At 63.2% G+C, this 55,670-nt stretch carries 58 protein-coding genes; 25 read left to right on the top strand and 33 right to left on the bottom strand.

Going from position 1 to position 55,670, the window contains the following annotated elements; genetic code table 11:
- Window positions 1-137: 137 nt before the first annotated feature.
- Both ACOZK4_RS11275 and ACOZK4_RS11270 read left to right on the top strand, forming a co-directional pair.
- Entirely contained in the window at window positions 138-797 is a 660-nt protein-coding gene (locus tag ACOZK4_RS11275; protein WP_421591970.1) for an extensin family protein, read from the top strand.
- 64 nt (window positions 798-861) lie between these two features.
- Window positions 862-1,368, top strand: a complete 507-nt coding sequence (locus tag ACOZK4_RS11270) for a DUF1993 domain-containing protein (protein WP_421591969.1) — start codon at window positions 862-864, stop codon at window positions 1,366-1,368.
- Between the two features lie 33 nt (window positions 1,369-1,401).
- Here ACOZK4_RS11270 and ACOZK4_RS11265 read toward each other — a convergent pair whose 3' ends face one another.
- The 8 genes from ACOZK4_RS11265 to ACOZK4_RS11230 all read right to left on the bottom strand — a co-directional run bounded on the left by ACOZK4_RS11265 (window position 1,402) and on the right by ACOZK4_RS11230 (window position 11,281).
- Window positions 1,402-3,081 (bottom strand): formate--tetrahydrofolate ligase, encoded by a 1,680-nt coding sequence (locus tag ACOZK4_RS11265; protein ID WP_421591968.1) that lies wholly within the window; start codon window positions 3,079-3,081, stop codon window positions 1,402-1,404.
- Window positions 3,082-3,304: 223 nt separating this feature from the next.
- The gene (locus ACOZK4_RS11260; RefSeq protein WP_421591967.1) at window positions 3,305-4,462 is read right to left on the bottom strand and encodes a DUF2333 family protein; all 1,158 of its coding nucleotides are present in this window, start codon (window positions 4,460-4,462) and stop codon (window positions 3,305-3,307) included.
- Window positions 4,455-5,756, bottom strand: a complete 1,302-nt coding sequence (locus ACOZK4_RS11255; RefSeq protein WP_421591966.1) for a DUF6638 family protein — start codon at window positions 5,754-5,756, stop codon at window positions 4,455-4,457. The genes ACOZK4_RS11260 and ACOZK4_RS11255 overlap by 8 nt, the downstream gene beginning before the upstream one ends.
- Before the next feature lie 10 nt (window positions 5,757-5,766).
- Entirely contained in the window at window positions 5,767-7,677 is a 1,911-nt protein-coding gene (locus tag ACOZK4_RS11250; protein WP_421591965.1) for an AAA family ATPase, read from the bottom strand.
- Window positions 7,678-7,841: 164 nt separating this feature from the next.
- Window positions 7,842-8,990, bottom strand: coding sequence for a hypothetical protein (locus ACOZK4_RS11245; RefSeq protein ID WP_313529151.1), 1,149 nt, complete (start codon window positions 8,988-8,990; stop codon window positions 7,842-7,844).
- Between the two features lie 52 nt (window positions 8,991-9,042).
- Window positions 9,043-10,131 (bottom strand): hypothetical protein, encoded by a 1,089-nt coding sequence (locus ACOZK4_RS11240; protein WP_421591964.1) that lies wholly within the window; start codon window positions 10,129-10,131, stop codon window positions 9,043-9,045.
- A 162-nt stretch (window positions 10,132-10,293) separates the two neighbouring features.
- Complete coding sequence (locus tag ACOZK4_RS11235; RefSeq protein ID WP_421591963.1) at window positions 10,294-10,668, bottom strand: c-type cytochrome; 375 nt, start codon at window positions 10,666-10,668, stop codon at window positions 10,294-10,296.
- Window positions 10,669-10,693: 25 nt separating this feature from the next.
- Complete coding sequence (locus ACOZK4_RS11230; protein ID WP_421591962.1) at window positions 10,694-11,281, bottom strand: thymidine kinase; 588 nt, start codon at window positions 11,279-11,281, stop codon at window positions 10,694-10,696.
- Window positions 11,282-11,510: 229 nt separating this feature from the next.
- On the opposite strand from ACOZK4_RS11230, the gene ACOZK4_RS11225 reads away from it, so the two are divergent.
- The 7 genes from ACOZK4_RS11225 to ACOZK4_RS11195 all read left to right on the top strand — a co-directional run bounded on the left by ACOZK4_RS11225 (window position 11,511) and on the right by ACOZK4_RS11195 (window position 17,713).
- Complete coding sequence (locus ACOZK4_RS11225) at window positions 11,511-12,470, top strand: choline ABC transporter substrate-binding protein (RefSeq protein WP_421591961.1); 960 nt, start codon at window positions 11,511-11,513, stop codon at window positions 12,468-12,470.
- A gap of 102 nt (window positions 12,471-12,572) precedes the next feature.
- Entirely contained in the window at window positions 12,573-13,487 is a 915-nt protein-coding gene (choW, locus tag ACOZK4_RS11220) for a choline ABC transporter permease subunit (RefSeq protein WP_421591960.1), read from the top strand.
- Window positions 13,487-14,527, top strand: a complete 1,041-nt coding sequence (gene choV / locus ACOZK4_RS11215) for a choline ABC transporter ATP-binding protein (protein ID WP_421591959.1) — start codon at window positions 13,487-13,489, stop codon at window positions 14,525-14,527. Before choW ends, choV begins: the two co-directional genes overlap by 1 nt.
- Before the next feature lie 81 nt (window positions 14,528-14,608).
- Window positions 14,609-15,373 (top strand): HugZ family protein, encoded by a 765-nt coding sequence (locus tag ACOZK4_RS11210; protein WP_421591958.1) that lies wholly within the window; start codon window positions 14,609-14,611, stop codon window positions 15,371-15,373.
- 184 nt (window positions 15,374-15,557) lie between these two features.
- Complete coding sequence (locus ACOZK4_RS11205; protein ID WP_117366878.1) at window positions 15,558-15,896, top strand: ArsR/SmtB family transcription factor; 339 nt, start codon at window positions 15,558-15,560, stop codon at window positions 15,894-15,896.
- A 144-nt stretch (window positions 15,897-16,040) separates the two neighbouring features.
- The gene (locus tag ACOZK4_RS11200) at window positions 16,041-16,259 is read left to right on the top strand and encodes a hypothetical protein (RefSeq protein WP_421591957.1); all 219 of its coding nucleotides are present in this window, start codon (window positions 16,041-16,043) and stop codon (window positions 16,257-16,259) included.
- A 128-nt stretch (window positions 16,260-16,387) separates the two neighbouring features.
- Window positions 16,388-17,713: an aspartate aminotransferase family protein gene (locus ACOZK4_RS11195; RefSeq protein WP_421591956.1), complete on the top strand. Its 1,326-nt coding sequence runs from the start codon at window positions 16,388-16,390 to the stop codon at window positions 17,711-17,713.
- Window positions 17,714-17,769: 56 nt separating this feature from the next.
- On the opposite strand, the gene ACOZK4_RS11190 is transcribed toward ACOZK4_RS11195, so the two are convergent.
- Window positions 17,770-19,383 carry an SDR family oxidoreductase gene (locus ACOZK4_RS11190; RefSeq protein ID WP_421592021.1) on the bottom strand — a complete coding sequence of 538 codons (1,614 nt, stop codon included), beginning with the start codon at window positions 19,381-19,383 and terminating at the stop codon, window positions 17,770-17,772.
- A gap of 5 nt (window positions 19,384-19,388) precedes the next feature.
- Window positions 19,389-19,799 carry a thiol-disulfide oxidoreductase DCC family protein gene (locus tag ACOZK4_RS11185; RefSeq protein WP_421591955.1) on the bottom strand — a complete coding sequence of 137 codons (411 nt, stop codon included), beginning with the start codon at window positions 19,797-19,799 and terminating at the stop codon, window positions 19,389-19,391.
- Window positions 19,800-19,913: 114 nt separating this feature from the next.
- Here ACOZK4_RS11185 and ACOZK4_RS11180 point away from each other — a divergent pair, with 114 nt between their 5' ends.
- The 4 genes from ACOZK4_RS11180 (at window position 19,914) to ACOZK4_RS11165 (ending at window position 23,065) form a co-directional block, all read left to right on the top strand.
- Entirely contained in the window at window positions 19,914-20,783 is an 870-nt protein-coding gene (locus ACOZK4_RS11180) for an aldose 1-epimerase family protein (RefSeq protein ID WP_421591954.1), read from the top strand.
- A gap of 63 nt (window positions 20,784-20,846) precedes the next feature.
- A complete protein-coding gene (gene ade, locus ACOZK4_RS11175) occupies window positions 20,847-22,541 on the top strand; it encodes an adenine deaminase (protein WP_421591953.1) in 1,695 nt (564 codons plus the stop codon).
- A 57-nt stretch (window positions 22,542-22,598) separates the two neighbouring features.
- Window positions 22,599-22,799 (top strand): hypothetical protein, encoded by a 201-nt coding sequence (locus ACOZK4_RS11170; RefSeq protein ID WP_313528072.1) that lies wholly within the window; start codon window positions 22,599-22,601, stop codon window positions 22,797-22,799.
- On the top strand, window positions 22,796-23,065 hold the full coding sequence (locus ACOZK4_RS11165) for a hypothetical protein (protein ID WP_421591952.1): 270 nt from the start codon (window positions 22,796-22,798) through the stop codon (window positions 23,063-23,065). Before ACOZK4_RS11170 ends, ACOZK4_RS11165 begins: the two co-directional genes overlap by 4 nt.
- Here ACOZK4_RS11165 and ACOZK4_RS11160 read toward each other — a convergent pair.
- Window positions 23,062-24,705: an alpha-glucosidase gene (locus ACOZK4_RS11160; RefSeq protein ID WP_421591951.1), complete on the bottom strand. Its 1,644-nt coding sequence runs from the start codon at window positions 24,703-24,705 to the stop codon at window positions 23,062-23,064. The two genes, ACOZK4_RS11165 and ACOZK4_RS11160, sit on opposite strands and share 4 nt — an antisense overlap.
- A 149-nt stretch (window positions 24,706-24,854) precedes the next feature.
- Between ACOZK4_RS11160 and ACOZK4_RS11155 the strand changes: the two genes are divergently transcribed.
- The 4 genes from ACOZK4_RS11155 to ACOZK4_RS11140 all read left to right on the top strand — a co-directional run bounded on the left by ACOZK4_RS11155 (window position 24,855) and on the right by ACOZK4_RS11140 (window position 28,313).
- Window positions 24,855-25,859, top strand: coding sequence for an Ldh family oxidoreductase (locus tag ACOZK4_RS11155; RefSeq protein WP_421591950.1), 1,005 nt, complete (start codon window positions 24,855-24,857; stop codon window positions 25,857-25,859).
- 17 nt (window positions 25,860-25,876) lie between these two features.
- Window positions 25,877-26,791 (top strand): sugar kinase, encoded by a 915-nt coding sequence (locus ACOZK4_RS11150; protein WP_421591949.1) that lies wholly within the window; start codon window positions 25,877-25,879, stop codon window positions 26,789-26,791.
- Window positions 26,792-26,889: 98 nt separating this feature from the next.
- Window positions 26,890-27,441 carry a YbhB/YbcL family Raf kinase inhibitor-like protein gene (locus tag ACOZK4_RS11145; RefSeq protein ID WP_421591948.1) on the top strand — a complete coding sequence of 184 codons (552 nt, stop codon included), beginning with the start codon at window positions 26,890-26,892 and terminating at the stop codon, window positions 27,439-27,441.
- A 65-nt stretch (window positions 27,442-27,506) separates the two neighbouring features.
- Window positions 27,507-28,313 (top strand): AraC family transcriptional regulator, encoded by an 807-nt coding sequence (locus tag ACOZK4_RS11140; RefSeq protein WP_421591947.1) that lies wholly within the window; start codon window positions 27,507-27,509, stop codon window positions 28,311-28,313.
- Between the two features lie 102 nt (window positions 28,314-28,415).
- Here ACOZK4_RS11140 and der read toward each other — a convergent pair whose 3' ends face one another.
- The 3 genes from der to ACOZK4_RS11125 all read right to left on the bottom strand — a co-directional run bounded on the left by der (window position 28,416) and on the right by ACOZK4_RS11125 (window position 31,242).
- The gene (gene der, locus ACOZK4_RS11135; protein WP_421591946.1) at window positions 28,416-29,846 is read right to left on the bottom strand and encodes a ribosome biogenesis GTPase Der; all 1,431 of its coding nucleotides are present in this window, start codon (window positions 29,844-29,846) and stop codon (window positions 28,416-28,418) included.
- 37 nt (window positions 29,847-29,883) lie between these two features.
- Window positions 29,884-30,555, bottom strand: a complete 672-nt coding sequence (locus ACOZK4_RS11130) for a tetratricopeptide repeat protein (RefSeq protein ID WP_421591945.1) — start codon at window positions 30,553-30,555, stop codon at window positions 29,884-29,886.
- A 90-nt stretch (window positions 30,556-30,645) separates the two neighbouring features.
- Window positions 30,646-31,242, bottom strand: coding sequence for an NnrU family protein (locus ACOZK4_RS11125; RefSeq protein WP_421591944.1), 597 nt, complete (start codon window positions 31,240-31,242; stop codon window positions 30,646-30,648).
- A gap of 151 nt (window positions 31,243-31,393) precedes the next feature.
- Between ACOZK4_RS11125 and ACOZK4_RS11120 the strand changes: the two genes are divergently transcribed.
- Window positions 31,394-32,395: a polysaccharide deacetylase gene (locus ACOZK4_RS11120; RefSeq protein WP_421591943.1), complete on the top strand. Its 1,002-nt coding sequence runs from the start codon at window positions 31,394-31,396 to the stop codon at window positions 32,393-32,395.
- Window positions 32,396-32,400: 5 nt separating this feature from the next.
- Here the strand turns inward: ACOZK4_RS11120 and sbmA are convergent, their stop codons facing one another.
- The 11 genes from sbmA to glpK form a co-directional block, all read right to left on the bottom strand.
- Window positions 32,401-33,678 carry a peptide antibiotic transporter SbmA gene (gene sbmA, locus ACOZK4_RS11115; RefSeq protein ID WP_421591942.1) on the bottom strand — a complete coding sequence of 426 codons (1,278 nt, stop codon included), beginning with the start codon at window positions 33,676-33,678 and terminating at the stop codon, window positions 32,401-32,403.
- A 95-nt stretch (window positions 33,679-33,773) separates the two neighbouring features.
- The gene (locus ACOZK4_RS11110; RefSeq protein ID WP_421591941.1) at window positions 33,774-34,964 is read right to left on the bottom strand and encodes a YbfB/YjiJ family MFS transporter; all 1,191 of its coding nucleotides are present in this window, start codon (window positions 34,962-34,964) and stop codon (window positions 33,774-33,776) included.
- Between the two features lie 88 nt (window positions 34,965-35,052).
- Entirely contained in the window at window positions 35,053-35,805 is a 753-nt protein-coding gene (map, locus tag ACOZK4_RS11105) for a type I methionyl aminopeptidase (RefSeq protein WP_421591940.1), read from the bottom strand.
- A 45-nt stretch (window positions 35,806-35,850) separates the two neighbouring features.
- Window positions 35,851-36,912 carry an LLM class flavin-dependent oxidoreductase gene (locus tag ACOZK4_RS11100; protein ID WP_421591939.1) on the bottom strand — a complete coding sequence of 354 codons (1,062 nt, stop codon included), beginning with the start codon at window positions 36,910-36,912 and terminating at the stop codon, window positions 35,851-35,853.
- A gap of 81 nt (window positions 36,913-36,993) precedes the next feature.
- Window positions 36,994-37,419, bottom strand: a complete 426-nt coding sequence (locus ACOZK4_RS11095; protein ID WP_421592020.1) for a type II toxin-antitoxin system VapC family toxin — start codon at window positions 37,417-37,419, stop codon at window positions 36,994-36,996.
- Complete coding sequence (locus ACOZK4_RS11090) at window positions 37,416-37,673, bottom strand: type II toxin-antitoxin system Phd/YefM family antitoxin (protein WP_421592018.1); 258 nt, start codon at window positions 37,671-37,673, stop codon at window positions 37,416-37,418. The genes ACOZK4_RS11095 and ACOZK4_RS11090 overlap by 4 nt, the downstream gene beginning before the upstream one ends.
- 66 nt (window positions 37,674-37,739) lie before the next feature.
- A complete protein-coding gene (locus ACOZK4_RS11085) occupies window positions 37,740-38,225 on the bottom strand; it encodes an SRPBCC family protein (RefSeq protein WP_421591938.1) in 486 nt (161 codons plus the stop codon).
- A gap of 80 nt (window positions 38,226-38,305) precedes the next feature.
- Entirely contained in the window at window positions 38,306-39,562 is a 1,257-nt protein-coding gene (locus ACOZK4_RS11080; protein WP_421591937.1) for an RNA polymerase sigma factor, read from the bottom strand.
- On the bottom strand, window positions 39,559-39,933 hold the full coding sequence (locus ACOZK4_RS11075; RefSeq protein ID WP_313528040.1) for a YciI family protein: 375 nt from the start codon (window positions 39,931-39,933) through the stop codon (window positions 39,559-39,561). Before ACOZK4_RS11075 ends, ACOZK4_RS11080 begins: the two co-directional genes overlap by 4 nt.
- A gap of 95 nt (window positions 39,934-40,028) precedes the next feature.
- Entirely contained in the window at window positions 40,029-40,433 is a 405-nt protein-coding gene (locus ACOZK4_RS11070; protein WP_313528038.1) for a hypothetical protein, read from the bottom strand.
- A 49-nt stretch (window positions 40,434-40,482) separates the two neighbouring features.
- Window positions 40,483-41,976, bottom strand: a complete 1,494-nt coding sequence (gene glpK, locus ACOZK4_RS11065; RefSeq protein ID WP_313528036.1) for a glycerol kinase GlpK — start codon at window positions 41,974-41,976, stop codon at window positions 40,483-40,485.
- 196 nt (window positions 41,977-42,172) lie between these two features.
- Between glpK and ACOZK4_RS11060 the strand changes: the two genes are divergently transcribed.
- Window positions 42,173-42,946 carry a 3-hydroxybutyrate dehydrogenase gene (locus tag ACOZK4_RS11060; protein WP_421591936.1) on the top strand — a complete coding sequence of 258 codons (774 nt, stop codon included), beginning with the start codon at window positions 42,173-42,175 and terminating at the stop codon, window positions 42,944-42,946.
- Between the two features lie 90 nt (window positions 42,947-43,036).
- On the top strand, window positions 43,037-43,858 hold the full coding sequence (xdhC, locus tag ACOZK4_RS11055; RefSeq protein ID WP_421591935.1) for a xanthine dehydrogenase accessory protein XdhC: 822 nt from the start codon (window positions 43,037-43,039) through the stop codon (window positions 43,856-43,858).
- Here xdhC and ACOZK4_RS11050 read toward each other — a convergent pair.
- On the bottom strand, window positions 43,855-44,136 hold the full coding sequence (locus ACOZK4_RS11050) for a hypothetical protein (RefSeq protein WP_421591934.1): 282 nt from the start codon (window positions 44,134-44,136) through the stop codon (window positions 43,855-43,857). The genes xdhC and ACOZK4_RS11050 overlap by 4 nt on opposite strands.
- Between ACOZK4_RS11050 and ACOZK4_RS11045 the strand changes: the two genes are divergently transcribed.
- On the top strand, window positions 44,135-45,028 hold the full coding sequence (locus ACOZK4_RS11045; RefSeq protein WP_421591933.1) for a LysR substrate-binding domain-containing protein: 894 nt from the start codon (window positions 44,135-44,137) through the stop codon (window positions 45,026-45,028). The genes ACOZK4_RS11050 and ACOZK4_RS11045 overlap by 2 nt on opposite strands.
- A 30-nt stretch (window positions 45,029-45,058) precedes the next feature.
- The gene (greA, locus tag ACOZK4_RS11040) at window positions 45,059-45,541 is read left to right on the top strand and encodes a transcription elongation factor GreA (RefSeq protein WP_421591932.1); all 483 of its coding nucleotides are present in this window, start codon (window positions 45,059-45,061) and stop codon (window positions 45,539-45,541) included.
- A 20-nt stretch (window positions 45,542-45,561) separates the two neighbouring features.
- Here the strand turns inward: greA and ACOZK4_RS11035 are convergent, their stop codons facing one another.
- Window positions 45,562-46,275 carry a glutathione S-transferase gene (locus tag ACOZK4_RS11035; RefSeq protein ID WP_421591931.1) on the bottom strand — a complete coding sequence of 238 codons (714 nt, stop codon included), beginning with the start codon at window positions 46,273-46,275 and terminating at the stop codon, window positions 45,562-45,564.
- A 107-nt stretch (window positions 46,276-46,382) separates the two neighbouring features.
- Here ACOZK4_RS11035 and guaD point away from each other — a divergent pair, with 107 nt between their 5' ends.
- Entirely contained in the window at window positions 46,383-47,690 is a 1,308-nt protein-coding gene (gene guaD, locus ACOZK4_RS11030) for a guanine deaminase (RefSeq protein ID WP_421591930.1), read from the top strand.
- Here the strand turns inward: guaD and uraH are convergent.
- From uraH to puuE, 4 genes are read right to left on the bottom strand one after another with little or no spacing between them, the layout of a single operon-like run.
- Window positions 47,687-48,049, bottom strand: a complete 363-nt coding sequence (uraH, locus tag ACOZK4_RS11025; RefSeq protein ID WP_421591929.1) for a hydroxyisourate hydrolase — start codon at window positions 48,047-48,049, stop codon at window positions 47,687-47,689. The genes guaD and uraH overlap by 4 nt on opposite strands.
- 8 nt (window positions 48,050-48,057) lie before the next feature.
- The gene (locus ACOZK4_RS11020; RefSeq protein ID WP_421591928.1) at window positions 48,058-48,552 is read right to left on the bottom strand and encodes an ureidoglycolate lyase; all 495 of its coding nucleotides are present in this window, start codon (window positions 48,550-48,552) and stop codon (window positions 48,058-48,060) included.
- Between the two features lie 51 nt (window positions 48,553-48,603).
- Window positions 48,604-49,101 (bottom strand): 2-oxo-4-hydroxy-4-carboxy-5-ureidoimidazoline decarboxylase, encoded by a 498-nt coding sequence (gene uraD, locus ACOZK4_RS11015; protein WP_421591927.1) that lies wholly within the window; start codon window positions 49,099-49,101, stop codon window positions 48,604-48,606.
- Window positions 49,098-50,030: an allantoinase PuuE gene (gene puuE / locus ACOZK4_RS11010; protein ID WP_421591926.1), complete on the bottom strand. Its 933-nt coding sequence runs from the start codon at window positions 50,028-50,030 to the stop codon at window positions 49,098-49,100. The genes uraD and puuE overlap by 4 nt, the downstream gene beginning before the upstream one ends.
- A gap of 121 nt (window positions 50,031-50,151) precedes the next feature.
- Between puuE and ACOZK4_RS11005 the strand changes: the two genes are divergently transcribed.
- The gene (locus ACOZK4_RS11005) at window positions 50,152-50,520 is read left to right on the top strand and encodes a PRC-barrel domain-containing protein (protein ID WP_313528011.1); all 369 of its coding nucleotides are present in this window, start codon (window positions 50,152-50,154) and stop codon (window positions 50,518-50,520) included.
- 7 nt (window positions 50,521-50,527) lie between these two features.
- Here ACOZK4_RS11005 and ACOZK4_RS11000 read toward each other — a convergent pair whose 3' ends face one another.
- A complete protein-coding gene (locus tag ACOZK4_RS11000; RefSeq protein ID WP_421591925.1) occupies window positions 50,528-51,703 on the bottom strand; it encodes an NAD(P)/FAD-dependent oxidoreductase in 1,176 nt (391 codons plus the stop codon).
- On the opposite strand from ACOZK4_RS11000, the gene mnmD reads away from it, so the two are divergent.
- On the top strand, window positions 51,702-52,424 hold the full coding sequence (gene mnmD / locus ACOZK4_RS10995) for a tRNA (5-methylaminomethyl-2-thiouridine)(34)-methyltransferase MnmD (protein WP_421591924.1): 723 nt from the start codon (window positions 51,702-51,704) through the stop codon (window positions 52,422-52,424). The genes ACOZK4_RS11000 and mnmD overlap by 2 nt on opposite strands.
- A 4-nt stretch (window positions 52,425-52,428) precedes the next feature.
- Here the strand turns inward: mnmD and ACOZK4_RS10990 are convergent.
- The coding region (locus tag ACOZK4_RS10990; protein ID WP_421591923.1) for a response regulator at window positions 52,429-55,670 on the bottom strand (3,242 nt) is incomplete at its 5' end.

Raw genomic sequence — 55,670 nt, 5'->3', positions numbered from 1 at the left:
TCCTCCTTATCCTCGCCATTCCCCTTCTCGCCAGTGCCGCCGACCTGCCGAAGGACGGTCCCCTGCCCGTATCCCGCCCTGAGCAGAAGACCGAGGACAAAGCGAACAAGGATGCCGAGACAGCGCCGGACGCCTCGGTGAAAGAGGACGCGGAGCGCAAGGCGCAGGACGACACCAAGGCGGAAGCGGAAAAGAAGGCCAAGACGGAGGCTGAGAAGGCAGCGCAACGCCCGCATGAGGACGCCAAGGCGGAGGCAGCCTGCCGAGCGGAACTGAAAGCCCTCGGCGTGACCTTCGAGGAGGCGCCCGTCGTCAACGACGGTGCGGCCTGCGGCATCGACAAGCCGGTTCTGCTCAAGGGGCTTCCCGGTGACGTGACGGTGGAGCCGGAAGCGACGGTGCGCTGCGAGACAGCCTTGCAGGTCGCCCGCTGGCTGGATGGATCGGTCAAGCCCTCGCTGGAAGCTGCGATGCCCGGTGAGACGATCACGGTGCTCTCCCAGGCCTCCGCCTATGTCTGCAAGAACCGCAACGGCGCGGAAGAAGGCAAGATTTCCGAGCACGCCTTCGGCAATGCGCTTGATATTGCCGGCTTCACCCTGAAGAGCGGCAAGACGATCACCATTCGCCCTGCCGACAAGGAGCCGACGCTGGAGGGCGCCTTCCAGCGCGCCATCACCGAGGCCGCCTGCCTTTATTTCACGACGGTGCTCGATCCCGGCAGCGACGCCGCCCACCAGAACCATCTGCATCTCGACGTGAAGGAACGCCGCGGCGGCTATCGCTACTGCTGGTAAGGGGACACGCGGCTTCCTATCTGTAGCGCGGCATTCGCCATTTCATCCTTCAAAGGGCCTTCCCATGTCGATTTCCGCCTACGAACTCACCGTCCCCACGCTGCTGCACGGTTTTACCGTACTCACCAAACTGCTCGACAAGGCCGAGGCCTTTGCCGAGGAGAAGAAGATCAAGCCGGAAATCCTCGTCAATGCGCGCCTTGCGCCCGACATGCTCTCGCTTGCCGGCCAGATCCAGCGCCTCAGCGACACCGCCAAGGGGGCCGCCGCCCGCCTCACCGGCACGGAATCACCGAGCTTTCCCGATGACGAGGTGACGCTGGCCGACCTGCGCGCCCGCATCGCCAAGACGACGGATTACCTTGCCTCGGTCCAGGAAAGCGCCTTCGAGGGTGCTGCCGAACGCACCGTCACGCTGAAGACGCGCGGCGGCGAGCTCAGCTCCTCCGGCAAGGACTACATCCTCAGCTTCGTCCTGCCGAACTTCTATTTCCACCTGAGCATGGCCTACGCCATCCTGCGCCACAACGGCGTCGCCGTCGGCAAGTTGGACTTCTTGGGTCGGGCGTAAGATAGAAGGGGCGCCAAAGCGCCCCTTTTTTTCTCAGAACAGCCCCTCGATATAGCCCTGCTCGTTGAGAAAGATCTTCTCCGACGATGGCACCTTCGGGAGACCAGGCATGGTCATGATCTCTCCCGTGATGACAACGACGAAGCCGGCGCCGGCCGATAGGCGAACCTCACGCACCGGCACCGTATGGCCCGACGGCGCGCCGCGCAGGTTCGGGTCGGTCGAGAAGGAATATTGCGTCTTGGCCATGCAGACCGGCAGGTTGCCGTAGCCCTGCTCCTCCCAGACGCGCAGCTGGTCGCGCACCGACTTGTCGGCGATGACCTCGCCGGCATGGTAGATGTCCTTGGCGATCGTCTCGATCTTCTGGAACAGCGGCATCTCATCCGGATAGAGCGGCGAGAACTGCGACAGGCCGGATTCGGCAAGCTCGACGATCCGGCGGGCGAGATCCTCGATGCCGGCGGAGCCCTCGGCCCAATGTTTGCAGAGGATCGCCTCGGCGCCGAGCGTGGCGACAAAATCCTTCACCGCCTGGATTTCAAGCTCCGTATCGGACGTAAAATGGTTGATCGCCACGACGACCGGCACGCCGAACTTCTTGACGTTCTGCACATGGCGGCCGAGATTGGCGCAGCCCTTCTTCACCGCCTCGACATTCTCCTTGCCGAGCTCGTCCTTCTTGACACCGCCGTTCATCTTCATGGCGCGCACCGTGGCGACGATGACCGCCGCATCCGGCTTCAGCCCCGCCTTTCGGCACTTGATATCGAAGAACTTTTCCGCGCCGAGATCCGCACCGAAGCCGGCCTCCGTCACGACGTAATCGGCGAGCTTCAGAGCCGTCGTGGTAGCGATCACCGAATTGCAGCCATGGGCGATGTTGGCGAAGGGACCGCCATGCACGAAGGCGGGATTGTTCTCCAGCGTCTGCACGAGGTTCGGCTGCATGGCGTCCTTCAACAAAACCGTCATCGCACCATCCGCCTTGATATCGCGGGCAAAGACCGGCGACTTGTCGCGGCGATAGCCGATGATGATGTTGCCGAGCCGCTTTTCGAGGTCCTTCAGATCCGTCGAAAGACAGAGGATCGCCATCACCTCCGAGGCAACAGTGATATCGAAACCCGTCTCGCGCGGATAGCCGTTGGCGACCCCGCCGAGCGAGGCGACGATGTGGCGAAGCGCCCGGTCGTTCATGTCCATGACGCGCCGCCAGGCGATGCGCCTGATATCGATGTTCTGCTCGTTGCCCCAGTAGATGTGATTGTCGATCAGTGCCGAGAGCAGGTTATGCGCCGAGGTGATGGCATGGAAGTCGCCGGTGAAATGGAGGTTCATGTCCTCCATCGGCACGACCTGCGCATAACCGCCGCCGGCCGCCCCGCCCTTCACGCCGAAGCACGGGCCGAGCGAGGCTTCGCGGATGCAGGTGATGGCCTTCTTGCCGATGCGGTTGAGGCCGTCGCCGAGACCGACCGTGGTGGTCGTCTTGCCCTCGCCGGCCGGGGTCGGATTGATCGCGGTGACAAGGATCAGCTTACCGTTCTTCTTGCCCTTCTGTTCGGCGATGAATTCGGCGCTGATCTTCGCCTTGTCGTGGCCATAGGGCAGCAGGTGTTCGGCGAGAATGCCGAGCTTGGCGCCGATCTCCAGGATCGGTTTCTTCTTGGCGGCGCGGGCGATTTCGATATCGGACTTCACATCGGCCATGCGGTGTCGCTCCCTCTTCAGCGCTTTTCTACCGCAGTCGGGCTCCTCTCCCGAAGGCGGCGCTTTCTTGTCTTGCAGCGCCATTTCAGCGTGAAGCAGCCCGCAAAGCCACGCCGTAATTTGCCGCCCGATACGCCAGACGCGACATTTGCCGATTAATTTGCGCCCGAAACGAAAACGGCGCGCATCCGAAGACGCGCGCCGCCTTGAAAGTGCTGCTCGATCAGCGCGCCAGCACGTCGCGCATTTCCACCAGATTGGAGCGCACACGCAGGATATAGAAGCCCATCGTGGCCAGATGCGTCGGCATGATCCAGCCGTCCTCGCGACCGTTCGAGATGATCGCCGGCTGGATTTTCAGCGCGGAGCGCAGCTGCTTGATGCTTTCCGTCCAGAGCGGCTCGATGCCGCGCGCCTTGATGACGGCATCGAAATCAGCACCGGCGGCGGACAGGATGCCGTAATACCCATAGAGCTGACCATAGGCGAACCAGAAGCGATCATCCGCCCGCGTGTCGAACCAGCCGCCATTGTGGAATTCCGAGCGCTCGCGGATGATGGCCGAGGTGGAGCCGATATCGTTGGAGATACGATCGAGGAATTCGATCAGGTTGTCCGAACGGCCGTCGAAAATCGCCTCGCAGGATTCGAGCGCGGTGTTGAACTTGCGCAGATCCGCCATCGCGGTGCGATAGTAGTTCGGCGTCGGCGTCTTCGGCAGCAGCGAATCCGAGCCGAAATACCAGGTTTCCTCATCGAACTGCATGTTGCCGCGCGCGCGCTGCAGGTCCGAATTGATGCCGGATGTGCCGCGCACGCGGCCGAGCGCATCGACAAGCTCCACGGCGGTGCGGCGGATCGTCTGGTTCACGCCGCGCTGGAAGGCGGCCTTGTTGTCCATCCAGGGCGTGTCCTGCCAATCCATTCCAAAGAAACCGAGCTTGTAGAGCAGCATGGAGGAAATCCAGGCGTTCTGGTTCACGTTGAAATCGATGAGATCGGCCGTCACGTCGACGATCGCCGAGCGCACGCAGGTCTTCGGCTCCGGCTCGACAACCTCCCCAGCCGCTGGCGTGGTCGCGGTTGCGGCTCCGCCGGATGTGGCGATGCCGGCATCCTGCTTGCGCTGGGCGAGATTGTAGCTGTTGATGTAATCGGGGTTGAAGCCGCTCCAGACCTGCGTCTGCCAGATGAAATAGGCATAGAAGGCGAAGAGCAGGACAAGGCCGATGCCGATCGGTCCCTTGATGATCCAGCTGCGTGCCTTGTACCAGTTCGCCGCCGTGATGAACGGCCAGAGGATCCAGGCGATCACGAGGCCGATGCCCCGGCCGATGGCCGCGAAGATGCGTTGGAAAAACGCGACGATCGGGTCAAGCATTGGCGTCGTCCTCTCTGATGCCGAACAGTTTCCTGCGGAAAGCAGCCTTGTCTTGCAGATAGGTCCGCGTCAACGTCGCCACAACATATTCGCGGAACTTTTCGCTATAGTGCTCGTAGGCCGCGTAAAACCCTTGCTTGTCGAAGACGAAGCGGGACACGAAGTCATAGGGAACCATCTGTGAAATCAGGCGGTTGACCAGCCATTGGTCCGGATGATCGGGGGCGGCACGCACCAGTTGGAAGCGCCGGTCCGGGGCGACCTCGCCCACTTTGATCTCACCGGTCGACGCCACGGTGCGGATCGCCTCCTGCAGGAAGGGGTAGGTTCCGTCACGTGCGACGAGATCGGCATTGCGGTGCATCCAGGTCTGCAGCCAGATCCGGTCGGCTTTCTCGATATCCGTGGTCGGATCGCTCTGATTGACGAGATTGACCACCGTCATCTCGGCGCGGTGCTGGAAAAGGCCCGACGGCTCGACCCAGGAGGCGCGCGGCAGTTCCAGCCGCTTGGTCGAGGCCAGGAAATCGAAGATGCGCTTGGGATCGTCGAGCGCGATATAGCTGACCTGCCAGGGCCGCGAGCGGCGAAAGCCCGGCACGCTCGGATCGCAGATGACGGTCGTCGTCTTGTCGTCGAGGAAGACATAGACGCCGCCGAAATGATTTGCCCAGAAGGCATCGTGGCGAAAGACCAGTTGGTCCGGCACCAGCGCATTCAGGCGGATATCGCCGGTCTGCTTTGCGAGATCCACCATGCGGTTCAGCATCGCGTCATCAGACCATGCATTCGGCACCGTCTTCAGCCGGTCGACCAGCCCGCGCAGTTCCGCCGCCTTGCCGAGCATGTCCTCGGCCGACAGCACCTTGAAGCGGACCTCGTTGATCGACAAGAGGTCGTCGATATCGTTGACGATGGAGACCGAGTCCTCGATCTCGCCATAGAGCGCATCGCGAATGGTGATCGCATTGATCGCCCGCGCATTGGCCGAGAAGAACTCATGCATCAGCGCAGCGGTGTTGGAAAAGCTCGTATGCACCACCGGCAGGTTCACCTGCTCCGGCGTCATGATGATGAAGCGGCGGTTGACGCGGTTCGGATCGAGATAGTCCCGGTCGCCCAACTCGTCGGCGATCTCGGGCGAAAAGCCCGTCATGTCGATGCGGAAGCTGTTGAGCGCCGTGCGGCGCATGCCGAACCCGTCAAGCGCCTTGTTATAGCGCTCGACCAGATGCGGCTCGTCCACCGGCAAGAGCCGGCCATAGATCAGTTCGGCTTCGAGGAGGCGTTTCATGCGTCGTTTCTCACCACCGCCCCTCGGCCTTCATCGTCTCCATTTCGCGGATCGCCTTCTCGCGCTGGCGTTCGCGGCGGATGATGTCGGAGACGGCGGCATCGTCGGATTTGTCGGTGTAGCGGAATTCCGAGTCGGCGTAGCGGTTGATCTCCTGCAACACCATCTCCATCGAGATCGGGCCGCGCAGTTCCTCGATCATCGCCTTCTTTTCGTCGTAGCCCTTGTGCATGAAGGCGCCCGCATTGGCGAACCAGTCATCGGGCAATTCCACGTCCATGGCGCGCATCTTGATCGCGTCGGTTATGTTCTTGATGGCGCGGCCGGTGAAGCGCGGCTCTGCGAGCTTGATGCGGTGCAGATAGGCGCCGACATCGGCGAGCGACTGGATCGCGCCTTGCTCCTTTTCCTGCGCTTCCCAGACGGCAAGAAGGCCATCCTCCTGCGGCTTGGCGTGCTGCGCGTAGGAGGTCGAGACGGCACGCTTGATCTCCTGTCCCTCGAACAGTTTGTGATCGCCGAGCGGGATCGAATGGTTCTTGCCGACCAGCATGGCGAAGATGTCGATATAGTCGTCCTCGGTCTGCGGCCCGTCCACCAGCCAGCGGGCGCCGGCGCGCTGGCGTAGCGCGTCATCGACATTCTCGGGATAGTTGGAGAACATGCCGAAGGTGCAGTTGCCGCGTATCACCGTGGAGGCGCCGGCAAAGCTTTCCATCAGCACCGCCGTCACCTCGTGCTGGCCGGCCGAGGCGCGGTCGTCGGAGCGCTTGGCGGCAACCTGATCGACATCATCGATCGTGCCGAAGCCGATCGCCTTGGGATTGATGACGTTATTGACGAATTCCTTGCAATTCTGGCCGGATTTGCCCTGGTAGGAGGAAATCTGATCAACGCCGAAATTCTCGTAGTGGAAGGCGTAGCCGGCGATCTGGCAGTAGTCGTTTACCAAGCCGGCGAGCATCTGGATGAGGATCGTCTTACCGGTGCCGGGCATGCCGTCGCCGATGAAGGTGAAGAGAAAGCCGCCGAGCTCGACGAAGGGGTTGAGCTGCCGCTCGAAATCATAGGCGACCAGCATCTTGGCGAGCTTCATAGCCTGATATTTGGCGATATGGTTGCCGATGATCTCTTCCGGCTTCTTGAAGGTCATGACCAGCGGCTTGCGCTTCTGGCCCGGTGCGACATCGAAGCCGGAAAGCGTGAAATCATCTTGCTCGATGCGGATATGCGCATTCTCGAAACCGGCAAGGCCGGTGAACCGTGCGCGGCGGGAAATCAGCCCCTCAATGGCGACGCGCGAGAAGGCGCGGGCGCGGCTGACCAGCGCGGCATCGTCGGGCGCACCGGCCAGCGTGCGGTCGAGGCCGGAGACCATGCTTTTCAGTGCATCCTGCGGCGTGTCGAAGAGGTAGTCGGGCTCCCCGCCATCCTCAACCGGTTCGCCTTCGCCCAGCAGCGTCGCGCCGAGATAGGCGGCGAAGGTGAAGGCGGCGATATAGGCGGAGGCCGACAGCAGCGCCTTGAACTGGTTGGCCTCGTCACCGGCAAGCGGTGAGGCGAGATTGCGCGCTTGCAGGCCTTCCAGATTGGTCTGACGGGAAAACACGTCGGAGACTGCCAGTGCCACCTGCAACCCGCGGCGCGAGCGGAACAGCACGGCATGCTGCTGCGGCGACAGCAACGGGTCGGCGGCGTGCACGGACTGGATGGTCCTTGCCAGTTCCACCTCGCGCGTGCGCCGCGTGCCGGCGGTCGAAACCGTCGAGACGAAGCGACGACCGGTGCCTGCCAATGTCGTCCCGCTCTTGCCATCCTCGCTTTCGAGAATGACGAGCTTGGTGACGAGGCTCTGCGCCGCCGCCTGATGCTTGGCGATGTCGTCTTCGTGGATCGTCGTCAGTCCGGCATTGAGGCTCATGGGAGAGTCCTTTTGAAAATTCGGCGGCGGAGAGCCGCCAAGCTATTTTCGTGCCCCGTTAGGAGCGATTTGCAGCCGATATCTTGAGATATCGGCAAGAAGCGCGACGCAGCGGAGTGCGGAAAGAGCCGGCGGATCGACCCGCCGCGTTTTCAAAAGCACTCCTACCCCTCGCTGATGACCTGGTTTCCCGAGATCACATGCACCTTGTAGGCGCCGAAGATACCCTGCGTCTCGCCGGCGGCGTAGAGCGCCTGATAGGCATCGTGCGGCACGAGCGCATGTTTCTCATAGGCGCTGACGCCCATGCGGGTGGCTTCGAGATCGTCGGTCTCGATATGGAATTCCTCCTGCGCGGGCGTCGAGCTCCAAAAACCCTTCTGCGCCGGGCGCTCGGCCTTCGAGAAGACCTCCTGCACCGTCCAGGTCAGCAGCCAGGCATTTTCGGGCTTGCGCACCTTGGAGAGGATTTCGTTGACACGCTCGTTGTTCTCGGTGATGCCGGCCGAATAGAACGGGCCGAGCACGATGCGGCGCAGCTGCTTGGGGTGCAGTGTGGGAAAATCCTTGTCGAGATTGGTGGCGATCGTCACCGGCGTCAGCGAATAGGCGCTGTTCTTCAGCGTGAAATCGTCGAAACGGCTGGCAAGTTCGGGATTGAGCAGGCCGCCGACCGGTAGCGGAATATCCACCTCCGGATTGAGCTTGCCATCCTGCCCGACCAGCATCTTCACGACATTGTCGCTCGAATCCTCGATGGTCGCCATATAGATCATCGGCAGCGTCGCGGTGCCGTCGAAGGCGCCCCAGCAGACGATGTAGTAGGGGCGCATAGTCTTCGGATTGACCGCGACGCGGATCGTCTCCGGCAGCACGAAGGGCGAGAAAATATCGCCCTTGCCGATCTGCTCCAGATAGAGCCGCTCGGCCATGCGGGCCTGGAGATCGCCCGGAAAGGCCTTCTGGCGCAGAATGAAATCCGCCATCTCGCCGCGCAACTGGTCGGCATTGGGCATGGCCGCGAGACGCTTTTCGGCGCTTTGCCGGTCGTTTTCCAGCTCCAGCACGTTCTGGAAGATCGGAAAGCCGCTTTCGGCGCGCGAGACGCGGAACTGCTGGACGAAGCCGATGCGGTTCTCCCAGCAGGCGAAAGAGGCCTTCAGCCGGGCGAGATAGGGCATGACGACCTCGCCCACCACGGAATTGCGGTAGAGCGGGGAATTGCGGTCGCCCAGAAAGATTTCAAGACCACCCAGCGCGGCGCGGATGGTCGAGAAATATTGCGCGACGGCGCTGTCTGCCGGTGCGTTCATGGGCATCGCGCCCGTTGAGAAACGGCAAGCGCACGATGGGGCATGCGGACCATCACTGCTTCACGTAATTCGCGGTGTTGTGCTTGTCCATCACGGCCTGGAAACGGCGGGCGAAGGCGTCGTCGGCGAGCTTCTTGCGGCGCTGGATGTCCTGCGTCGCCAGCATGTTCTTCTCGTGCATTTCGAGGAGATCGCCGATATGGCGCTGCGAGGCCGAGCCGATGCCAGCCATGGTCTCTTCCGCCGCCGTATCGACCTGGCTGCCGAGCGTGTTGATCTTGTGCGCCACATCCTGCTGGGCTGCTGTCTTCAACGAGTCTTCCAGCGCCTTGTAGAGCACGATGCGCTGCTCGGTATCGATGGTCAGCTTGTTGATCAGCGTGTTCTGCGCGGCGATCTGGTTGTTGAGCGAATCGACGAAGGTCTGGAACATCGAGGTATAGCGCTCGAGCGTCTGGCTTTCGGCCAGAAGCTCCTGCTCCTTCGCCTGCATCATGTTGTATTCGGTCGCCAGCGCCGAGCGCTCGCCTTCGAGATCCGTGCGGCTCTTCTGGTCGGTCGAGGCGGCGATGCGGTTTTCGAGGTCCATCAGCAGCGGGTTCAGTTCCTCGATGCGCTTCTGCGTGGCTTCGAGGTTGGTCATCGTGCCCTTGCGGCGCTCGATCACCTGCACGAGGCTCGCCTCGGAGGTCTTGTAGCGCTGGTCGAGGATCGACTTCTGCTCCTTGAGGATGCCGACGATCGTGTCGGACTTGGAGAGCAGTTCCTGCAGGTTGCCGGCCAGCGACATGTTGCGCACGCGGTCCGTGCGCATGCGCTGCATCTTCTGCTTGGAGAAGATGCCGATGAACTTTTCGTAGCCCGTGTAGCTCTTCATGCTCTCGAATTCGGTGCCGAAGATGTTCGTCGCATCCTCCAGGCCGATGATGAGATCGGCGATATTGCCCTCCATCACCTTCTGCTGGTTGATGACGTCGGAAATCCGGGCATTCTCGATATCGAAATTGACGTCGCCGAGCTTGGTGTCCGCCTTGGCGAACTGGTCGAGCACGGTGCTCGACTGCTCCATCTTGCTGCGCATCTGGTTGACGACGCTGCGGGTCTTTTCGATTTCCGCGTCGAAGTTCTGAAGTGTGGCCATGCCTTGTCCCCTTACGTTCTCCACGGCAGACGTCTTCGTCGCCCGATTTATTCCATCGCGGCAACACTATACGAATTCAGACAGATAGGAACCTGCCCCGCGAGAACATGTGGGACACGGCGGGCCCACCGCAAGATGGTGCGGGCAAATTTTCTGTCGGCACTATTGGGCGGCAGGCTGTTTCAGATAGGCGATGAGATTGGCGATGTCCTCGATCTTCCTGAGGCCAGCAAAGGTCATGCGCGTGCCCGGCACCATGGCCTTGGGCGACAGCAGATATTCGGCGATCTGCGCCTCGTTCCACACCTTGCCGTCCTCGCCGAAGGCCCGCATGGCCGGCGAGTAATTATAGTCCTCGATCGTCGCGACCGGCCGCCCGATAATGCCCGACAGCGTCGGCCCAACGCGGTTGACCTTTTCCGTGGAATGGCAGGGCGCGCATTTCTTGAACACCGCCTTGCCGGCCACCGCATCGCCCTCCGCGAAAGCGGGGGCGGCGAGACAGAGGAAGATGGCAAGTGTCGAAAACGGTTTCATCCCGCGTCCCCTTCGCCGCCTCGCCTCACTCGGCATTCATGATGTCGTCCCAATGGCGGCGGCAATAGGAAACGTACTTGTCATTGCCGCCGATTTCCACCTGCGCGCCGGATTTTGCCACCGTGCCGTCGGCGCCGAGCCGCACGACCATGGTCGCCTTGCGGCCGCAATGGCAGATGGTGCGCACCTCGCGCATTTCGTCGGCGATGGCGAGCAGCGCCTTCGAGCCGGGAAACAGCTTGCCCTGGAAATCCGTGCGCAGGCCATAGGCCATGACGGGGATGGAGAGCCGGTCGGCGACGCGGGCGAGTTGCCAGACCTGTTCTTCGGAGAGGAATTGTGCCTCGTCGACGAAGACGCAGGCGATCTCGCCGCCGCCGTCGCCCTTCAGGTCCTCGATATGGCGATAGAGATCGTCCGAGTGGTCGAAGGCGATGGCATCGGAGGTCAGCCCGATGCGTGAGGAGATGCGCCCCTGCCCGGCGCGGTCGTCGAAGGAGGCGATGAAGATCGCCGTGCGCATGCCGCGTTCCTGGTAGTTGTATGACGCCTGCAACAGCAGCGTCGACTTGCCCGCGTTCATCGTCGCGTAACTGAAATAGAGCTTGGCCATGATTTTCTCCGTCCCCGCGTCATGACGCGGGAAAGGCCGTTTTTCCAGCCGGAAAGGGCGGAAAACCACAGAAATCCGCGCGGCCCGTCCTTTGCGACATCCATGTGCAAAATTGCGAACCGGCGTGAAATTAATTGGACCAATTAGGGCCTTCCGGCTACGCCAAGGTGCTTGAAAGCATATCGTTTTGATGATTGGCTAAACCACCAGTTATAAGGGGAGCAAAAATATGAAGACTGCATCACCATTGAAGACCCTGCTTGCCGCCGCCGTTTCCGTTGTGGCACTCGGCGTTGCCGGCGCGTCTGCCGCCGAAGCCGAAAGCTGCGGCAAGGTCCGGTTCTCGGATGTCGGCTGGACGGACGTGACCTCCACGACCGCGACCGCAAGCGTCATCCTGAAGGGCCTCGGCTACGAGACGGAAGTCACCGTTCTCTCGGTTCCCGTCACCTACACCTCGCTCAGCAACAAGGACATCGACGTCTTCCTCGGCAACTGGATGCCGACCCAGGAAGCCGACATCAAGCCGTTCCGCGACGACGGCTCGGTCGAGACCGTGCGCGAAAACCTCGAGGGCGCGAAATACACGCTCGCGACCAATGCCAAGGGCGCCGAACTCGGCATCAAGGATTTTGCCGACATCGCCAAGCAGAAGGATGCGCTGGGCTCCAAGATCTACGGCATCGAACCGGGCAATGACGGCAACCGCCTGATCATCGACATGGTCTCGGGCGACAAGTTCGGCCTGACCGGCTTCGAAGTCGTCGAATCCTCCGAACAGGGCATGCTGGCCGAAGTCGCCCGCGCGCAGGGCGACGGCTCGCCGATCGTCTTCCTCGGCTGGGAACCCCATCCGATGAACGCCAATTTCAAGCTGACCTATCTGACCGGCGGCGACGAGATCTTCGGCCCCAACTTCGGCGGCGCGACGGTCTATACCAACGTGCGCAAGGGCTACACGACCGAGTGCCCGAATGTCGGCAAATTCCTGCAGAACCTCAAGTTCTCGCTGGAAATGGAAAACCAGGTCATGGGCAAGATCCTGAACGACGGTCAGGATCCGGAGGCCGCAGCGACCGACTGGATCAAGGCGAACCCGGCCGCCATCGAGCCGTGGCTCGCCGGCGTGACCACCAAAGATGGCAGCGGCGAAGCCTTGCCGGCGGTCAAAACCGCGCTTGGTCTCTAACAGGCAAGAATAGGGCGGGAAGGAAACTTTCCCGCCCTTCTTCTCTCCGGATAGTGCACCTCCAGCAAACGTGCCCGGACGGTTCGTTGTCCGGAATTGCGAATGGCTTGTTGCATATCGTCAACCTCCAGACTGGGGCTCGCTGCCGTGGATTGGCTCACCGTCTCTAAAATTCCGATCGGTCCGATCGCCAAGGAAGCCGTCAGCTGGCTGACGACGAATGGCAAGGGCCTGTTCGATTTCCTGAAAGTCTTCCTGCAGGCCGGCATCGATGCCGTGCTCTTCCTGCTGCAAGGCCCCTTCTCCTCCGCCGGCGGCAAGTTCGGTTATGCCATCGCCCTCATCGTGCTCGTCACGGGCGCAAGCTGGTATTTCCGCCGCTCGCTCGGCGTCGCCGTCTTCACCTTTCTCGGCCTGCTGCTCATCGTGAATCAGGGCTACTGGAAGGAAACCACGGAAACGCTGGCCCTCGTGCTCGCCGCCACCGGCGTCAGCATGGTCGTCGGCATCCCGCTCGGCATCGCCGCCGCGCGTCGCCCCTGGTTCTATTCGATCCTCCGGCCCGCGCTCGACCTGATGCAGACGATCCCGACCTTCGTTTACCTGATCCCGGCGCTCATACTCTTCGGCCTCGGCATGGTGCCGGGCCTGATCGCGACCGTGATCTTCGCCATCCCCGCACCGATCCGCCTCACCCGCCTCGGCATCATCTCGACGCCGCCCTCGCTGGTCGAAGCCGCTCAGGCTTTTGGCGCGACGCCGAGCCAGGTGCTGCGAAAGGTGGAACTGCCCTTCGCCACGCCGCAGATCATGGCCGGTCTCACCCAGACCATCATGCTCTCGCTGTCGATGGTGGTCATCGCCGCCCTCGTCGGCGCCAAGGGTCTTGGCGTTCCCGTGGTGCGCGCGCTCAACACCGTGAACATCTCCATGGGCTTCGAGGCCGGCCTCTGTATCGTGATCCTCGCAATCATCCTCGACCGCCTCTTCCGCTCTTCCGATGATGGAGACGCATGATGACCGAATCCGTCGTCTTCAAGAACGTCTCCATCATCTTCGGCGACAATCCGCAAAGGGCGCTTGCACTCGCCGATGCCGGCAAATCGCGTGACGAGATCGGCGCGGAAACCGGCCTGGTGCTCGGTGTTGCGGACGCAACGCTGTCGATCACCGAGGGCGAAATCCTTGTGCTGATGGGTCTGTCGGGCTCCGGCAAGTCGACCTTGCTGCGCGCCGTCAACGGGCTTGCCCCCGTGGTGCGCGGCGAGGTGCAGGTGAAAGCCGGCAGCAGCTTCGTCAATCCCTATGCTACGACGCCGAAGGCGCTGCGCGATTTCCGCATGCACACTGTCTCCATGGTGTTCCAGCAGTTCGCGCTCCTGCCCTGGCGCACGGTCGCCGACAATGTCGGCTTCGGCCTCGAATTGGCCAATGTGCCCGAGGCCGAGCGCAAGGCGCGCGTCGCCGAACAGCTGGAACTCGTCAATCTCGGCAAGTGGGCGAACCGCAAGGTCAACGAACTCTCGGGCGGCATGCAGCAGCGCGTCGGCCTTGCCCGCGCCTTCGCGACGGGCGCGCCGATCCTGCTGATGGACGAACCGTTCTCGGCGCTCGATCCGCTGATCCGCACGCGTCTTCAGGACGAACTGCTGGAATTCCAGCGCCGGCTGAAGAAGACGATCATCTTCGTCAGCCACGATCTCGACGAGGCCTTCCGCATCGGCAACCGCATCGCCATCATGGAAGGCGGGCGCATCATCCAGTGCGGCACGCCGCAGGAGATCGTGAAGAACCCGGCCAACCAGTATGTCGCGGATTTCGTGCAGAACATGAACCCGATCAACATGCTGACCGCCGCCGACGTCATGCAGCACGGCGCCTCCGCCAATGGCGGCGTGACGGCGACGGCGACCGCCCAGACCCCGCTCGTCGATATCCTCGACGCCATGTCGCGCACGCCCGGCAATGTCGGTGTGGTCGACAATGGCACGGTCATCGGCACGATCAACGCACAGGATATCGTGAACGGACTGACGCGGCACCGCCGCCGCGGCTGACAGCCCGCCCCGATCGGATTAGATAAGGCAGCGCCCCGAAACGGGCGCTGCCTTTTTCATTGCGAAGACCGGGAGAACGAAATGAGCGAGAAGGACAAGCCGAGCGTGCTGCGCGAAACGGACGACGAGGCCCGCCGCCTCGCCCGCACCCTGCTGCGCTCCGCCCGCAGCTGCGCGCTCGCCGTGCTCGAGCCGGAAACCGGCATGCCCTTCGCCAGCCGCACGCTGACCGGCACCGACACGGACGGCACGCCCGTCATCCTCGTCTCGGCGCTCTCCGTCCACACCCAGGCATTGCGCGCCGACCCGCGCGCCTCGCTACTGGCCGGCGAGCCCGGCAAGGGCGATCCGCTCGCCCATCCGCGCCTTACCGTGATCTGCGTAGCCGAAGAGGTCGCTCGCGACAGCGACGCCCATGTGGGCCTGCGCGAGCGCTTCGTGCGCCGCCACCCCAAGGCAAAGCTCTATGTCGATTTCCCCGACTTCGCCTTCTTCCGCCTCGTGCCGCTGCGCGCCCATCTCAACGGCGGCTTCGGCAAGGCTTTCGTGCTGACGGGCGAGGACCTGCTGATTCGCTCCGCCGCCCGCGGCGCACTCGCCGAAATGGAGACCGGCGCCATCGAGCACATGAACAGCGATCACGCGGAAGCCGCCGGCATCTATGCCCGCCGCTATTGCGGCGCCAAGGATGGCGACTGGATCATCGTCGGCCTCGATGCGGCGGGAATAGACCTCGCAAGCGGCGACAAACTGAAGCGGCTGGAATATTCACGCGAACTTGATCAGGCCTCGGAACTGCGCGGCGAGCTTGCGCGTTTGCTTCGCGAAGCAAGGGCAGCGGACTGATAGATCAGGCGTTTCTGATCCGTCCAGCTGGACGCTTTCGGTGTCGAGAACGGGTCACCTATCGCTATGCGTGCGCCCTACCCCCATTTCTTGCTCTTGATGGGGGAGGTTTTGTTTATATGCTAACAAGCGCATTCACATAAAATCACATGATTTGAAGCGGAAACGCCCAAAGGAGTTTCAGATGGACAAAATTTCAGACGCAGAACATGCGCAGGCCGAAGTTGCATCCGACTTTCTTTCCGCCATGGCGAACCCCAAGCGTCTCCTGATCCTGAAAGTTCTGGTCGAGGGCGAGATCGCCGTCGGCGCGCTCGCCGGCCAGGTCGGCCTCAGCCAGTCGGCGCTCTCGCAGCACCTGTCGAAGCTGCGTGCGCAGAATCTGGTGACCACCCGCCGTGACGCCCAGACGATCTACTATTCCAGCAAATCGGATGCCGTGTTGACCGTGCTTGCCGCGCTCGACCGCATCTACAAGGCCCCCGGCAACGGCGCTTCGGAAAAGAAACTCCGCATCGCCTGAACGACCCGAGCCTGTCGATCGACAACGCCCCGGATCGCCTTCCGGGGCGTTTTGTTTTGGCACGTTACGTTGCGCGGCATTCCGGAAGCGGGCTAAGACACCGGACAAAGCCGACCGGCTGCACGCAATCGTTGGAGCAAGACTTTGCGCAAATCCCGCAGCGAGATGGACGCGCTCATAAACGACATCGTCAACGAACCGAAACGGGACAACAGCGCCTATCTGGCCGCTATTGCCGAAGCGCGGGACGCGATCGCGAAGGCGGAAGCGCATTTCGGCGCGCCCGTCAAAGTGACGACCAAGACCAAGGCAAAAGCCAACGGCAAATTCGTGGTGAAACTGATTTTCGAGAAGGCCGACTGAGCCCGCAAAAGCGGCCCGACCGGCCGGCGAACATCGCTTGACGCTCTTGGGCGTCTTGATAATTTGACCATCGGGTAAAAATCACCGTCCGGGCTGGCCCGGCATTCCAAACACCATGGAGAGACCGCATGTCCAACCGCCTCAACACACCCAACGATCTGCGCGCCTTCTGGATGCCATTCACGGCCAACCGGCAGTTCAAGAAGGAACCGCGGCTCTTCGTCGGCGCCAAGGACATGTATTACACGACCCATGACGGCCGTCAGGTGCTGGACGGCACCGCAGGCCTCTGGTGCGTCAACGCCGGCCACTGTCGCCCGAAGATCACCGAGGCGATCCGCGAGCAGGCCGGCGAACTCGACTATGCGCCCGCCTTCCAGCTCGGCCATCCCAAGGCCTTCGAGCTTGCCAACCGCCTCGTCGATATCGCGCCCGAGGGCATGAACCACGTGCTCTACACCAATTCCGGCTCGGAATCGGTCGAGACCGCGCTGAAGGTGGCGCTCGCCTATCACCGCGCCAAGGGCGACGGCTCGCGCTTTCGCCTCATCGGCCGCGAGCGCGGCTATCACGGCGTCAATTTCGGCGGCATCTCCGTCGGCGGCATCGTCTCGAACCGCAAGATGTTCGGCACGCTCCTGACCGGCGTCGACCACATGCCGCACACCCACTTCCCCGACAAGAACGCGTTTTCGCGCGGCGAGCCGGAGCATGGCGGCGACATCGCCAGCGAATTGCAGCGCATCATCACGCTGCATGACGCCTCCACCATCGCCGCCGTCATCGTCGAGCCGGTCGCCGGCTCCACCGGCGTGCTCATCCCGCCGAAGGGCTATCTCCAGAAGCTGCGCGAGATCTGCACGCAGCACGGCATCCTCCTGATCTTCGACGAAGTCATCACCGGTTTCGGCCGCCTCGGCGCCCCCTTCGCCGCACAGTATTTCGATGTGAAGCCCGACATCATCACCACCGCCAAGGGTCTGACCAACGGCGTGATCCCGATGGGCGCCGTCTTCGTGACGTCGGAAATCCACGACACGTTCATGAACGGCCCGGAGCACATGATCGAGTTCTTCCACGGCTATACCTATTCCGGCAACCCGATCGCCTGCGCCGCGGCCCTCGGCACGCTCGACACCTACAAGGAAGAAGGCCTGCTGACCCGCGCCAGCGAGCTTGCTTCCTACTGGGAAGACGGCCTGCATTCGCTGAAGGATTGCCCCAACGTCATCGATATCCGAAATGTCGGCCTGATCGGCGCCGTCGAGCTCTCGCCGATCGCCGGCGAGCCGACCAAGCGCGCCTTCAACGCCTTCCTCAAGGCCTATGAGCAGGGCCTGCTCATCCGTACGACGGGCGACATCATCGCGCTCTCGCCGCCGCTGATCGCCGAAAAGCACCATATCGACGAGCTGTTCGGCAAGCTACGCGACGTGCTTCAGAACAACATCTGATCCGGTCTATCGGGACCACGGACATGGCGGCTTCGGCCGCCATTTTCGTTTGAGGATCAAAGCCGGCGCAGTTGGCCGGAATAGTGCACGACGGTGCCGATGCCGGGCAGAGCGATCGGCACGTCGAAGCAGAAATCCTCACCCTCCGCCCACTCCCGCGCCTCGCTTCTCGGCGCAAGCCAAAGCGGCATGGGAACACCGAAGACGAACCAGCCGCGCATCACCATCGTCAGGCCGTGTGCATCGGACGGCAGATCGAAGGAAAACCGCATTGGCCCGAAGCGTTCGACAAGGCGCGTACCGGACTGGCTGAGTTCGCTTGAAAAGCACTTGCCGGCAAAATCCCGCGTCCAGCGCTCCACCCCGTCGCGCTCCTCGAAGGCGACATGCAGATCATGCTCACCCTCCGGCGGAAAGCGCATGACGGCGCAGACCAGCCGGGCCAGCAGCGAGCGGCCACGCCGGACCCACCCGCGCCCGGCAGCGCCGCCATCCCCGATGACGTCATGCATCCCACGGACCGGCTCCGGCAGACGACTGTAGTCCGGGCCGATCACACGGCGGTAGAGCGGCACATAGGGCCTGTCCTCCACCGCATGGGCAATCGCCAGCCGCGAAAAATGCGGTTCGAAATCCTCCAGTGCAACCGCGCCCGCCGCATGGCGTGACCCCGGCGCGAGCGTGCCCGCGGCAATGGCATTGGCCAAAACATGGGCGGCAATAGTCGGGATTTCCGGACCGTCTCCCTCTTCGGCAATCAGCGTCCAGCGCCGAACGCGCGCGCCATCCTCACCCCATGCCTTCACCTCGATCGCCATGGCCGACCGATCCGAGCCGAGGCGCGCGCTCAAGCTTTGCAGCGGTAACAGCCATCTGGCGAAAGGCGACAGCGATGCTAGCCATCCCCATTTCACCGGCCAGCTGAGCAGCCACAACGTGAGAAGCTGAAACGCGAATTCCGGCCCCGCGCGAAAAATCGTCGCCGGGCGGCCGGGAACGGTATCCGGCACGATCGTATGATCCGGCACATCGGCAAGCGCCACCAGCCGGCGTATCGGCGTACGGCCTGGCACCTCGAAACGCTCCCGCCGCAGCCGGTGCCAGCCGGTCTCCTCACGCCAGCGTCCGGCACGCCACAGGCGGAGCGGCTGGCCGACATAACTCAGGATCGCCGCCGCCACCGATGCGCCCGCCGTCGCACGGTTCGAAGCGCTGATCGCCATCTCGATTGAGCGTACTTCAACCATATCCTTGCACAGCGCGGCAATGACCGCGCCGGAAAGGGCCGGAACGCTCGATCCGCCGGAGATGACAATGACGTTGGCCGCCCGCGCCGCCGCATCCAGCCGGGCGATGCCGCTGACGAAATCGCGGGCGTCGGCGAGATCGACATAGTGCACGCCGCAGGCGATGCAGGCTTCAACGACGCGATAGCTGCTGCCCTGAAACGGCCCGGCCGCATCGATCAGGAGAAAGGGACGATGCGCCGTGAGCACGGGTCGCAGGTCGCCGTTCCGGTCGGCCACCAGCGCCTGCGCCTGGGGCAATTCCGCCGCAAGGCGCTCGGCGGCTTCGCGATTGCGCCCAGCCACCAGCACCGCCCAGCCATCCGCCGCCAGCCGCCGGCAGAGACGAGCGCCGAACCCACCGTAACCGCCGAGAACGACCACGCTTCTCAAAGCACGCGTTCTGCATCGCCGGGCGACGGCACCCAGCAGGTTTCGCGCCGCCCGAAGATGCGGTAGCGATTGCGCGCCAGCCAGCGATAGGCGGGATCGCGCAGAAAGCCGGGAATGAACCGCAGCACGGCAATGGCCTTCCAGGGCCAGCCGAGACCGGCATAGATCGCCAGCACTGCATCGCTGTCCTTCAGCACGGCATCGCCGTCAACGATGATCAGGCTTTCCGGATTGGCCGGATCGATGCCGAAACGGCGATAGAGCGCCGCCCCCGTGGCCTTCTGCATGGACGCGAGGCGGAAGCGGCGGGCGCGATCATGCCGCAGCACGAATTGCGCATTGGCCGAGCAGAGAATGCACTCTGCATCGAAAACGATGATCGGCCCCGCCTTGTCGTCCTGTTTCATGCCGTCATCCTATTTCGGCGCTCCGGTGCTATCAACCGAATTCCCCCAACAGTCGGCGCGCAAAACCCGGCGATCCGCGCTAGACTGCGACAATTGTCCGTGAAAGGAGATTCGATGCCGAGCCTCACCCGCATTGCCAATGCTGACCTTTCGGTCGACGTCTCCTCGCTTGGCGCCGAAATGCAGTCAATCACCACAACGGACGGCAAGGCCTGGCTCTGGAACGGCGACGCCGCCTTCTGGACGGGGCGCTCGCCCGTGCTTTTCCCCATCGTCGGCAAGGCGCCCGATGACACGGTCATGATCGACGGAACGGCCTATGCGATGGCCCAGCACGGTTTTGCCCGGCGGCGGGAATTTGCGCTCGAAAGCACGACGGCCACCGCCTGCCGCTACCGGCTCGAAGCCTCCGAGGAAACCCGTGCCGTCTATCCCTTCGACTTCGGGCTCACCGTCGAGCACAGTCTCGACGGCCGGACGCTGACCGTGGTCTCCACGGTGGAAAACCGCGGCGACACGCCCATGCCCTTCGGTTTCGGCTATCACCCCGCCTTCCTCTGGCCGCTGCCCGGCGGCGCTGGAAAACCACACACGATAACGCTCGACAATGCCGGCGAGCCGAAGCGCCAGCCCCTGGAAAAGGGACTGCTCTCGACAAGCCGCATACCTTCCCCCTTCGACAATGGCCGGATCGAGCTGGCGCAGGATCAATTCCTCGACGATGCGATGGTCTTTCCCGAGGGCGCTGGTGACGGCCTCACCTACGCCGCCGAGGGTGGGCCGGCGCTGAAATTTCACTTCGAGAACCTGCCGAACCTCGCGCTCTGGACGAAACCCGGTGCGCCCTTTCTCTGCATCGAGCCCTGGCACGGCACGGCGGCGGAATTCGGCAGGTCACGTGAATTGCGCGATCGTCCCTTCACGACGGTGCTTCTCCCCGGAGAAAACCGCCGTTTCGCCTTCTCCGTCACCTTTCCCGGCTGATCGGCCTTTCTTCTCGCCGGGACGTCGCTAGAGTCTTTTGAAAAGGATTCGGGAGACATCGCCATGGCCGATTTGGAACGCTACATCGATCAGGGAACCGGTCGCGAGCCCGCCGACATCGTGCTCAAGGGCGGGCAATTCTTCGATCTCGTTACGGGTGAGCTGGTCGCCTCCGATATTGCGATTTCGGGCGAGCGTATCGTCGGCACCTGCGGTCCTTACAAGGGCCGCACGGAGATCGACATTACCGGCCGCATCGTCGTGCCCGGCTTCATCGATACGCATCTGCACATCGAATCCTCGCTGGTCACGCCGCATGAATTCGACCGCTGCGTGCTGCCCTATGGCGTGACGACCGTCATCTGCGATCCGCACGAGATCGCCAATGTGCTGGGCAGCGAAGGCATCGAATTCTTCCTGGACAGCGCGCTGGAAACCATCATGGACATCCGCGTGCAGCTGTCGAGCTGCGTGCCGGCGACGCATCTGGAAACGTCGGGCGCCGATCTGCCGATCGAGCGCCTGCTGCCCTTCCGCCATCACCCGAAGGTCATCGGCCTCGCCGAATTCATGAATTTTCCCGGTGTCATCCACAAGGATCCCGTCTGTCTTGCCAAGCTCGAGGCCTTTCAGGGCGGCCATATCGACGGCCACGCACCGCTTCTGCGCGGCAATGACCTCAACGGCTATCTCTCGGCCGGCATCCGCACTGAGCATGAATGCACGAGCGCCGAGGAGGCGCTGGAAAAAATCCGCAAAGGCATGCACATTCTCGTGCGCGAGGGCTCCGTCTCCAAGGACCTGCACGCCCTGCTCCCCATCATCACCGAACGCCTCTCGCCCTTCATCGCGCTCTGCACGGATGACCGCAACCCGCTCGACATCGCCGAACAGGGCCATCTCGATTACATGATCCGCACCGCGATCAGCCACGGCCGCGCGCCGCTCGCCGTTTATCGCGCCGCCTCCATCTCCGCCGCCAAGGCTTTCGGCCTCAGCGATCGTGGTCTTGTCGCGCCCGGCTGGCGGGCCGACATCGTCGTCATCGACACGCTGGAAAACTGCAAGGCGGAGATGGTGTTCTCAGCCGGCCGCAAGGTGGACGACGCGCTCTTCGCCACCCGCAAATCCGTCGCCCCCGTCGGTCTCGACAGCGTGAAGGCGCGGCCGGTCAATGCCGCGCATTTCGCCGTGCCCGTCAGCGACGGAGAAACACCCGTCATCGGCGTGCTGCCGGGAAAGATCATCACCGAGCACCGCCGCTATAGCCTGCCGGCGCGCGGCAACCAGACATCTGTCGATCTCGCGCGCGACATTATCAAGGTCGCCGTCATCGAGCGTCACGGCAAGAACGGCAACCATGCCAATGGTTTCGTCCAGGGTTTCGGGTTGAAGAAAGGCGCGATCGCCTCGACCGTCGGCCATGACAGCCACAATATCTGCGTCGTCGGCGTGGACGAGGACGACATGGCGCGCGCCGCCAACCGGCTCGGCGAGATCAAGGGCGGCTTCGTGGTGGTGGAAGACGGCAAGGTCACCGGTGAAATCGCGCTCCCCGTCGCCGGCCTGATGAGCCTAGAACCCTATGAGAGCGTGCGCGACACCCTGCACCACCTCCGCCAAGCCGCCTTCGCACTCGGCGCCACGCTGGAAGAACCCTTCCTCCAGCTCGCCTTCCTGCCGCTGCCCGTTATTCCGCATCTGAAGATTTCGGATCGGGGGATGGTGGATGTGGATCGGTTCCAACTAATCGGGTGAGGCCGCCCTTTCCGCTTACAGTTCCATATCGTACACTCTGTACGAAAGGATTTTGAGATGACAAAGCTGGAGCAAATCGAAAAGAGCGTCGCGGAACTGAGCCCGGAGGAGTTCGAGCGGTTTACCGCGTGGTTTGAGACCCTTCAAGCCGCCAGGTGGGATCGGGAATTGGCAGAGGATGCGGCCAGCGGTGCATTGGACGAGCTAGCCGAACGCGCCCTTTCGCAGTTCCGCAGCAACCGCACACGCCCGCTTTGAAGCACCACGCGACAGATGCGTTCTGGAAATGCTACGACGCGCTTCCCGCACATATACGTCAACAGGCCGATAAGAATTTCGAGCGGCTCAAGGCTGATCCCGAACATCCCTCACTGCAGCTGAAACCCGTCGGACGCTTCTGGTCCGCGCGGGTCGGCTTGTCCTGGCGCGCGCTGGCGGTAAAGGACCCGGAGAGTGAAACGCTCGTCTGGTTCTGGATCCGTTCACACGCCGAATATGACCACCTTGTCGGGCGTCAGCGCTAAAGCCGCACACAGGCCATATCCAGCCCATCAAGCTCGATCGCCCCGTTCTTCAGCTTGGCCCCAAAACCCGGCACCTGCAGCGGTTCGCCGAGTTTCAGCGACTTCGCCGGCACGAATTCGGCCTTTTCGCGCGTCAGGTTGAAGACGAAAAGCAGCTTTTCACCACCCTTCTCGCGGGTGAAGGCAAGAATGTCCTGGTTGGAATGCACGAAAGACATGTCGCCGTCATGCAGCGCGTCGTGCTCCCTGCGGAAAGCGAGCGTGGCCCGGTAGTGGTTGAGCACGGAGCCGGCGATCTTTTCCTGCGTATCGACGGCATGGCGGGCGTGATCTTCCGGCACCGGCAGCCAGGGTTTGCCCGTGCTGAAGCCCGCATGGGCCTCGCTGTGGTTCCAGGGCATCGGCGTGCGGCACCCGTCGCGGCCCTTGAAGGCCGGCCAGAAGCGGATGCCGTAGGGATCGCGCAGGTCCTCGAAGGCGAGGTCCGCCTCGGTCAGGCCGAGCTCTTCGCCCTGATAGAGGCAGATCGAGCCGCGTAGCGTGGAGAGCAGCGTGATGGCGAGTTTGGCGACGCGCTCGCGCTCTTCCGGCACCTGAATGAACCGGCTGACATGGCGGTTCACATCATGGTTGGAAAAGGCCCAGCAGACCCAGCCATCCGTCACCGCGCGCTGGAAACTCTGCACGCATTTGCGCACATGCTCAGCGGTGAAATCCGGTCCCAGCAGGTCGAACGTGTAGCACATGTTGAGCTTGTCGCCGCCACCAGTGTATTCGGCAACCGTCTTCAGCGAACGCGCACCGTCGCCCACCTCGCCGACTGTCATGCGGCCCTCGTATTCGTCCAGCAGCGAACGGAAACGCTTGAGGAAGGCGACGTTTTCCGGCTGCGTCTTGTCGTAGCGATGCGTCTGCATGCCGTAGGGGTTCACGTCGGGCGCATCGAGGCCGATGCCGTCGGGGTCCGGCTCGTGGGGCGGGTTGTCGCGCAGCTTCTTGTCGTGGAAATAGAAATTCACGGTATCTAAGCGGAAGCCGTCCACGCCGCGGTCGAGCCAGAAGCGCACGGTCTTCAAAAGCGCGTCCTGCACATCCGGATTGTGGAAATTGAGATCCGGCTGCGAAATCAGGAAGTTGTGCATGTAATATTGCTTGCGCACGCCGTCCCATTCCCAGCCCGGCCCGCCGAAGATCGACAGCCAGTTGTTCGGCGCCGTGCCATCCGGCTTCGGATCGGCCCAGACATACCAGTCGGCCTTGGGATTTGCGCGGCTGGAGCGGCTCTCGACGAACCAGGGATGCTGGTCGGAGGTGTGCGAGATCACCTGGTCGATGATGATCTTGATGCCGAGCTTGTGGGCTTCCGCCAGCATCACATCGAAATCGGCGAGCGTGCCAAACATCGGGTCGACATCGCAATAATCCGAGACGTCATAGCCCATGTCGCCCATCGGCGACTTGAAGAACGGCGAGAGCCAGATCGCATCGACGCCGAGCGAGGCGATGTGCCCGAGCCGCTTCGTGATGCCCCTGAGATCCCCCATGCCGTCCCCAGTCGTGTCCTGGAACGAGCGCGGATAGACCTGGTAGATGACCGCACCGCGCCACCAGTCGTCGGCTTTCTTGGGGGACTTCGCCATGCGTTGCTGCTCCGTTTTCCAATGCGTCGTACGAAGATGTAACGCGGGGGCATGGGAGCGTAAACGGCCGGCGCCCGATTTTTCGAAGGTTGACGAAGCAGGCCTGCGCCTGAATGATGTCGGCAAATTCCATAGAGAAGGTTGATCGCATGGTCGATGACGTCACCCTTTCCCCGCGCGAAGCAATCGAACTGGCGAAGACCGCGCTGATGCGCGTCGGCATGGCCGAACCGGCCGCGATCGCACTCGCGCAGGCAACCGTCGAGGCCGAGACGGCGGGCAAACAGGCCGTCGGCTTCGCCCACCTGACCGACTATCTCCGAAGCCTCGTCGATGGCAGGATCGCCGGAAAGGCTGAACCGCAAATCACGTCTCCGGTGCCGGCCATCCTGAAATGCGATGCGATGGGCGGGGTGGCGCAGCACGGCTTTTCGATTGCGCGGGAGGAACTGGCCTCAAAGGCGAAAACCTTCGGCATCGCGGTCTTCACCGTCTGCAACGGCTATACGACCGGCGAACTCGGCTGGTATGCCGCAAGCCTCGCAAGCGATGGCCTCGTCGCTATTGCCGCAACCAACAGCCATGCCGTGCTGGCCGGTGCGGGTAGCCGCACCCCGGTTTACGGCACCAATCCGCTCGCCTTCGCCGCACCGCTCGAGAATGACGAAATTCTGCTGATCGACCAGTCGTCGAGCGCCACGGCGCTGGTCAATGTCCGGGATGCCGCCGCCCGTGGCGTGGCAATCCCGGACGGCTGGGCCATCGATCAGGACGGGCAGCCGACGACCGATCCCTTTGTTGCCATGCAGGGCGCGCTCGTCGCGTTCGGCGGCAGCCGCGGCGCCAACATCGCGCTCATGGTCGAGGTGCTCGCCGCGGGCCTGACAGGCGGCAACTGGTCGCTCGATGCCGCGGATTTCCAGGCGGGCGAGACATCGCCGGGCATCGGGCTCTTCGTTCTGGCGCTTTCGCCGCAGCTCTTTGCCGATCATTTTTCGGCCCGGCTTTCAGAGCAGGCCAGGCGGCTTTCGGCTGACTATAATGTCCACGTTCCCGGCCTGGACCGCGTGAAGCGACAGCGAACGGCGGAAACCACAGGCATCCGCTTGCCCCGCCAACTCTTTGATAGTATTTCCTCTTTCCGGCGGAATTAGCCGGGGGGATTTTCGATATGGCAGGACGGTTGCTCTCGATTGGCGAGTGCATGGTGGAACTGATGCAGGCCGAGGGCGGCCTGATGCGCAAGAGCTTCGCCGGCGACACGTTTAACACCGCCTATTATGCCCGCCAGTATCTGCCGGCCGATTGGCATGTCGATTATTTCTCCGCCATCGGCGTCGACAGGATTTCCGACGAGATGCGCGCCTTCATCACCGGCCACGGCATCGGCACGCAAACCATCGCCGGTATCGAAGGCCGCTCGCCCGGCCTCTACATGATCTATCTCGACAAAGGCGAGCGCAGCTTCTCCTACTGGCGCTCGGTTTCGGCCGCAAAGCTTCTGGCGCACGATGGCGACCGGCTGCGCGCCGCCATCGAAGCCTCCGATATCATCGTCTTCTCCGGCATCACGCTGGCGATCCTGCCGCCGGAGGATGTCGAGACGCTGCTTTCCGAACTGCGCCGCGCAAAGGCTGCCGGAAAACGCGTCGTCTTCGATCCGAACATCCGCCCTCGTCTCTGGGATGATAGGAACACTATGCGTGCGACGATCACCGAAGGCGCGCGGGCCGCAACGCTCGTCATGCCGAGCCTCGACGACGAGACCACCCATTTCGGCGATGCCTCGCTGGAGGATACGATCGCCCGCTACCGCGCGCTGGGCGTGGATGGCTTGGTGGTGAAGGATGGCAGCAAGGGCGCCACACTCGTCTTCGGCGACACGCGCAGCCATGTGCCCTCCGCAGAGGTCAAAACGATCGTCGATACGACCAGCGCCGGCGACAGTTTCAACGGCGCATTCCTCGCCCACCTGGCGGTGGAGAACAACCCGGAGGCCGCCGCCCGCTTCGCCGCTGATGTTGCCGCCGCCGTCATCCAGCATCACGGCGCACTGGTAGCGAAGGACAAGCTGCCGAGAGGCTGATTGATCGGATCGGCACCAAAAACGATCGGCTAAGCGCCGACGCGGGGTGAAATCCATCCTAGTCTTCCCCTGCCTCTCATCGAAGACAGGAAAGATCCATGACATCGTCACGCTTCATCGCGGCGCTTGCCGCCACCCTCTCCCTTTGCCCGCTCACCGCGCAAGCGGCCGATTTCACCGTCACCAGCGAGGCCTTCGCCTCCGGCACGGTGCAATCGGCGCAGTTCTCCGACATCATGGGCTGCACGGGAGAAAACCTCTCGCCCGATATCCATTGGTCGAACGCACCCGAAGGCACCAAGAGCTTCGTCGTCACCGTCTATGACAAGGATGCGCCGACCGGCTCCGGCTGGTGGCACTGGGTGGTGATCGATCTGCCGGCCAATGCCGATTCGCTTGCCGCCGGTGCCGGCAATGGCAAGGCGAAACTACCCGACGGCGCGCGCATGACGCCGACGGATATGGGCGCGCCCGGTTTCCTCGGCGCCTGCCCGCCCGAAGGGCCGGAGCATGACTATACGATCACCGTGAAGGCGCTCGGCATCGACAAGCTGCCGGTGCCGGACAATGCCACGCCCGCCATGGTCGGCTTCGTCAGCAATATGAACGCGCTCGCCACGGCGACAATCACGGCAAAGGGCAAGCGCTGAGCGCATATGCCTTGCCCGGACCTGTCGAGAACGGATAGGTTCGGGCGAGACATTGGATGGACCGGATGAACATCGCCATACGCCCCGATATCGGCGCTTCGGCCCGCATCGTGCAGTATAACCGGCTTCGCTATGCCAATATCCTGATCAACCGTCCTGTCCTTATCCTCGTCGAGCGTGGCACGAAGATTCTGCGCAGCAACGAGGAGGAATGGGCCGTACCGGCAGGCGGCTGCATCGCGCTCGCCCAGGGCGAGACCTTCGACGTGATGAATATTGCCGAAGGCGAGCGGGCCTACGAAGCGCGCTGGATCGCCTTCGAGCCCGATACCGTCAGCGCTTTTGCCGGAAAATCGGGCCAGGGCCAGCCCTTCCCGCGCGCCTTTCCCATCCTGTCTCCGCATGCGGGATTCTACGGCGCCTTTACCGATTGCGCCCAGGCGATCGTCGAGCCCGGCGGCATTCCCGATGCGATCGCCCGTCACCGGCTGGGCGAACTCCTGCTCTGGCTCGATCTCGCCGGCGGGCGCTTCGCGCTGCCGCGGCCGGCCGGCTTCAGCGACCGCGTGCGCGGTCTCCTCTCCGCCGATCCCGCTCGCGACTGGGCGAGCGCGCGCCTGTGCGACGCCCTCGGCGTCAGCGAGGCAACGCTGCGGCGCAAGCTTGCGGCAGAGAAATGGTCGTTCCAGTCCTTGCTGATCGATGTGCGCATGTCGATCGCCATGCAGCTCCTGCAATCCACCGACCTGTCCATCCTGCGCGTTGCGGAGGCAGTCGGCTACGAATCGCAATCGCGCTTCGCGGCGCGGTTCCGCGCACGCTTCGGCTTTGCGCCGAGCGCGATACGCGGACACATCCGGCCCGATTCCTAGAGCATTTCTGGTGAACACTGGTTCACCAGAAATGCTCTATCTCGTGTTTTGCCGCATTATCCGACGCCGAAGCGACTTCGCTTCGGCTGGAAATGCTCTAGATCAGCGCTTCTTCTTCGCCTTCGAAGCAAACGGGTTATCCGTCGCCTTGAAGTGGATGCGGATCGGCACGCCCGGCAGGTTGAAGTCGTTGCGCAGGCCGTTCGTTAGGTAGCGGATATAGGATTCCGGCAGCGCATCCGGACGTGTGCACGACACCATGAAGCCCGGCGGACGGGCCTTCACCTGCGTCATGTATTTCAGCTTCAGGCGGCGGCCGGAAACGGCCGGTGGCGGATGCTGCGTCTGCTGTGCATCCAGCCAGCGGTTGAGCTTGGCGGTCGAGATGCGGCGGTTCCAGGTGCGGTCCGTTTCGATCACGGCCTGCATCAGCTTGTCGAGACCACGGCCGGTCTGGCCGGAAACCGGCACGGCGCGGATGCCGCGCGCCTGCGGCAGCAGACGGTCGGTCTTTTCACGCAGATCCGCCAGCACCGCCTGCGGGTCGTCGATCAGGTCCCATTTGTTGAAGGCGAGCACGGCGGCGCGGCCTTCGCGCAGTACGAAATCGACGATCTGCAAGTCCTGCTTCTCGAACGGGATCGTCGCGTCGAACATGATGACGACGGTCTCGGCAAAGCGTATGGCACGAAGACCGTCGGCGACGGAGAGCTTTTCCAGCTTCTCCTGCACCCTGGCCTTGCGCCGCATGCCGGCCGTGTCGAACATTTTGATCGTGCGGCCCTTCCAGTCCCACTCGACGGAAATCGAGTCGCGCGTGATCCCGGCTTCCGGGCCGGTCAGCAGACGGTCTTCGCCGAGAAAACGGTTGATCAGCGTGGACTTGCCGGCATTCGGACGGCCGACGATGGCGACGCGCAACGGCTTCGTCTCGTCATATTCCGGCTCGAAATCCTCGTCCTCTTCCGCCGCTTCGGCCAATTCGGCGCGCACGTCGATATCGGTGACGGCTTCATCGTCCTCGGGATAGGCGCGCTCCTCGCCGATCGCCGCGACGATGGCGTCGCGCAGATCGAGCATGCCCTGGCCGTGTTCGGCGGATATCGGTGTCGGTTCGCCCAGGCCAAGCGTATAGGCATCATAGAAGCCGCCGTCGGAGCCCTTGGCTTCCGACTTGTTGGCGACGAGCACCACCGGCTTGCCCTTGCGGCGCAGCATGTCGGCGAGCGCGGTATCGACCGGCGTCAAGCCCGTCTTGGCATCGACGACGAAGAGCGACAAGTCCGCCTCTTCGATCGCCGCTTCCGTCTGGGCGCGCATGCGGCCCTGCAGCGTCTCCGGTGCGGCCTCTTCGAGACCGGCCGTGTCGATGATGCGGAATTTCAGGTCGATGAGCTTGGCATCGCCCGGCCGGCGGTCGCGGGTGACGCCGGGCGTGTCGTCGACGAGCGCGAGCTTCTTGCCCACGAGCCTGTTGAACAGGGTGGACTTGCCGACATTGGGTCGTCCGACAATGGCGACGGTGAAGCTCATGGACGTGTTCCGTTTCGTGACCGGCGAAAGACCGGCTTTAGGAGGACAGCTTGCCGCTTGCCGTGATCAGGTCAAGCAGCATCTGCGCGCGGTTGGCGACGTTGCGCGGGCTTTCGCTGTCGTTGATGATGGCCTCGAACCATTCCTTGGCGCGGGCATAGTCCTCATGCTTGTAGGCGGAGAGGCCCAAAACCTCGCGGGCGGAGTGGCGAAGCGCGCTCTGCGGCGTGGCGAGCTGTTCGGCTTCCGCCGAAACCTGCTCGTAGGTGCCGGTATCGACCAGAAGATAGGCAGCGCGCAGGCGGGCGGCATCGCGCAGCGCTTCCGGCACGGCGCTGTCCTTGGCGATCGCCGTGAAGGCATTGACGGCGCCCTGCGCGTCGGTTGCCGCCAGAAGCGAGGCGGACCGCATACGAGCGAGCACCGGATAGGAGCCGAAGCCATCCTTTTCGAGCGCGGTCAGCGCCGCAAGCGCTTCGTCGTTCTTGCCTTCGCGGGCAAGGGTCAGCGCGCCGAGGAAGCTGTCGCCGGCGGCCGACGCTTCGCTGTCGCGCCAATATTCGTAGCTCACCTTGCCGATCGTGCCGAGAACGACGAGGACGGCGGCGGCGATGAGGATGCGGCCAAAACGCTTCCAGACCAGACGCATCTGGTCGGAGCGAAGTTCCTCGTTCACCTCGCGGATAAAGCTGTCGTCCTGATTTACCATTCCCTGCCCGGCTCTTGCTGACGATTGGAGTTGCCGCCTTCTACCGCATTTTCACGGCGTTGTAAGGGGGCAGGCGCGAAAAGCCCCAGCTCAGCCGATCGATACGGGCAGCGGAGCGACGCCGATCACCAATTCGTGCAGCTTGAGGACGATCACAGCATAGAGTGCGAGGCCGACGACGACGGCGATGAGGTCGTATTTCGCCGAGACGAAAACCGGCAGCCTGGTCTCGCCGGCCGCGATGCGCTTCTTCAGCGTGATGCGCAGGATGACGGCCCAGGCGAGGATCGTGACGAAGAGCAGCACCGAATAGCTCTCGCCGTTTGCCAGGAGATGGGCAAGCGCCCAGATCTTGATGGCGACGAGGATCGGGAACTTCAGCTTCGTGCGGATATAACCGGCCGGCAGGAAACCGGCGACGAGACAGATCGAGGCGATCAGCATCAGTGTCAGCGCGATATGTGCCATGAAGGTCGGCGGGGAGTAGAGTATCGCGCCACCGTTTTCCCGCGCATCGACAAACCCGTAAGCAATGAGCGCGAGGCTGAGCAACGACAGGATGCCATGCACCGCCATCCAGCCCGGCTTGCCGAGCGCGGCGATGGCGGCGTTGCGCAGGCCCGGCGCGAAGGGGCGCAGAAGATGCGAGGCGATGAAGAGAACGAGACCGGCGATCAGCAACGTCATGGAAATATCCCTTGAATAAAGGCCGGCCCGATAGCCGTTCCCATTGGAATAGCCGTCACGGCGCGACAATTCCAGCCCGATCAAAGGCCCATCAAAGGATTGCCGCATTCCGAAACGATGACAGACCCTTTGCAAATTGTCGCGGGTAGCCATGTTGTCTCGATTTTCCCTCCTCCCCCTCGCAGTCCTGCTCGCCGCAGGCCCCGTTCTCGCCAAGGACGACGCGATCGAGCCGGCCAGACGCAAGCAGCTCGTCATCGTCTCCTTCGACGGCGCACACGACAATCTGCTGTGGGAGAAAAGCCGGGCCATGGCCAAGCGCACCGGCGCGCATTTCACCTATTTCCTGTCCTGCACCTTCCTCTTCCCCAAATCGGAACGCGCGCAATATCAGGCGCCGCATGAAAAACGCGGCCGTTCCAATGTCGGCTTCGCACCCGACAAGGAGGACACGGTCCTGCGGCTTGGCGAAATCTGGCTGGCGAAGTTGGAGGGCCACGACATCGGCAGCCATGCCTGCGGCCATTTCGACGGCGGCAAGTGGAGCGCCGAGGACTGGAAGGCCGAATTCACCTTCTTCCAGCAGGCGCTGAAGACGGCCTGGCAGAGTGCCGGCGTCGGTGAGCGCGAACCGGCAGGCTGGCAGGATTTTGCCGGGAAGGACATCAAGGGGTTTCGCGCGCCCTACCTTTCGGCCGGCAGCGGCCTGGTCAAGGCGCTGGAAGCGAGCGGCTTCACCTATGATGCCAGCCTCGTGACCAAGGGACCGGCCATGCCCGTCGCCAGCGGCGAGATCCAGCGCTTCGGCCTGCCGCTGATTCCGGAGGGCACCGCGCAGCGCCCGGTCATCGCCATGGACTACAATCTCTATGTTCGGCACTCCAAGGGCAAGGAGGCTCCCGAAAAGAGCGCCGCCTTCGAGGAAAGCACGCTTGCCGCCTACCGCGCCGCCTTCGCCAAGCAATATGCCGGCGAGCGCGTGCCCCTCCAGCTCGGCTTCCATTTCGTGGAGATGAATGCCGGCGCCTATTGGCGCGCGCTCGATACGTTCCTCACGGAAACCTGCGGCAAGAGCGATGTCGCCTGCGTCAGCTACGCCGAAGCCCTCGACATTCTCGCCAAAGAGAAAAGGGCGACCGAAGCCGCCCTCTAAGAGTGTTACGGCTCGTTGGCCGCAAGCTCGCCTTCATCCGCCGCCCGTTGCAGATAGCGTTCGTCGATATCCGGCAGCGGCTTGTCGTCGATCGCCGCTTCGAAGGCCTTCAGACGCTTGTGGATCGAGAGCAGCTCGATGATCGTCGACCAGTAGTTCACGAGATACTGGAACGAGTTGCTGACCTCGCCGAAGGCGGTGGCGATCTGCTGCCAGGTGCCCATGGTGATGCGGCCGGCCACGATGGTCGGGATGAGGATGAAGTTCAGGAAGATCGCGTCGAGCTGGCCATAGCCGAAGCGTGCGACGTTGAAATAGCAGTAGTGCCAGTACATGCGGAAATAATTGCGCCGCACATTGCCGAACAGCTCCTTTACCGTGACGGGGTCGGCACGATCAGCATGGTCTTCGCCATAGACGAGTTCCTTACGATAGGCCGCCTCGACGCGCTGGTTGCGGAATTGCAGGCCGGGCAGCTTGATACCGGCGATGGCGAGCAGCGCCGTACCGAACAGCGACCAGATGATGGCGAGCCAGAACAGCGCGTGGGGAACGGCACCGATGACAGGCAAGTCGCCGACATATTCCGACATGCGGAACAAGATCGGCAGGAACACCACCAGCGTCATGATGGAATTGATGAAGGTGACGCCGAGCCCTTCGAGGATATTAGCAAAGCGCATCGTGTCTTCCTGCACACGCTGCGAGGCACCTTCGATATGGCGCAGCTTCGACCACTTGGACATGTAGTAGTCGTTCATGGCGGTACGCCAGCGGAAGACATAGTGGTTGGTGAAGAAGGCCGTGACGACGTTCAGCACCACCCCGACCATGCCGATTTCGAGGAAGCGTAGCTGCAACGAGAAGAGCTGGTCGGCCGTCACATTGCCCTGCTTGGAGAGCGCCGCCTGGAAGAGATCGAAGAACGGGCCGCGCCAATTGTTGAGCGCGACCGACACCTGCACCGAGAAATAGGCGATGAAGATGATGAAGGCCGAACCCCAGATGGCCCAGTTCGCCCAGGGATGATTGCGCGCGATGGCTTTCCAGACGAAGCCGAAGATCAGCACGAAGATCGTGAAATAGAGGTAGAACCAAAGGTTGTCAGGCGAGAAGAAATAGGCAAGCCCGATCGGAGCCTTCTCGTCAGGCCCGAGCGGCGGCAGGCCGATGGCCGCGCCCATTTGCGGCCCCACCGTGTACCAGACGGCGATGCAGATGATGGCCCATACGGCACCGGAGGTGAAGAACAGCTTCGGTTGCGGGAAGAAGGAATGGAACAAGGCGCGAAACTTTCGTTTTCTGATGGCAGCAGCGCCGCCGGTTCGCGCCGAACCTAGAGGAGTTTGCGAACAGCAACAATCGCCAAGCGCCCGGATTACCGAGATTTAATGGAAAGCGTTCCGCCCAGCACGACGATCACCGCAGCCAGCAACAGGATGGCGGCGGCAGCAAGGCTGGGCAGGAGATAGCTGCCGGTGCGGGCAGCAAGGAAACCCGCGCCGAGCGGCCCGAGGATCTGGCCGACACCGAAGGCCGCCGTCATCAGCGCCAGGACCTGCCGCGGGCTTTCGCTCGCCAGAACCCGGCCAAGCTGCAGACCGTAAGCGGTGATGACGATAAAGGTGAGGCCGAGCAGAACCCCGCCGATCAGCGCCGAGGCCGGAAACGGCAGCGTCACGGTGACGGCAACGCCGACCATCTCGACCAGCAGCGCCGCGAGATAAGCCGCCGCCACGCCATAACGTCGCACCACCGGCTTCCAGGCGAGGACGGAGACGGCGGCGGCGGCGCCCGTCACCAGCCAGGTCAGACATTCGAGCAGCGGGCTGTGAGCGCCTTCGCGGGCGATCGCAACGATGAAGGTGGCGGTGACGACATAGCCGATGCCGAACAGGCCATAGCTCAGCGTCAGCGCCACGAGCGGCCGCGTCCAGACGATGGCCGGCTCGCGCCGCGCGCCCGCATGGCTTTCCGGGCGTGGCAGAAGTCCCATCACCACGATCAGTCCGATGGCCCCAAGTGCGGCCCCGGCAAGCCAATCGATGCGCCAGGTCGGAAGCGTCGGCGTATCGATGAGCGAGAGCAGATAGACCAGCAGCGCCGAAACCACGATGCCGAAGCCGACACCGGAAAAATGCGCCATCTGCACGCGCGGATCGCCATGACGCAGACCGATGGACAACACGATGCCGGAGGTGAAGATCATGGCGAAGGCGCTGGCAAGGCCGGCGAGAAACCGCACGACGGACAGCGCCGCGACGCTGGAAAGCAACCCCATGGCGACGAGCAGCACGACGGTAGACACCAGCGCGCCTATGGCAAGGCGCCGCTCGAGCCCGGCGGCCCAGCCATAGGCGGCCAGCACCGCACCGAGCAGATAGCCCGCGAAATTGGCCGCGGCGATGATACCGGCATCGGCGGCATTCAGCCCAAGGCCCGCCATCATGCCCGGCAAAACCGGCGTGTAGAAGAAGCGGCCGAGGCCCATGGCGACGGCCATAGCGACCGCACCGGCAAAGGCTGCCCGGACGGGCTCATGCGACAGGAATGGCGTGCGCTGCATCATGGCGCGACCATCGCACTGCAACATGGCCGCGACAAACGAGATTAATTGATCGACGGATCAGCGCCGGTGAAGGCTCGAAGAGCGCGGTTCAACCCGGCAGCGTCACGACCAGCGGCCCGTTGCGCGTGGCGACGACCGTGTGCTCGAACTGCACCGTCGGCGCGTTAGGCTCGCTGTAGAGCGTCCATTCGTCCCGGTCGCCGCTTTCGGCCCAGTTGGCGCCGAGCGACAGGAAGGGTTCGACCGTAAAGACGAGGCCGTCCGTCATGCGACGCGTTTCCTGCGGATCGGGCCAGGTGGCGATTTCCGTCGGCTCTTCGTGCAGCGAGCGGCCTACACCGTGGCTGGCGAGATTGGCGATCAGCGTGTAGCGGTTCTTGCGGGCGAATTCGCCGATGGCATTGCCCACCTGCGCCAGCGGCTTGCCCGCCTTCACTTCCTTGAGACCGACCCACAGCGCCCGCTTGCCATCCCGGCAAAGCCGCTCCACCGCCGGCGTCGAACGTCCCAGAACGAAGGACGCGCCCGTATCGGCAAAGTAGCCGTCGAGCACCGCCGAGACATCGATATTGACGAGATCGCCGTCCCGGATCACCCGGTCGCCCGGAATGCCATGCGCGACTTCCTCATTGACGGAAATGCAGGTCGCGCCCGGAAACTTGTAGCAGCTTTCCGGCGCCGACACGGCACCTGCGGCCTCCAGCATGCGCCGGCCGATCAGGTCGAGTTCGGCCGTCGTCATGCCTGATCGTACCGCCGTCTGCATGTGCTGCAGCACATTGGCGCAGATCCGGCCGATGGCTTTCAGGCCGTTGAGGTCGTCGTCGTTTTCCAGGGTCATCGTTTCTCTCTTTCGCGGGCGTCCTATCACGCCCGCGCGCCGCTGTCAGGCGGAAGCAGGCTCGGACTTCGCCGATTGCTCCGCCAGCATCTCGCGCACGAGCGGGGCGACGCGGGTGCCGTATAGCTCGATTCCCCGCAAAATTTGATCATGCGGCATCAGGCCGATCGCCATCTGCAACAGGAAGCGGTCGTTCTTGAAGATCTTCTGGTGCGCAACGATCTTGCGGGCCACCGTCTCGGGATCGCCGAGGAAGAGATGGCCGGTCGGCCCGGTCGACTGGTCGAACTGCGCCCGGCTCGTAGGCCCCCAGCCGCGCTCGCCGCCGATACGGTTCATCACCGCGACCTGCGGGCCATAGAAGGCATCCGCCGCCGCTTCGGTCGTATCGGCGATGAAACCATGCACGTTGATGCTGGTCTTCAGCTTCGCCTCGTCCTGCCCGGCACGGCGCGCGGCTTCCCGGTAGAGATCAAACAGCGGCGCATAACGCGACGGCGTGCCGCCGATGATGGCAAGCGCCAGCGGCAGGCCATAGGCGCCGGCCCGCGCCACCGATTGCGGCGTACCGCCAACGGCGATCCAGATCGGCATCCTGCCATGCGCGGGACGCGGATAGACGCCGAGCCCCGGCAGCGGTGCGCGCATCGTGCCGGTCCAGGAAACCTTTTCGCTCTCGTTGATCGCCAGCAGCAGATCGAGCTTTTCCTCGAAAAGCACGTCGTAATCGTCAAGCGCATAGCCGAAGAGCGGGAAGGATTCGATAAACGAGCCACGCCCCGCCATGATTTCCGCCCGGCCTCCGGAAATGAGATCGACCGTCGCGAACTGCTGGAATACGCGAACCGGATCGTCCGACGAGAGCACCGTCACGGCGCTGGACAGCCGGATATTCTTCGTCCGCGCCGCGGCGGCGGCCAGCACCACGGCAGGTGCCGAGGCGGCATAATCCGGCCGATGATGCTCGCCCAGCCCGAAGACATCGAGCCCCACCTGATCGGCAAGCTCGATTTCCTCAAGCAGGTTCTTCAGCCGCCGCTCCCCTTCTCGCCCCTTGTCGGCTGCGGTGGGATCGACGTCGGCAAATGTATAGAGGCCAAGTTCCATGGAGATGTTCCGGATGAGAGGTTTTTCCTCACATATGGCTGGCAATGGCCGGTTGAAAGGGTGGATCGGGAAACAGTGTGTTTACGGGTCAAGCCAGGGGTTGAGGATGCGAATGCCGGCCCCCTCGAAATCCGCGACATTGCGCGTGACGAGGGCCATGTTATGCACATGAGCCGTCGCGCCGATCAACCCGTCTCGCTCCGGCCGCCGGTCGGGAACGGATAGCTCCGCAAATCGCAGCACCACGGCCAGATCGACGGGAAGGATACGATCCTTGAAGAAGGGCAGCACGGTCCCGTCAAGCCATTTGCGAAGAGGCTCGCCCTGCCGTGCATCGCGCCGCTCCATCTGCCGGACGCCGATCTCCAGTTCTAGGACCGACATCGCGGACATGTGACAGAGCGCCGGCGGCACCGATCGCGACCAGCGCAGGACATTGACGTCGATACGCCCGGAAGAAGCCTTTCGCAACTCCGACACGACATTCGTATCGAGCAGATACATCAGCCGAAATCCACCGGCTTCAGGCCGAAATCACGAAGTTTGGGCGGGTCGAACTCCACATCCGCAGCATTGGGCATGGCAAGCATGTCCGCGAGTGTGCCCTCCCCGCTGGTCAACCGTCTGTACTCCTCGATGGAGAGGAGGACATGGCCGGGCCGCCCTCGGTCCGTGATGAACACGGGACCGCTTTCCGCGGCCTTCTTGGCCTTGCCGGTATCCTGATTGAATTCGCGGCTGGACATGACGGTCATGGCAATCTCCATTTGCAGGAACGTTACTACAAATAGAGATCACTGTCACGCCAAGTAAGGGCGACCTTCAGCTCAAAGCTTCGATGCCACCTCTTCCAGCTGTGTCGCCACCTGGCCCCAGCCCTCATGGAAACCCATCTTCTCATGCGCTTCGCAATCCTCCACGCTCCAGTGGCGGGCGATGGCGGTGTAGCGCGTCTGGCCGTTGCCGAGATCGTCGAACAGGATTTCGGCGCTGAAAAAGGCCTTTTCGGTCGGCTTCCAGTCGGGGCCGAAGGCATCGGTCGTGATGATGCGCCTGTCCTTCTCGACCTTCAGGAAGACGCCTGTCGAATCCATGTGGAAACCGTCCGGACCGGTCATGACCGTGCGGAACTTGCCGCCGTCGCGCGGTTCCATGTCCACGAGGGCAAGCGCGTAGGGCTTCGGCATGAACCATTCCTTCAGAATATCCGGCGTCGTCCAGGCCTTGAAAAGCTGGGCGGGCGTGGCGTTCAGCACGCGGGTCAGCACCAGTTCGCGGTTGTTGGCAGGCTTGATTTCGGCGTTGACGTTCATGGGGGACCTCCTCGTCGGGTATGTTGGTCGGTTCGTATCAAGGACGCCCGACGGAGGAGCGATCCGACACCGAACACCTACTATTTTTCAGCCGCCGCCATCTCCCGCTGCACGCTGTCGAGATGCTGGCGGATGTGGGCGGCCTCGGCCGGTGTGGTCGCGAGCGCGATGGCGCGGTCGAAGGCCTCATGCGCCTCGCGGTAGCGGCCGAGCTGCTTCAAGAGGCCGCCGCGCAGGCCGTGAAAATAGAAATAGCCGTTCAGCTTCTCCGCCAAGGGTTCGACCAGCGCCAGCGCCGCCTCCGGCCCTTCCCGCTTGGACACCGCGACGGCGCGGTTGAGCCGCACGACCGGCGAAGGCTGCAGGCGCTCCAGCGTCTGGTAGAGCAGATCGATCTGCAGCCAGTCGGTTTCCGCCGCCGTAGCCGCACGGGCATGCAGGGCGGCAATTGCCGCCTGAATCTGGAAGGCGCCGGGCGCGCGGTGGCGGATCGCCTTGTCGATCAGCACCAGCGCCTCGTCGATCAGCGCGCGGTCCCACAGCGAGCGATCCTGATCGTCCAGCAGCACGATCTGCCCATCCGCGTCAAAACGGGCGTCGAGCCGCGAATGCTGGATGAGCAACAGCGCTGTCAGCCCCATAATCTCGGGTTCGGAGGGGAACAGTTTCAAGAGAAGCCGCGCCAGCCGGATCGCCTCCGCGCAGAAGGGCGTATCGGCCCTGTCCGGCACGCCGGCCGAATAGCCTTCGTTGAAGACGAGATAGAGCATCGCCGCGACAAGCCCAAGCCGCTCGGCGCGCGCCACGGCATCCGGCGTCTCGAAGGGGATGCCCGCTGCCGCCACTTTGGCCTTGGCACGCGTGATGCGCTGCTCCATCGCCGCCTCGGAGACGAGGAAGGCACGGGCGATCTGCTTCACCGAAAGGCCGGAGACGATACGCAGCGCCAGCGCGATCTGCTGCGTGGCCGGCAGGTCCGGATGACAGCAAACGAAGAGCAGGCGCAGGATGTCATCGCGGTAATGCGCGCCGTCCAGCCGGTCCGCGAGGTCGCTTTCCGTATCCTCCAGATCGGACAGAACCTCCTCGGGCGGAAGCGGCTGGTGTTTGGCGCGCTTGCGCACTTGATCGATGCCGCTGTTGCGGCCGACGAAGATGAGCCAGGCTGCCGGATCGCGCGGCGGGCCCTTTTCGGGCCAGGTCTTCAGCGCGCGAAGGCAAGCCTCCTGAAAGGCCTCCTCCGCCAGGTCGAGGTTACGGAAGTAGCGCAACAGCGCCCCCATGGCCTGCGGCCGTGCCGATGTCAGCGCCAGATCGATCCAGGCAAGCTCCGTCATTTTATGGGTACTCCCGGATTGAAGAACTGCAACGGCCGGATTTCATAGGTGCCGTTGGCCGGATTGGCGGCGGAAAGCTCACGCGCGAAGGTGATCGCCTCGTCCAGGGTGGCCGCCTCCAAAACGAAGAAGCCGAGAAACTGCTCCTTGGTTTCCGCGAAGGGACCATCCATGATGATGTCGTCGGTCGCGCCCTTGCGCACCGTGACGGCCGCGGTCGTCGGCATCAGCCGGGCGACGGGACCAAGCTTGCCCGCCTCGGCATAGCGCTGGTTCACAGCGCCGAGATCGGCCATGACCTTGTCGTCCAGCTCCTTCGACCAGGCATTGATCTCGCTTTCGCAATCGTAACAAAGAACGGCATACAGCATGGTGAACTCCCGTTGGCTGAAAGACGTAGGAGTAGCGTCTCAGCCGACAGGGCGCACCGGATTATTTTTGATTTTTGACAGAAGATCCTGATGGATCAGATCTTGAACACGTCATCCTGACAGAACACGATGACGTATCCGCCGTTGGGCTCGGCCTCGTCCGCCCAGGCCCGCAATTGCGCATGATACGGCTCGCGCCGCCAGATATCGGGATGGTCGGGATCGACCAGAACGGTGATCTGCGGCCCCTGCCGGTAGATCATCATATGCGAGCGCGATGGCTCCCAAGCTTCCCCGAGCGCCTCCTCGGTCATCCACAGACAAAGGAAATCCCGGCAGACCGAGGGCCGGTCCGCATAGATCGAACAGCCCTTGCCTTCGATGCAATGCCGGCACCAGGCATTGGCCGGCTTGTCGAACAGATCGATATCCGGCAGCCGGCAACAGAGCGTGCAGGTGCCGCAGGATCGGCCGGTGACGATGGTCGGGGATGAATGCATGGGCGACGCATAGCATCCGCCTGCACCGCCTTGAAGGGGGAGCGGAACGTTACCCCGCGCTCAGCGTGCGCCGCACCGCATCCTTCCAGCCCTTGATCTTCACCGTGCGGGTCTTCTCGTCCATCTTCGGCTCAAAGCGCGTGTCGCGCGCCCAGGATTTCGCAAAGCCCTTGCGGTCCGGCCAGACACCGGCGCGCTGGCCGGCGAGCCAGGCGGCGCCGAGCGCCGTCGTCTCCAGAATGGTCGGGCGGTCGACGGGGGCGTCGAGGATGTCGGAGAGGCGCTGCATGGTCCAGTCGGAGGCGACCATGCCGCCATCGACGCGCAGCACGGTTTCCTTGCCATTGGCCTTCCAGTCCTTGTGCATGGCGTCGAGCAAGTCGCGCGTCTGGTAGCAGACGGCCTCCAGCGCTGCGCGGGCGAATTCCGCCGGCCCCGTATTGCGCGTCATGCCGTAGATGGCGGCGCGGGCTTCCGGATCCCAATGCGGCGCACCGAGGCCGGTGAAGGCGGGTACGAGATAGACGTTCTGCGTCGGATCGGCTTTCGCGGCGAGATCGCCCGCATCGGGTGCTGCCTTGATGACCTTCAGCCCGTCGCGCAGCCATTGCACGGCGGCCCCGGCGATGAAGATCGAACCTTCGAGCGCATAGGTCGTCTCACCGTCGAGCCGATAGGCGATGGTGGTGAGCAGGCGGTTCTTCGAGCGCACCATGTCGGCGCCGGTGTTGAGCAGCGCGAAGCAGCCGGTACCGTAGGTGGATTTCATCATGCCCGGCTCGAAGCAGGCCTGGCCGATGGTCGCCGCCTGCTGGTCGCCGGCAACGCCGAGGATCGGAATTTCCGCGCCGAACAGGCTCTTTTCCGTGATGCCGAAATCGGCGGCGCAGTCCAAAACCTCGGGCAGCATGGCCTTCGGCACGCGCAGAATGTCCAAGAGTTCGTTGTCCCAATCATTCGCCGCGATGTTGTACATCAGCGTGCGGCTGGCATTGGTGGCATCCGTCACATGCGACTTGCCGCCCGTCAGCCGCCAAATCAGGAACGTGTCGATCGTGCCGAAGCACAAATCGCCCTTTGCGCCCCGCGCCCGCGCGCCCTTCACATTGGAGAGCATCCAGGAGAGTTTCGTGCCGGAAAAATAGGGGTCGAGCAGCAGGCCGGTCTTCTTGGTGAAGGTCTTTTCGAGGTCCTGCTTCTTCAGCTTGTCGCAATAGGAGGCGGTGCGGCGATCCTGCCAGACGATGGCGTTATGGATCGGCTTGCCGCTCTCGCGTTCCCAGACGACGACCGTCTCGCGCTGGTTGGTGATGCCGATGGCGGAAATATCGGAGGCCTTGACGTCGGCTTTCTTCAGGGCCGCCTTGACCGACCAGACGACGCTCTCCCAGATCTCTTCCGGATCGTGTTCGACCCAGCCGGACTGCGGGAAAATCTGCGTGAATTCCTTCTGGCCGGAACCGACGACTTTCTGATTGCCGTCGAAAACGATCGCCCGGCTCGATGTCGTGCCCTGATCGATCGCGAGAACATATCCGCTCATGCAGCCCTCCCCTTGAAGGATCTCTCCCAGACCCTTCGGAATCTTCAATACGAGACTAAAACGAATGTCAAAGGAAAATAAAACGCAAGCCCCGCTTCGCTCTCAGCGGGACTGTACCGCGCGGAAAACGCAATTGTCATCGCTTGAGTTTTAGGCGTAGGCTACCGCGACGCAGCATGAACTGGAGAGTACAAGCATGAAAAGTGTCGTCGTCACCGGCTCCACCAGCGGCATCGGCCTCGCCATCGCCAGCGCGTTTGCGGAAAACGGCGCAAACGTCGTCATCAATGGCTTCGGCAATGCCGATGAAATCGAGGCTATCCGGGCAAAACTCGACGGCCTCGGCAAGGGCCGGGTGCTCTATCATCCCGCCGACATGACGAAGCCGCACGAAATCTCGGACCTCATCCAGACGGCCGTGGAAGAATTCGACGGCGTCGACATCCTCGTCAACAATGCCGGCATCCAGCATGTCGAGAAGATCGAGGACTTTCCGCCGGAAAAGTGGGACCAGATCATCGCGATCAATCTCTCCAGCTCCTTCCACACCATCCGCAATGCCGTTCCGCATATGAAGCGCAAGGGCTGGGGCCGCATCATCAACGTCGCCTCCGCACACGGCCTCGTCGCCTCGCCCTTCAAGGCGGCCTATGTGGCGGCAAAACACGGCGTCCTGGGCCTGACGAAAACCGTCGCGCTTGAGGTCGCGGAAAATCGTATCACCGCCAACAGCATCTGCCCCGGTTATGTGCTGACGCCGCTGGTCGAAAAGCAGATCCCCGACACGGCCAAGGCCCGCGGCATCAGCGAGGCGCAGGTGAAGTCCGATGTCATGCTGAAGTTCCAGCCGACCAAGGAGTTCGTCGGTACCGACGAAGTGGCAGCGATCGCGCTTTTCCTTGCTTCCGATGCGGCAAAATCGATCAACGGCACCCATATCTCCGTCGATGGCGGCTGGACCGCCCAATAAAATATGCGCCCAATAAAATAGGCACGTGATCGCGGCGGGTTTCCGGCTGCGTCCCAAGCCAAGCGGGCTTCAGGCGCGAAGAAGGACGAAATGAATTTTCTGCAAGATAGTCTCGCGGGCTTTCTCGCCCGCGAACACCGCATCGTCATCGTCGATATCACCGCCACCAAAGGCTCGGCACCGCGCGATGAAGGCACCTTCATGCTGGTCGCGCCGACGGACATCTACGGCACGATCGGCGGCGGACAGCTGGAATATGCTGCCATCGAGAATGCGCGCAAGCTGCTGGCGGATGCCGGCGGCGCGGCGAAGCTCGAAATCCCGCTCGGGCCGGAAAACGGCGAATGTTGCGGCGGCCGCGTGGACCTGCGCTTCACCTTCGCCGACGAAGAGGCCCGTAAGACGCTCGACAAGCGCCTTGCGGACGAGGAGCGGCAAAAGCCGCAGGTCTGGATTTTCGGCGCGGGCCATGTCGGCCGGGCGCTTGCCGACGCGCTGACCCTGCTGCCCCTTAACGTCTTCGTGGTGGAGGCGCGCGAGACTGCGCTCGACCAACTGACCTCGGAGGTGCATCATCGCTTCGCCGCCTTGCCGGAAACGCTGATCGCGGATATTCCCACGGGCTCCGCCGTCGTCATCGTGACGCACGATCATGCGCTCGATTTCCGCATCGGTACGCAGGCACTCCAGCGCAAGGACCTCGCCTATATCGGCATGGTCGGCTCGCACGCGAAGCGCGGCACATTCCTGCACCATCTCGACGAACAGGACATGCCACGCAGTGAAGCAGAGCGGCTGGTTCTACCGATCGGCGGCAGTGCGGTGGACGACAAGCGCCCCGAGGTCATCGCCGCGATGACCGCCTCGGAAATCCTGCTCGTCTTTGCCAAATGGCGGCGGGACAACACCTAGCCGCGCCCATCCAGAAAACCGAGGTCACGCTTCAGGTGATCAGACAGCTCGTCCGGCCGCAGGCGCGGCATGTTGTTACGCTTACGGAAGGCAAAGGCGAGAGAGAGCTTATGCCAGAAGCCGGCAAGCGGCCCCCGCTTATGCCTTACAGGCATTGTTTCGACGACGCATGTCATGGTAAAACCTCGTAAATTCCATTCATTGCGTGCAGGATGCGCTCGTGAGGGATGGAATTCCAATCGAACCTTCGTCTGCATGCATGAAGAGACCTTGGCCATGAAGATGTCGCGCAACTTTCCGCTGAACGCGCTTCGCGTCTTCGAGGCGGCGGCGCGGCATGCGAGTTTCACCCGCGCCGGCGATGAACTCGGCATGACGCAGACGGCGGTCAGCTACCAGATCAAGCTTCTGGAAGAGACGCTTGGCGAGACCCTGTTCCTGCGCCAGCCGCGTCAGGTACTGCTGAGCGAGGCCGGCGAGCGCCTGGCGCCGAAGGTGGGCGAAGGTCTTGCCAAACTCGCGGAGGCCGTGGCCGACCTGAAGGGGGCGACGGAGCACAAGCTGCACATCCACTCGACACCGACCTTCGCCACGCAATGGCTGAGTCGCACACTCGGCGATTTCCAGCTGAAGCACCCGAACATCGCCGTCCGGCTATCCACCTCGCAGGACCTGATCGATTTTTCGCGGGAAGAAGCCGATATCTCGATCCGCTGGGGCAAGGGCGACTGGCCGGGTCTCGAGAGCCATCGCATCATGCGTATGGATTTCGCGCCTCTGCTCAATCCGGCGCTGGCGGAAACGATCGGCGGTGTGCACGAACCGGCCGACCTCCTGAAGCTGCCGATCATCAGCGCCCCGGATATCTGGTGGCGCACCTGGTTTTCCGCCGCAGGCATCGACAATCCGGGGCTTGAGCGCTATCCGCCGAACGAACTCGGCATCCAGACCATCGACGCGCAGGTCGCGATGGCCGGCCAGGGTGTCGCGATCCTCAATCCCGGCCATTTCCGCACGGAGATCGCTGCCGGCCTGCTCTATCAGCCCTTCGAGCTGACCTGCAACGACGGGCGCGACTATTGGCTCGCCTATCCGGAAAACCGACGCAACATTTTGAAAATCCGCGCGTTTCGCGATTGGATTCTGGCGACGATGCCGCAGGAAGCGTAAAGTGCCTGATAACAACAGGGAGTCTTGATCTTGAGCGTCGCTTTCATGAAGGAAGAGAGTGCCGAAACCGCAGCGGAAACCCTGCTGCCCGAACGGCCGATTTCTCCTCACCCCAATCTCGTCACCGAGACGGGCCTGAAGGCGCTCGAGACGCAACTGGCAGACGCGCGCACGGCCTTCGAGGCGGCCAATGCGATCGAGGACATCAACGAAAAACGCCGACAGCTCGCTGGCCCCGCGCGCGATATCCGCTACCTCGTCGAGCGGCTGCGCACCGCGCAGGTCATGGCCGATCCGACATCATCCGAGACCGTCGCCTTCGGCAACACGGTAAAATTCAGCCGCGATGACGGGCGGGTTCAGACCTACCGGATCGTCGGCGAGGACGAGGCCGATCCTAAGGCCGGCACAATTTCCTATGTGTCACCGGTCGCACGCCTGCTGCTCGGCAAGGGCGTCGGCGATCTTGTCACCCTGAACGGCCAGGAGCTGGAGATCGTCGCGATTTCCTGAGGCGGACCGCGCCAAGGGGACTACGGCCTGCCGTCCAGTTCAGGATAATGGCGAAACAGATCGCTCTCGTTGCCGGGAAGGCGGCGCTCGCTCGCGAGATAGGCGCTGATCTTCGGATGCTCCGCGACGGAGACGCACAACGCCCTTATCTTGTGATACCGCGCATCGAGGCCGCTCATCAGCTTCGGAAAGGCATAGGTCAGGCCGTCCATGACCTGAAACAGCGACAGGTCCGCATAGCTCAGCCGGTCGCCCACGAGATGGGCCGGGCCCTCGGGATTTCGCGTGAGAATGCCCTCGAACCAGTCGAGGAATTTCGGTACGCGCTCCTCGCGGAATTCGCGGGCGCGGCGTTGCGATTCGGGTTTCTGGTTTTCGTAATATTCGCCGGCGCCGATCGGGTGGTGCACGTCGTGGCCTTCGAGAACGAAGTCGGCGATGGTGAGCTGGATCTGATGCGTCCAGAGCCGCAGGTGCTGCTCCTTCGGTGCGAGATCGAGCTTGTCGCCGAGATAGAGCAGGATGGCGGCGACCTGACCGACCACCACGTCGCCGTCCCTGAGAAAGGGCGGCGCGAAGGACGGTGTCGCCACCTCTTTGCTGACCCGGGCGATGACACCATCGCCCTCCTCGCGCGCGACATCGCGGTAGGGCACGCCGGCCGCTTCGAGAACGAGACGGACATATTCGCCGCGACCCTGAATGCCGGTCCAGTAGTAGAGTTCGTAAGCCATGCCGCAGAATACACCCGGCGGGGCTTCGGTTCCACCGGGCAATTGCCCTGCCCGCGCATGCGCTCTATCTGGAAGGACGAACCGCAGCACAAGGACACGTGACCGCCATGACAAAAACCCTCATCCGCGGACGCCTGCTCTCCTTCCTGCGCCGCCCCGAGACGATCGACGATGCGGCAAGCTACCGCTACGAGGAGGATGGCGGCCTGCTGGTCGAGGATGGCAGGATCGTCGCCGTCGGCGCCTATGCCGCGGTGCACGCGCAGGCACCCGAGGATGTGGAGGAGATCGACCATCGCCCGCACCTCATCCTGCCGGGCCTGATCGACACGCACCTGCATTTCCCGCAGATGCAGGTGATCGGTTCCTATGCCGCCAACCTGCTCGAATGGCTGAACACCTACACCTTCCCGGAGGAATGCCGCTTCGTCGAAAGCGAGCACGCCGCCCGCATCGCCCGGCATTTCTACGACGAGATGATCCGCCAGGGCACGACGACCGCCGTCGCCTATTGCTCGGTACACAAGACCTCGGCCGACGCCTATTTCGCCGAGGCGCTGAAGCGCGGCATGCGCATGATCGGCGGCAAGGTGATGATGGACCGCAATGCGCCGCAGGGCCTGCTCGACACGCCCGAGATGGGCTATGACGAGACCCGCGCGGTGATCGCGCAATGGCACGGCAAGGGCCGCAACCACGTCGCCATCACCCCGCGCTTCGCCATCACCTCGACGCCGGCGCAGATGGAAATGGCGGCCGCACTTGCCCGCGAGTTCCCCGACCTGCACATCCAGACGCATCTTTCGGAAAACCACGACGAGATCCGCTTCACCAGCGAACTCTATCCCGATGCGATCGACTATACGGATGTCTATGCGAAATACGGCCTGCTTGGCCGCAAGAGCCTGTTCGGCCATTGCATCCATCTCTCGGAGCGCGAGGCGGACGCGATGAGCGAGGCGGGTGCGGTCGCGATGCACTGCCCCACCTCCAACCTCTTCCTCGGCTCGGGCCTCTTCCCGTTGAAGGCGCTTTCGCGGCGTGACAAACCCGTACGCATCGGCGTCGCCACCGATATCGGCGGCGGCACCAGCTATTCCATGCTGAAGACAATGGATGAGGCCTACAAGATCCAGCAACTGCTTGGCGAGCGGCTGAACCCGTTCGAGAGTTTCTATCACATGACGCTCGGCAATGCCGAGGCGCTGTCGCTAGAGGATCATATCGGCACGCTGGAAGCCGGCACGGATGCCGACTTCGTGGTACTCGACGCGGCCGCAACACCCGCCATGGCGCTGAAGATGGAAGTGGTGCGCTCGCTGACGGACGAACTCTTCCTGCTCCAGACGCTGGGCGACGACCGCGCGGTGCGCGAGACCTATGTGGCGGGCAAGCCGATGAAGGCCGCCCTTTAGCTGCCGCGATAGGTCGAGTAGCTGTAGGCCGAGAGCAGCAGCGGCACGTGGTAATGGCTTGCCGGATCGGCGACGCCGAAGCGCAGCGGGATGCGGTCGAGGAAGGCCGGGTCGGTGACGGCGGCACCGGAGGCGCGCAGGTAATCGCCGGCATGGAAAAGCAGTTCATAGGTGCCGGCCGCAAAGCCGGCACCTTCCATAAGCGGAGCATCGACGCGGCCGTCGTCGTTCGTGACGGCGCTCGTCACGGGCTGGCGCTCCTCGTTCACGATCCGGAAGAGATCGATCTTCAGGCCCGCGGCGGGTTTGCCGAGCGCGGTGTCGAGAACGTGGGTGGTCAGGCGGCCGGTCTTGCTCATAAGTCCTCTCAGGGTGCTTCTATGACGAAGGGTTTCTCAAGGAAGAACTCTTCCAGGTTGACGCCGCCGCCCAGACGGTCGACGACGAGGAAATCGCTGACGGCGCCGACCGCGATCAGCGGGTGGTGCCAGACATTGCGGCGATAGTTCACCCCCTGCCGTCCGCCGGCGCGAAACACCTTCGGCTTGCCGGGCTTGCCGCCCTCGTCTTCCGCCACCACCACCAGCCAGGGCCGGTCGTCGAGCGGCGAAAAACTCTGGCTGCCGAACGGATGGCGCTCCATCATGTCGACAGTGTAGGGGAACGCACGCGGGGTCCCGCGGAAGAGGTTGATGATGACCCTGGCATCGTCGCCGACGGCTTCGGCCTCCGCGAGCGCGTGGTAGCGCTCGGTCGTGCCGCCGTTGATGTGGCGCATCGAAGCGGGATCGGCTTCGATGACGGTGCCGAAGGGCGCAAAGGCCTCTTGCGTCAGGGGTTGGATTTCAAGCTTCTCAGCCATCGGACAGCCCTCCCGGGGAGAGGAAGGGCAGTCTTCGGTCATCGGGCATCGTCAATCTCCGGGGAGCAGAGCATTCAACCGGAGGAGCGCGATGCGCTCCACCTGGCTTTTCGCGGTTTCGAATTCTTCGTCGGCCGTATTGCCGATCCGCTTTTCGAAGGCGGCAAGGATGTCGTCCTTGTCAAGGCCTTTAACGGCGATGATGAAGGGGAAGCCGAATTTTTCGACGTAACCGGTGTTGAGTTCGGTGAAGCGGGCGTGTTCGGCTGCACTCAGCCGGTCGAGGCCGGCGCCGGCCTGTTCCTTGCGGCTGTCTTCCGTCAGCCCGCCGGCAATCGCGAGCTTACCGGCAAGATCCGGGTGGGCGACGAGCACGCCGAGCTGTTCGGCACGGCTCGCCTTGCGGAAGGCATCGGTGAGAGCGGCATGCACGCCGCCGGCCGTCAGCGGCTCGGCAACGGCATTCGCGTCGAGCGCCCGCTCGGCGATGAACGGCGAGTGCTCGAAGACGCCGCCGAAACGGTCGAGGAAATCGGCCCGGTCGATCATGCGCCCTTCACCTTCGACGGATGGTGGTTCTCGATCCAGTGGCGCGCGATATCGATGCGGCGCGGGATCCAGACCTTTTCGTGGCCAAGCACGTAATCGACGAAGCGGGCAAGGGCTGCCGCACGGCCGGGACGACCGACCAGACGGCAATGCAGGCCGATATTCAGCATCTTCGGGCTGCCTTCGGCACCTTCCTGATAGAGCACGTCGAAGGCGTCCTTCAAATAGGTGAAGAACTGATCGCCCGTGTTGAAGCCCTGCGGCGTGGCAAAGCGCATGTCGTTGGTTTCGAGCGTGTAGGGAATGATCAGGAAGGGCTCGCCATCGAGGCCCGGCACCCAGAACGGCAGGTCGTCGGCATAGGAATCGGAGGAATAGACGAAACCGCCCTCTTCCATGACGAGACGCAGCGTGTTGTCCGAGGGCTTGCCCTGGTACATGCCGAGCGGGTGCGAGCCGGTCAGCTCCTTGTGCAGGCGCACGGCCTCGCGGATGTGCTCGCGTTCCTTCTCCTCGGAAAAGTCCTTGTATTCCAGCCAGCGGTAGCCATGGCTGGCGATTTCCCAGCCGGCTTCCTTCATGGCGGCGACGGCTTCCGGGTTGCGCGCCATGGCGAGCGTCACGCCATAGACGGTCGTGGTGACGTTACGGCTGGTGAACAAGCGGTGCAGGCGCCAGAAACCGGCGCGCGAGCCATATTCATAGATCGATTCCATGTTGAGGTTGCGCTGACCCGGCCAGGCGGCCGCACCGACGATTTCCGACAGAAGGTTTTCCGAGTTCGGGTCGCCGTCGAGAATGCAGCTCTCACCGCCCTCCTCGTAGTTCACCACGAACTGGACGGCGATGTTGGCATCGCCGGGCCAGCGCACTTGCGGCGGGTTGCGGCCGTAGCCGATGAGGTCGCGCGGGTAGGTTTTCTCGGTCATTCTGTCACCTTCGAAAGGGGGACGCTCGGATTTGAATTGGGGCAATCACCCCTTGAATAGGAACCAATACCGCTTTGCGTCGTTTTCTGTCCATCACACGCAAGGAGAAACACTTATGGTCATGCAGGATGCAAACATTCGTGAAACCCAGGATCTCATCGCCAGCGACAAGGTCGAGGGAACGAGCGTCTATGGCGCCGATGGCAAGCATATCGGCTCGGTCGAGCGCCTGATTCTCGACAAGCGCAGCGGCCACGTCTCCTATGCCGTGCTCAGCTTCGGCGGTTTCCTCGGCATCGGCCACGATCACTATCCGCTGCCGTGGGGCAAGCTCGCCTATGACGAAGGCCTCGGCGGTTATCGCGTCGATCTGACGAAGGAACAGGTCGAAGCCGCGCCGCACTATGAAAGCGACGCGGAATACGACTGGAACCGCCGCAACGGCAAGGTGATCCACGATTATTACGGCGTTCCGCCCTATTGGATGTAAGGCTGCGTCAGATCCGACCGGCTTCCTCGAAGTGTGCCGGTACGGTAAACGAGGGCGGTACGTCGAGCGTGCCGCCCTCGATTTCGTTCAGCACCGCGCGGGCGAGCGCGTGCGCCAGGCCGAAGCTCACCTTGAAGCCACCCGTCATCAGGCTGAGATTGGCATGATCCGGGTGTCTCCCGACCATCGGCTCGCGACCGATCGCCTTGGGGCGCAGACCCGCCCAGCGTTCGATGACCGGGGTATGGGCGAGGACAGGCGCCATCATTCGCGCCTTTTCGATCAACGTGTCGAGCAGACCATCGGTACTGTTTGCATCATCAAAGCTGTTTTCACTCGTGCTTCCGATGGCGACGACACCGTTTTCATGCGGCACGATATAGAGACCGTCAGCGAAGACCACCGGCAGGCCGGGATCGACCGATGCCAGGAGCAACGCCGCCTGCCCCTTGACACCCATGCCGGCCGGTTTGGCGAGCGGGGTCAGGGATTGCAGAAGGGGGAAGGTTTCGACACCGGCGGCGAGCACACAATGGCCGAAGGGCAGAAGCGAGCCGTCATCGAGACGGGCAAGGCCGGCGGCGGGATCGATTGCCAAGAGCCCGACGCCTTCCGTGATCGTCACCTTCGCCTGTCTCTCAAGCGCCGCCTTCAAGACGGCCAGAAGACCGCGCGGGGAAAGACGAGCGGCCAGATGGTCGTGAACCAGTCCATGCGGCATGGCCTCGTCCATCGGCCAGCCGGCAATGGGGGCAGCCTCCAGCAAATCGAAAGCAAAGCTGCGGTCAGATGTCGACCAGACGGACTGCGCATCCCGTGCGTGCCCCAGCGCTGTGTCACGGTTCTGCGGTTTCGTCAGCGGAATGAGGCGGCCGGAGCGCCGATAACCGGCGGAAAGGCCAGTCTCGGCCTCCAGCGCGGCGATCTCAGCTTCTATCGACACCAAGGCCGCAAACTGAAACGCCTTCTTTGCATTCCAACGGTCCGGCAAATGCGGCATCAGCGCGCCGAGCACCCCGCCGCTGGCGCCGGCTCCGATATGCCGGCGATCGACCAGATGAACCGAAAGGCCCCGTTGGGCGGCAAAAAGTGCGGTCCAGAGGCCCATCACCCCGCCACCGGCCACGAGCAGGTCCACGGCCGGTTGACCCGCGGGCTTCACGCGACTATCGGCATTCGGCATGGCTGACCACGATCCCTACACTGCGCCCGAAACCCTCGGTGTTCTCGACTGGCACGAGGGCGATATGCCCTATTCCAGTGCCTTTGACGATCACTTTTATTGCCGCAACGACGGGCGGCTGGAATGCGGCCACGTCTTCCTGTCCGGCAACGGCCTGCCGGCCCGCTGGCAGCGGCAAGAACCGTTCCGCATCGCCGAACTCGGCTTCGGCACCGGCCTCAATCTCACGGAAACCTGGCGGCAATGGCAGGAGACGGCGCCGGAAGGGACAAGCCTGCACTTCACTTCTTTCGAGCGCTTCCCGATGGCCCGCGCCGATATCGACCGGGCGCTCGCCCACTGGCCGGAACTCGACGCCCAGCGCGTATTCCTCACCGAAAAATGGCCGGAAACGCCCGCGGGACGCGTTGAGATCGAACTGGAACCGCGCGTCCGCCTCACCGTTGTCTGCGGCGCGGCACTGGAAAGCCTGACACAGGAACAGCTGCCCTTCGACGCCTGGTTTCTCGACGGTTTTGCGCCCTCGCGCAATCCGGACATGTGGTCGGCGGACTTGATGGCCGAGGTTTTCCGGCTGACGGTTCCCGGCGGGCGGTTCGGCACCTATGCGGCGGCCGGTTTCGTTCGGCGCAATCTTGCCGCGGCGGGGTTCGTCGTGGAACGGCGGCCGGGCTTTGCCGGCAAGCGCGAAATGCTCTGCGGGGAAAAGCCGGCGATTTGAGCGCTCAGTGCAGCGTGCCGTTGGCCGCCTGCATCTTGCCGCGCTTCAGCCAGCGGTCGAGCTGCTCTTCCAGCTTCTCGATGCTGATGGGCTTGGCCAGATAATCGTCCATGCCGGCGGCGAGGCACTCCTCCCGGTCGCCCTCCAGCACATGGGCCGTGACGGCGACGATCGGCACGCGATGGCCGGTGCCGCTTTCGATCTCGCGGATCGCCCGGCTCGCCTGCAACCCGTTCATCACGGGCATGGAAATATCCATCAGGATCATGCCCGGCCGGCTGGCGCGGAAGAGCGCCACCGCCTCCTCGCCATTGCCGACGATGCGGAAGCGCAGGCCCGCCGCCATCAGCATCTGGGTGAAGAGGATCTGGTTGACCTCATTGTCCTCGGCCACCAGCACATCCAGGACTTCGCCATCCGGCTCAATTGTACCGGCCGCATGCGGGCGAAGCGCCAGAACCTTGCCTTCGACCACGGGTGCGGCGACCGGCTGGGGCTTGCCGCCACGCATCGCGCGCAGGACCTCGCCCACCGTCTCGCGCAGCAGATCGGCCCGCACGGGCTTCATGAGATGCGCCTGAACATGTTGCGAGGACAAAAGCTTGTCATCCGCCGGAAGGTTCATCGAGGTGAGCACGACAAGCGCACTTCCGGCCGTTTCCGCATTCTCCCGCAGGGTGCGCACGAAGCCTGGCGAATGATCCGGCTGATAATCGAGAAGGATCGCATCGACGCGCAGGCCCATATCGGCCGCCGCCGTGAGCACAGCCAGCGCTTCGGCTTCCGAAGCGACCGCCGTCGCATCGAACCCCCAGCCGAGCAGCATGTCGTGTGAGGCCTTGCGCGAGAGATCATGCGCATCCACGACGAGAATGCGGGCGCTCGACGCCTTGGCCGGCATGATGCGGGCCGGCAGTGCCGCGACGGCGAGCGTCATCGGCAGGCGTACGGTGAAGACCGAGCCCGTCCCCACGGCACTCTCGGCCACAAGCGTGCCGCCGAAAAGCCGCGTCAGCCCGTCGGTGATGGCGAGACCCAGGCCGGTGCCCTCATGGCGGCGCGTCGAGGAGGCATCGACCTGCGAGAACTTTTCGAAGATCGACGCCATCTTCTCGGTCGGGATGCCGGCGCCGGTATCTTCAACGCGGATCTCGATGTCCACCGCACCGTCAGGCCCGGGCGTTGAGGCAAGATCGATCAGCACATGGCCGCGATCGGTGAATTTCACCGCATTGCCGACGAGGTTGGTGACGATCTGCCGGAAACGCCCGGCATCGCCCATCACGGCCGCCGGCATCTGCGCGGCACCGCGCACGACAAGCTCGATGTCCTTCTCAGCGGCCTTCGCCGAAAGCAGCGTCGCGACGTCCTCGATGGCTTCCACCGGGTTGAAGGCGACGTCGCGCAGCGTCATCTGGCCGGCATCGATCTTCGAGAAATCGAGGATGTCATTGATGATCGTCAAGAGCGCATTGCCCGACTTCACCATGATGTCGATGAACGTCTTCTGGCGGGTGTCGAGATTGGATTTGGCGAGCAGTTCCGCCATGCCGAGCACGCCGTTCATCGGCGTGCGGATCTCGTGGCTCATATTGGCGAGGAATTCCGACTTCGCCTTGTCGGCCGTCTCGGCGCGCGACACGAGCCGGCGCAACTCGTCTTCGCGGCTCTTGAGATCGGTGATGTCGGAGAAGACGATGACGTTGCGGCCGCGGCTCGTCGGCGTCACGTCAAGCCGCAGCCAGCGCTCGTAGCCGCTGAAAACGGTCAAGGACGCCGGCTTGCCGGTGAAAAGGATGGCGCCGAATTCCCGCGCATCCACCGGCTCCTCGCCAACGAAACCGGGGATCTTGCGGTCGATGCAGCTTTGCAGCACGTCCTTCATCGAGGCCCCCGGCTGCAACAGGTGCGACGGCATGGCGATCATGGTGGACAGCGCCTCGTTGGACAGCACCACCCTGTCGCCTTCGATGATGAGCAGGCCCTGGGCCATCGAGGAGACGGCATCCTCCATGAGGGTGCCGACCTCTTCGAGCGCGCTGCGCGTCTCCAGCACCTCGCGCTCACGCTCGCGCCGCTCGGTGATGTCGATATAGGTGAGCAGGCAGCGGCCGCCGGAAATGGCGCAGCCGGCCTCGATCAGCGTGCGGCCGTTCGCATAGCTGACTTCGCGCACCGGCATTTCGCCGGCGCGGATGCCATAGAGGCGATGTCCGTATCCGTCGGCGCAAGGCGTGCCATCCTCGCATGTCGCCCCTTGCGCATGCTGGAAATGCAGGAGTTCGCCGAGTGGCCGGTCCTTCATTGGCGGAAGCGCGCCGTTCCAAAGCCCGGCGAAAGCACCGTTGATCAGCTCGATTGTGCCGGTCTCATCGACCACCACGATGCCGACGGGCAGCGATTCCACGACGCTTGCAAGGTCCGCGCGTGCCGCCTCGGCCTCGCGCTGCGCCTCGATCAACTGTTCCTCGCGCTTCTTCAGCACCATCGTGTCGGTGATCGAGCCGATGAGGTAGCTCTTTTCGTCCAGCGTCGTGACGCGATGGAGCCGGGTAATCGTCGGCAGGACGAAACCGTCCGCACGGACGTATTCGATTTCGGTCTCGAGCAGTTCGCCAGTGTCGAGGACCTGCTGGTTCTGCGCGTGGAACTCCTCCCCCTGCTCGGGATACATGTCGAGCGTGGTGAGGCCGAGCAGCTCATCCGGCTGCCGGCCCGTGAGCTCGACATAGGCCCGGTTGGCGAAGATCATGCGCTGGTCTTCATCGCGCATGAAGCTCGCGACGGGCAATTCGTCGAGCAGCGCGCGATAGAGGCTGATTTCCTGGGAATGCTGGACGAGCAGCGCCTCGCCGTCCTTCAGCGCCGTCACGTCCAGCCGGAAGGCGACGAGCCGGCCATCCGGGCGGCGCTGGGTGACGAGGCGCATCCAGCCGCCGGCCAGCCGGGCGACCGTTTCGTAAAGCGGCAGATCGTAGCTTGCGAGGCGCGCGGCGACCCAGCGTTCGCGCTCGGCCGGCGTGGTGCGCCCGACTTCGATATCGTGCAAAGCCTCCGTCAGGCTCGCAAGCGTGATCGCCCCGTCCGCAAGATCGCCGACCAGCGTGCGATAAAATTCCCGCATACAGGCGTTGGCATAGCTCAGCCGGTTGTCCGCGCCGAAGATCGCAATACCAGCGCCGAAGGCGTCCAGCGCGCTTTCGACCGGATCGGCATCCCCCTCAGGGCGTCCCGTGCAAGTTGCCT

The organism is Shinella sp. M27 (assembly GCF_049199905.1).
Lineage (GTDB): Bacteria > Pseudomonadota > Alphaproteobacteria > Rhizobiales > Rhizobiaceae > Shinella.
Note: the sequence above shows the minus strand (reverse complement) of the source record. Positions and strands in the feature narration are given on the sequence as shown.

Coding starts and splice junctions, on each gene's coding strand:
- ACOZK4_RS11270 (WP_421591969.1), top strand. CDS start 862: ATGTCGATTTCCGCCTACGAACTCACCGTCCCCACGCTGCTGCACGGT.
- ACOZK4_RS11265 (WP_421591968.1), bottom strand. CDS start 3,081: ATGGCCGATGTGAAGTCCGATATCGAAATCGCCCGCGCCGCCAAGAAG.
- ACOZK4_RS11260 (WP_421591967.1), bottom strand. CDS start 4,462: ATGCTTGACCCGATCGTCGCGTTTTTCCAACGCATCTTCGCGGCCATC.
- ACOZK4_RS11255 (WP_421591966.1), bottom strand. CDS start 5,756: ATGAAACGCCTCCTCGAAGCCGAACTGATCTATGGCCGGCTCTTGCCG.
- ACOZK4_RS11250 (WP_421591965.1), bottom strand. CDS start 7,677: ATGAGCCTCAATGCCGGACTGACGACGATCCACGAAGACGACATCGCC.
- ACOZK4_RS11245 (WP_313529151.1), bottom strand. CDS start 8,990: ATGAACGCACCGGCAGACAGCGCCGTCGCGCAATATTTCTCGACCATC.
- ACOZK4_RS11240 (WP_421591964.1), bottom strand. CDS start 10,131: ATGGCCACACTTCAGAACTTCGACGCGGAAATCGAAAAGACCCGCAGC.
- ACOZK4_RS11235 (WP_421591963.1), bottom strand. CDS start 10,668: ATGAAACCGTTTTCGACACTTGCCATCTTCCTCTGTCTCGCCGCCCCC.
- ACOZK4_RS11230 (WP_421591962.1), bottom strand. CDS start 11,281: ATGGCCAAGCTCTATTTCAGTTACGCGACGATGAACGCGGGCAAGTCG.
- ACOZK4_RS11225 (WP_421591961.1), top strand. CDS start 11,511: ATGAAGACTGCATCACCATTGAAGACCCTGCTTGCCGCCGCCGTTTCC.
- choW (WP_421591960.1), top strand. CDS start 12,573: ATGGCTTGTTGCATATCGTCAACCTCCAGACTGGGGCTCGCTGCCGTG.
- choV (WP_421591959.1), top strand. CDS start 13,487: ATGACCGAATCCGTCGTCTTCAAGAACGTCTCCATCATCTTCGGCGAC.
- ACOZK4_RS11210 (WP_421591958.1), top strand. CDS start 14,609: ATGAGCGAGAAGGACAAGCCGAGCGTGCTGCGCGAAACGGACGACGAG.
- ACOZK4_RS11205 (WP_117366878.1), top strand. CDS start 15,558: ATGGACAAAATTTCAGACGCAGAACATGCGCAGGCCGAAGTTGCATCC.
- ACOZK4_RS11195 (WP_421591956.1), top strand. CDS start 16,388: ATGTCCAACCGCCTCAACACACCCAACGATCTGCGCGCCTTCTGGATG.
- ACOZK4_RS11185 (WP_421591955.1), bottom strand. CDS start 19,799: ATGAAACAGGACGACAAGGCGGGGCCGATCATCGTTTTCGATGCAGAG.
- ACOZK4_RS11180 (WP_421591954.1), top strand. CDS start 19,914: ATGCCGAGCCTCACCCGCATTGCCAATGCTGACCTTTCGGTCGACGTC.
- ade (WP_421591953.1), top strand. CDS start 20,847: ATGGCCGATTTGGAACGCTACATCGATCAGGGAACCGGTCGCGAGCCC.
- ACOZK4_RS11170 (WP_313528072.1), top strand. CDS start 22,599: ATGACAAAGCTGGAGCAAATCGAAAAGAGCGTCGCGGAACTGAGCCCG.
- ACOZK4_RS11160 (WP_421591951.1), bottom strand. CDS start 24,705: ATGGCGAAGTCCCCCAAGAAAGCCGACGACTGGTGGCGCGGTGCGGTC.
- ACOZK4_RS11155 (WP_421591950.1), top strand. CDS start 24,855: ATGGTCGATGACGTCACCCTTTCCCCGCGCGAAGCAATCGAACTGGCG.
- ACOZK4_RS11150 (WP_421591949.1), top strand. CDS start 25,877: ATGGCAGGACGGTTGCTCTCGATTGGCGAGTGCATGGTGGAACTGATG.
- ACOZK4_RS11145 (WP_421591948.1), top strand. CDS start 26,890: ATGACATCGTCACGCTTCATCGCGGCGCTTGCCGCCACCCTCTCCCTT.
- ACOZK4_RS11140 (WP_421591947.1), top strand. CDS start 27,507: ATGAACATCGCCATACGCCCCGATATCGGCGCTTCGGCCCGCATCGTG.
- der (WP_421591946.1), bottom strand. CDS start 29,846: ATGAGCTTCACCGTCGCCATTGTCGGACGACCCAATGTCGGCAAGTCC.
- ACOZK4_RS11130 (WP_421591945.1), bottom strand. CDS start 30,555: ATGGTAAATCAGGACGACAGCTTTATCCGCGAGGTGAACGAGGAACTT.
- ACOZK4_RS11125 (WP_421591944.1), bottom strand. CDS start 31,242: ATGACGTTGCTGATCGCCGGTCTCGTTCTCTTCATCGCCTCGCATCTT.
- ACOZK4_RS11120 (WP_421591943.1), top strand. CDS start 31,394: ATGTTGTCTCGATTTTCCCTCCTCCCCCTCGCAGTCCTGCTCGCCGCA.
- ACOZK4_RS11110 (WP_421591941.1), bottom strand. CDS start 34,964: ATGATGCAGCGCACGCCATTCCTGTCGCATGAGCCCGTCCGGGCAGCC.
- map (WP_421591940.1), bottom strand. CDS start 35,805: ATGACCCTGGAAAACGACGACGACCTCAACGGCCTGAAAGCCATCGGC.
- ACOZK4_RS11100 (WP_421591939.1), bottom strand. CDS start 36,912: ATGGAACTTGGCCTCTATACATTTGCCGACGTCGATCCCACCGCAGCC.
- ACOZK4_RS11085 (WP_421591938.1), bottom strand. CDS start 38,225: ATGAACGTCAACGCCGAAATCAAGCCTGCCAACAACCGCGAACTGGTG.
- ACOZK4_RS11080 (WP_421591937.1), bottom strand. CDS start 39,562: ATGACGGAGCTTGCCTGGATCGATCTGGCGCTGACATCGGCACGGCCG.
- ACOZK4_RS11075 (WP_313528040.1), bottom strand. CDS start 39,933: ATGCTGTATGCCGTTCTTTGTTACGATTGCGAAAGCGAGATCAATGCC.
- ACOZK4_RS11070 (WP_313528038.1), bottom strand. CDS start 40,433: ATGCATTCATCCCCGACCATCGTCACCGGCCGATCCTGCGGCACCTGC.
- glpK (WP_313528036.1), bottom strand. CDS start 41,976: ATGAGCGGATATGTTCTCGCGATCGATCAGGGCACGACATCGAGCCGG.
- ACOZK4_RS11060 (WP_421591936.1), top strand. CDS start 42,173: ATGAAAAGTGTCGTCGTCACCGGCTCCACCAGCGGCATCGGCCTCGCC.
- xdhC (WP_421591935.1), top strand. CDS start 43,037: ATGAATTTTCTGCAAGATAGTCTCGCGGGCTTTCTCGCCCGCGAACAC.
- ACOZK4_RS11045 (WP_421591933.1), top strand. CDS start 44,135: ATGAAGATGTCGCGCAACTTTCCGCTGAACGCGCTTCGCGTCTTCGAG.
- ACOZK4_RS11050 (WP_421591934.1), bottom strand. CDS start 44,136: ATGGCCAAGGTCTCTTCATGCATGCAGACGAAGGTTCGATTGGAATTC.
- ACOZK4_RS11035 (WP_421591931.1), bottom strand. CDS start 46,275: ATGGCTTACGAACTCTACTACTGGACCGGCATTCAGGGTCGCGGCGAA.
- guaD (WP_421591930.1), top strand. CDS start 46,383: ATGACAAAAACCCTCATCCGCGGACGCCTGCTCTCCTTCCTGCGCCGC.
- uraH (WP_421591929.1), bottom strand. CDS start 48,049: ATGAGCAAGACCGGCCGCCTGACCACCCACGTTCTCGACACCGCGCTC.
- ACOZK4_RS11020 (WP_421591928.1), bottom strand. CDS start 48,552: ATGGCTGAGAAGCTTGAAATCCAACCCCTGACGCAAGAGGCCTTTGCG.
- uraD (WP_421591927.1), bottom strand. CDS start 49,101: ATGATCGACCGGGCCGATTTCCTCGACCGTTTCGGCGGCGTCTTCGAG.
- puuE (WP_421591926.1), bottom strand. CDS start 50,030: ATGACCGAGAAAACCTACCCGCGCGACCTCATCGGCTACGGCCGCAAC.
- ACOZK4_RS11005 (WP_313528011.1), top strand. CDS start 50,152: ATGCAGGATGCAAACATTCGTGAAACCCAGGATCTCATCGCCAGCGAC.
- mnmD (WP_421591924.1), top strand. CDS start 51,702: ATGGCTGACCACGATCCCTACACTGCGCCCGAAACCCTCGGTGTTCTC.
- ACOZK4_RS11000 (WP_421591925.1), bottom strand. CDS start 51,703: ATGCCGAATGCCGATAGTCGCGTGAAGCCCGCGGGTCAACCGGCCGTG.